This window comes from Lentibacter sp., from assembly GCF_965658795.1.
In the GTDB taxonomy this organism is placed as follows: Bacteria; Pseudomonadota; Alphaproteobacteria; order Rhodobacterales; family Rhodobacteraceae; genus Lentibacter.
In genome coordinates this window covers 57,672-112,641 of the sequence record NZ_CBFHTG010000007.1, presented here as the reverse complement: position 1 = coordinate 112,641, position 54,970 = coordinate 57,672, and the positions used below count along the sequence as shown (strand labels likewise).

Here is a 54,970-nt window from a genome sequence, read left to right as displayed (position 1 = left end):
AACGGTCGTGTGATGCTGACAGGGCCGTCAGGCTCGGGCAAGGAAACGGCCGCGCGCTATATTCATATGGGGTCTAACCGTGCCAGTGCGCCTTTCGTGACGGTTGGCTGCGCCGCGATAGAGCCTGAACAGATGGAACGTCTGCTTTTTGGCCGTGAAAGTCCTGAAAAAGGTGTTGAGCTGGGCCTCCTTGAGGAAGCCAATGGCGGGATCATCTATTTTGACGAAATCGCCGATATGCCGCTCGGGACACAGACCAAAATTTTGCGGGTGTTGGTTGATCAGCAGTTTCTGCGGGTTGGCGGCGCAAATAAGGTCAAGGTCGATTTGCGGGTCATATCGTCAACGGCCAAGATACTGGAAACCGAGGTGGCGGAAGGCCGCTTTCGTGAAGAGCTCTATCACCGTCTGAATGTTGTGCCGATTGCTGTGCCGTCACTGGAAGAGCGGCGTGAGGATATTCCTTTGCTGGCAAAATACTTCATTGAACGGCTGCAGAAAGAGCAAGGGCTTACTGCGCGCGCGATTTCTGATGAAGCGCTGGCGCTTTTGCAAACGATGACATGGCCCGGGAACCTCAGACAGTTGAAAAACATGGTCGAGCGCTTGCTGATTATGGGGGCAGGCGGTGGCGAGATCACAGGCAAAGAGCTCTCCGCAGGCGAAGCGGCTCACGGCAGTGAGGAGGGTGGCAAGATTGTCTTGCCAAGTGTTATGGCGACGCTGCCCTTGCGCGAGGCGCGCGAAGAGTTTGAGCGCGAGTATCTGCTGACCCAAATCAACCGTTTTGGCGGCAATATATCGCGCACGGCACAGTTTGTAGGCATGGAACGCTCAGCTTTGCACCGTAAGCTGAAATCCCTTGGGGTGGTGACCTCCAACCGCTCGGGCGCGCGCGTGGCCTTACATGAAGATGAAGACGACGAGGTCTAAGGCGTCACGATCTGCCATGTCCCGCCTTGGTTGCGAACAACACAGGCTTGCGGTGTGAGCTTGGGGAGGCGGCTTGTCGTCGCGCTCGGCACTGTATGAGCAACAGTTTGCTTACAGGCAGGTAGGCGGATGAATTCGTAGCCTTGCTGGCGCATGCAGAGGTCGCTTGCCTCCTTGCGCAGGCCTTCATTGGCATCTGTGGTGATGAATTCGGGCGGCAAATAAAAACCGCCACGGCGTTGGCAGACACCATTTGCATCACAGATCTGCCGTGAGGGCACAAAGCGCCCCGGGATCGTACGGGTAACAGTGCGCACGGGCACATCTCTGGCAGCTTTAATTTTACAGCTTGTCTCCGTATCACGCGCGGTTTGGACACTCACACCTTCTTTGTAATAAAGGCTCAAGGGCATACAGCCTGCCAACGCAAGAAAACTTATCGCAAGACTTGTTGTATACCGCATGACGGCTCTCCTCATTATCACCTAACTTGCCTTTTACACGGATCGGTGTCACCCAGATTTTGTTAGGTGTAGACCAGCAAAGCGCCGCTTTGCCGACAGAGCCTGCTCAAGAGTGGCGCGTACAAAGCAATTGACGCTCTCTGGCGCATCTGGCACGACACCTCACCAAGGTATAGGGAAGACCAATGAAAGTTATCATTTGCGGTGCAGGTCAGGTTGGCTGGCAAATTGCACGTCATCTCTCTGGCGAGGCCAATGATGTTACGGTCATTGATAGCAACCCCGATCTTGTGCGGCGCGCGATGGATACGCTGGATGTGCAGGGGATTGCCGGTTTTGCGTCATACCCCGATATCCTTGATAAAGCGGGCGCGCGCGATGCGGACATGGTTATCGCGGCGACCCACTCCGACGAGGTTAACATGGTGATCTGTCAGGTCGCCCACTCGATTTTTTCTGTTCCGCGTAAAATCGCACGCTTGCGCTCGCAAAGCTATCTGACTGCGATTTACTCAGACCTTTATCGCCGCGATCACCTGCCGATAGATGTTGTTATCAGCCCAGAGAAAGAGGTCGCAGAGGCTGCCTTGCGCCGTCTGTCCGCGCCATCTGCGTTTGATATTGAGACCTTCATGGACGGGAAAGCGCAGGTCTTGGGGATCAGAATTGATGCCGATTGTCCTGTGATCAACACACCGTTGCGCCAGCTGACGGACCTTTTTTCGACCTTGAAGGTTATTGTGATCGGCATCCGCCGTGACGGCCGCCTGTTCGCGCCCGAGGCCGCAGACCAGATTTTTGTGAACGACGAATGCTACCTCTGTATCGCACGCGAAGACGTGCCACGCACGCTTGAAGTGTTTGGTAAAAGCTCGGCCAAACAAGAGCGCGTGGTTCTGATTGGCGGTGGCAATGTTGGCCTTACTGTCGCCAAAGCCCTTGAAAAAAACGAGACGCGCATCAGAGCGAAAGTCATCGAGCGGAACCGGAAGACTGCAGAGTTTGCGGCAGATTCTCTGGAGCGTACCATTGTCCTCAATGGCGACGGGCTTGATTCTGCTTTGTTGGCCGAGGCCAATATCGACCGTGCTGATGCTGTGTTGTGTGTCACGGATGATGACAAAACCAACCTGCTTGCTGCGGTGCGTGCCAAGAGTGAAGGCTGCCCGATGGCCATTGCCTTGATCAATGATCCCACCCTCATTCCTCTCATGGGGCCAATGGGGATTGACGCCTACATCAACCCGCGGGCCACGACTGTGAGCTCTATCTTGCGCCACATTCGGCATGGCCGTGTGAAAGGTGTCTACTCTATTGGAGATGCCGAAGCCGAGATTATTGAGGCAGAAGTGCTCTCAACCTCGCCCATTGCGGGGCAAGCCATCCGCGATATCGATTTTCCCGAGGGGGTCCTGATCGGCGCGCTGATGAAAAACGGGACAGTCATCAAGCCGCGTGGGGCGACGCGCGTGGAGGAGGGCGATGTGATTGTGCTCTTTGCGATGGCCGACGACGTGCGAGAGGTGGAGCGCCTGTTACAAGTCTCCATCGATTTCTTCTAGTGATCATGAAGCGCCTCGCCGACATTCCTCTTTTTTTGCAGCTGACCTTGCTGGCCTCTGCGTCGATGTATGTTCCGGCCATTCATGCATTGAGCTGGAACAATCACCATGAGGCGCGGGTGTTCTTTTATGCGGGCTCACTTGGGCTATTTGTCTCGGCGATGATCGTCATAACCCTGAGTGCGGGAGAGGTACGGCGTCGCGGGGGGCTTGGGAACCTTGCAGCCATGGTCGCAGCTTATTTTACATTGCCACTGATGCTGGCTTGGCCCTTCTATGAAGCTGTTCAAACAACCAGTTTTATCAACTCATATTTTGAAATGGTTTCAGCCTTCACGACAACTGGAGCGCCCTTGTTTGAGCCAGGGCGGCTATCGGGCACAATGCACTTGTGGCGCGCGCTGGTTGGCTGGCTCGGCGGATTGTTTATCTGGATCACGGCGGCAGCCGTCTTGGCCCCACTGGCGCTTGGTGGCTTTGAAGTGACAGCCTCTGCCGAACCAGGCCGTGGAGACACGCCTCTGGACCGGTATATGCCCGGAAACGACAAGACCCGCCTGAAACGGGGGCTGGATGGCTTGGCTCCGCTTTACATCGGCCTCACGGCTGTTTTGGCAATCTGCCTTATCATCAGTGGCGATGCACCTCTGGTGGCCGTTATCCACGCCATGTCGACCCTTTCCACAAGTGGAATTTCAGCAACTGGAGGCCTCGAAGGCAGCAGTTCGGGCCTACGCGGAGAATTCGTGATATTTCTGTTTCTGTTTTTCGGCCTGTCGCGGCTGACGTTTTCGACAGATACGATTACGACGGGCCGCCACGGGCTGCACAATGATCCGGAATTCAGACTTGGGATGCTGATCGTTTTTGGCGTGACATTGCTTTTGTTTGTGCGCCATTGGCTCGCTTCATTTGAGGTGGCGCAGGACGAAAACATCCTAGCGGCCTTGCGTGCTCTCTGGGGTAGCTTCTTTACGGTTATGTCCTTCCTCACAACCACCGGTTTTGAAAGCGCTGATTGGGAAGCAGCGCAGGGCTGGTCGGGCTTGGGGACATCGGGTTTGATGTTGCTGGGGCTGGCCCTGATCGGCGGCGGTGTTGCGACAACGGCGGGTGGCGTGAAGCTCTTGCGGGTCTATGCGCTTTACCTGAATGGTCTACGCGAAATGGAACGTCTCGTGCACCCGTCATCTGTTGGCCGCGCAAGCAGCCAAAGCAGACGTATCCGCTCAAAAGGGGCCTATATTGCATGGATATTCTTCATGCTTTTCGCAATGTCGCTCGCTGCTGTCATGCTGTTGCTGACCGCGACTGGCGTAGAGTTTGAAAATGCCATTATTCTGGCCATCGCATCCCTGTCAACGACAGGGCCGCTTGTGCATTCTGCAGCAGAGACGCCCATCTTGCTTGGGCAGCTGAGTATCCCTGCCAAACTCACACTTTGCGCAGCTATGGTTGTGGGGCGGCTCGAAACGCTTGCTATCATCGCCATGTTCAATCCAAGTCTTTGGCGAGACTGACGCGCGCGCGCAACAGATTTAGCAGGGATACTCGTTTTGGGGGTTTAATCTTCCGATTTGGCACGACATACTCAGGAAAGCATAGCCGTAAAACGGCTGGAATCTGACAATAAGGCATTAGAACCATGGCTTCCGACCGTCAAAATCTTCAGGATGCGTTTCTCAACCACGTCCGCAAAACAAAAACACCTGTCACCATTTTCTTGATCAACGGGGTCAAGCTGCAAGGCGTGATCACTTGGTTTGACAATTTCTGCGTGCTTTTGCGCCGTGACGGACAGAGCCAGCTTGTCTACAAGCATGCGATCAGCACAATCATGCCGGCGCAGCCGATTTCTCTTTATGAGGGTGAAGAAGCTCAGTGAGCGATAATGATCCGACGCTGACGAGGGCGTGGGTTCTTCACCCCGACATCATTCGCAGAGATGAACTGACCAGAACAGCAGAGCACGCGCTTGAAGAGGCGGTCGCGCTCGGTGAAGCTATGCCTGGCCTTGAGATTGTCGGCGCTGAAGTTGTGAAGCTGAAGAAACCACATGCTGGCCTCCTTTTTGGCAAAGGCAAGCTTGATGAGATCAAGGAGAGGCTTGAGGCTGAAGAGGTCGAGCTTGTCTTGATTGACGGGCCTGTAAGCCCCGTTCAGCAGCGAAATCTTGAAAAGAAGTGGGGCGTCAAGATCCTTGACCGCACCGGTCTTATTCTCGAAATTTTCTCGGATCGGGCGCGCACCCGCGAAGGTGTGCTCCAAGTCGAAATGGCTGCCCTGAGCTATCAGCGGACGCGCTTGGTGAGGGCATGGACGCACCTTGAACGTCAACGCGGCGGGCTTGGCTTTGTGGGTGGCCCGGGCGAAACCCAGATCGAGGCAGACCGCCGCGCTATTGATGAACAGCTTGTCAGGCTGCGCCGCCAGTTGGCAAAAGTTGTCAAAACCCGTGAGCTACACCGCAAGAGCCGTGCGAAAGTGCCTTTCCCGATTGTTGCGCTGGTGGGCTACACCAATGCCGGCAAATCAACCCTCTTTAACCGGCTGACAGGCGCAGATGTCATGGCGAAAGACATGCTCTTTGCCACACTTGACCCGACCATGCGCAAAGTGGAGCTGGGCGCCTCTGGCCTTGAGGTTATCATGTCAGACACTGTGGGCTTTATCTCGAACTTGCCCACAGAGCTGGTTGCCTCGTTTCGCGCCACATTGGAAGAAGTGCTGAGTGCCGATCTTATTTTGCATGTCCGAGACATAGCGCATTCAGAAACTGCCGCGCAGGCGGCGGATGTGAAGGCCATTCTTGAAGGTCTGGGCATTGAGGATGAAACCCCGTTTTTCGAAGTGCTCAACAAGGTTGACTTGCTTGAGCCTGACGCGGCCCTTGCCGTAGAGACACAAGCTGCGCGTTCGGATGGTATCTTTGCGGTGTCATCGGTTACGGGGTCTGGGGTTGAGGGGCTTCTGGATGCCGTTTCCAATGCGCTCCAAGGGCTAAAGAAAGACGAGGCCATCGCACTCACCTTCGCCGAGGGGCGAAAACGGGCGTGGCTCTTTGACCAAGGTGTCGTGGAAGCAGAACGCCAGACAGACGAGGGCTATACCCTCAAAGTCCGCTGGACATCCCGGCAATCTGAGCAGTTTTCACGCCTCTGACAGGCTTATGGAGCTTTCGGCATCAGGATCGTTTCGCCCACAGCTGCGGCGCGAGCCAGCCCTTCGTCCAAAGACATCGTGATATATTCGCCGCGCCGCCAGAGCTGGGCCATATCATCATAGTGGCGAGACAGAGGGTGACCTGACTGGCCTGTCGAAATGACAAAAACCGAGCTGTCAGGGTCTGCGAAATCATAGACACCTCTATAGCCCGCAGCATGGACGTTCTGAAACGGGTTTGGCCCAGACCCGCTCGTTCGCCCGCGCATGAGGGTGTTGTCACCGCCTGAGGTGCTTTGGCGTATATTGACGAAATAACGCAGGATCGGCACCTCGCCGAGCACAGCGTGATCATGGGTGGCTTCATGGGCATCACCCCAACGCAGCGCCTCAAGGGAGGTGCCGTAGGTTTCGTCAAGCCAGACAAGCGCATCATCAAGCGCAAGGCGTGCAATGTCAGAGCAGGTTTCCGTCGCCGAGGACTGAATGATATTGCACCACATGCTCGCACCGTCGATGTCGCGGAAGACGCGCTCGACAAAGAGGGGCTCTACATGTGTGAACTCTTCTGAGAGAGGCCCGAGGTCATCTTGTATCAGACGCTCCTGCAAAAAGCGCATCCAGGTGGCGTAGATGAGCGGCTCTGGAAGATGCTCGTTCATGCGCCCGTTCCAGCCGGCCAGCAGGTTGAGAGCCACTTGGCGGCGGCGCTCCGGTGTGCCGTCAGCTGCGGCCTCTCCCGTAAACCATAGATCTGCGGCCACCAGCGGCAGCAAGGTCCGCGCGGTGTAGCTGACCGTGTCTAGCTGGGCTTCTATGAAGCTGTCACGCGAATGGGCTTTGCGGCCCTGCATCAGGCGTTGCCAACGCAAGATACGCTGGGTGTCTCCCCATGTATGGGAGACATGGAGCGGAAAGGGCCGCTCAAGTAGCTTGTTGTTTGTGTTGCCGACAATCCCGCCTGACGGGCGTAGGAACTCCGGGTTGGCTGACGCTGGAAAGTAGCCCTGCCAGCGGTTTTGCGCGATCCAGCCACGCCCGGGAATGCGCCCCATGCTTTCGGACGCCGCGTCGCGACGGGGCATCGCACCAATCGTTTTGAGCGCAATATTGTCCCTATCAGCCAATGTCAGGTTTTGTGACGGTGCAATGTAGAGCGCTGCGGCTCCAAGCGCTTCATCGATGCTCTGGGCGCGCATCATATGAAAGGCTGCGCTCATAGAGGTGTCATTTGGATCGAGTGCTGTCCAGCCAAGGGAGGCAACATGCCCTTGTGGTGTGACTGCGCCGACATCGTGAAAGCTGGGTGGCAAAAGCGGGCCGTTATCTGTGCTTCGCAAAACCAGTGTAACAGGCGCCTCATCCTTGATCTTGATGATAGAGCGGCGGGTCTCAAAAGTCTTGTAGCCGTCAGGCGTGCGATATTGCTCGGTATTGTCCGGGTTCAATGCTTCCATGAAAATATCCTGGTCATCAAGATACGCAGAGGTCAGCCCCCAGCCAAGGCTTTCACTACGACCAGACATCACGATGGGCATCCCGGGGATTGTCGCGCCGATGACACCTCCTGTCGCCAGCTCAAGGCGGGCCAGATACCAAATGGCAGGCGCTGTCAGCCCCAAGTGAGGGTCATTGGCGAGCAATGTTCCACCTGTCGCCGAGCGCGAGGGGGCCGCAGCCCAAGCGTTTGACGCGCCTGCAAACGCCGGAGCTTTGAGCGGAGACAGGGGATGAGTTGTTACATCTTGAGCAGGATTGGCAGCCCATTGGGTGGGCAGATGGGCCTTGGGAAACAAGCTTGCATATTCAGGCAGAGCAGCGACGCCCGTGCCCGGGACATCGGGCAAAATGTCTTTCAGGCGGAGATCATCTTTTAAGGCAAGTGACGTTCGTGCGCGCAACACCTCACCAGCGGCATGGCCCGACAGCTGAACAGCCATGAGCTTCAGGATCGCCAGAGAATCTTCAGGGCGCCACGGAGAGATGGGAGCGTTGAAAAGAAACATCTCAGGCGCACCGCGGCCCAGAGCCTTGTCGTTTATCTCATTGAGCCGAGCATTGACCCCTGCGGCATAAGCTTCAAGTGCAGCCAGCGTTTCTGCGTCTTGTGCCGCGACCGATGAGCGCGCCAGCGTATAAATATCAAAGCGGCGCAAGAGCTTGTCGATATCAAGCGTTGAGCTTCCGAAGACTTCCGAGAGCCGGCCCTGAGCCGTGCGGCGCAAGAGGGTCATTTGCCACAAGCGGTCTTGGGCATGCGCATAACCGAGCCCGAAGTAGACAGGCGTATCGTCGGCAGCCGCAGTTTCTGCAAAAATATGTGGGATATTGGAGTGGTCACGCAGAACGCGCACAGGAGCTGTCAGTGCTTGAACTTCAACAGTCTGATTGTAATCGGGCAAGGAGCGAGAGGCGAGGTAATAGACAGCAAAAACGCCCAAAACAGAGAGGCCAACAAAAACTGCGGCAATCCGGATCAGCCAGCGAAACAGGGTCAGCATATCTCTTCCTTCGTTCTCATACAGGCCACATCTCCGGTTTTACCTTGCCAAGCTGGGCTTGGCTCGACACAAACGATAAAACGTTTGAATGCAAGGGGAAAGACCATGGCAAAACTCGCATTTCTAGGGCTCGGTGTAATGGGATATCCCATGGCGGGCCACCTGAAAGCTGCAGGACACGATGTCTGCGTATATAACCGCACAGCGGCCAAAGCCGAGGCCTGGGCAAAAGAGCACGGCGGGCAGGCCGCCGCAACACCGCGCGAGGCGGCTCAGGGGGCTGAGTTTGTCATGGCCTGCGTGGGCAATGATGATGACTTGCGCGCTGTGTGCTTGGGCGAGGATGGCGCGTTTGCAGGGATGAGCACAGGGGCTTGCTTTGTGGATCACACCACCGTCTCAGCCAAGGTCACATCCGAGCTTTACACAGCCGCCAGCGACGCGGGGCTTGGCTTTGTTGATGCCCCTGTATCGGGGGGGCAAGCCGGTGCAGAAAATGGTGTGTTGTCGGTCATGTGTGGCGGTGAGGAAAGCCAATATAATAAGGCCGAACCCATCATGGCAGCCTATGCCCGCATCTGCCGCCGGATCGGCGAAAGCGGGGCCGGACAGATGACCAAGATGTGTAATCAGATCGCGATCGCAGGGTTGGTTCAGGGCCTGTCGGAGGCCTTGCACTTTGCGCAATGTGCGGGGCTTGACGGGCGTGATGTTGTGGAGGTGATCAGCCAGGGGGCTGCGGGAAGCTGGCAGATGGCCAACCGTCATGAGACGATGCTCGACGGAGCGTTTGAACATGGGTTTGCTGTGGATTGGATGCGCAAAGATCTGGGCATCTGCTTGAGCACAGGAGACGAGATCGGCGCGAGCCTGCCTGTGACGGCGCTGGTAGATCAGTTCTACAAAGACGTTCAGAAGATGGGCGGCGGGCGTTGGGACACCTCAAGCCTGATCAAGCGTCTGACGCCAAAAGACTGACAAAAAAGCAATGTGGCAGGCTGTATGGCAGCCTGTGCATACAACAGTATGGACAGGGGAAGACAAAACCCTGACGCTTTGGCCACGCCAGAACGCGGTGCGGGGGCCAGCCCCCGCGCCCACATTAACGAGACGTTAGCACAATAGGCACGGACCAGTTTAGTGGGTCGTGGTGTTCGAAAAGAGCTGGATGGTCGCGATGCCCAAGATGATCAGCCCGAGGCCTATCACCGCGGGCAGATCAAGCTTCTGGCCAAAGACAGTATACCCGATGGTCGCGATGAGGATGATGCCAAGGCCCGACCAGAGCGCATAGACGACCCCAACAGGCATGAAGCGCAATGTCAGGGCCATGAAGTAAAAGCTGATCCCGTATCCGACCACCATCAAAACCGAAGGCCAAAGGCGCGTGAACTGCTGGCTTGCCTGCATCGCAGAGGTTGCGATGGTTTCAAAGGCAACTGCGATGGCGAGGTAGAGATAGGGCATGAGCGGATTCCTTCAAAGCGGTAGCTCGGTTGTATCCTTGATATCTTCCATAACAAAGCTTGCCGAGACATCGGCCATAGAAATTTTGGAGATCATCTTTTGATAGAGGCGATCATAGCCTGCCATATCGGCCACATGCGCGCGGATCAGATAATCCAGATCACCTGACATGCGGTAGACACCGCTGATCTCGGGTATGGCGCGGGTGGCGCGGGCAAAATCTTCTGACCAGTTCGCCGTGTGCTTTTCGGCGCGCACCTGAATAAAGACGGTCAAGCCAAAGCCGAGGGCTTTGGCATTGAGCAGCGCGACGCGTTTGCGAATGAGGCCTGCCTCTTGCATCAGTTTGATCCGACGCCAGCACGCATTGCGCGAGAGGCCTATTTCAGCGCTCAAGGTATCCAGTGAAATGTCACAATCGCGCTGCAACGCGCGAAGAATCTTCAGGTCTAGCTCATCATGTCTCATGTTTTCATTATATGTTGAGATTTATTCCCTTAATGCAAGCCAATTGGCTCATATTTGGGACAAAGCCAAGCGCCCGTTGGTCTAAACAAGGGCTGAACAGAGACCAAAGGAGCGCGACCATGATTGCCAAACTATTTTTGAGCCACCCCCAATCCGTGAATGAAAGCTATTTTGAGCATATGCGCTTTGCGCTCTGGTTTGCCTTTTGGCTGGCCGCCGCGGCTGGAGCAGCGCTTGTTCACGCCTTTATCCCTGCGGCGTTTGAGAAGACAGGGAGCACGATTATCGCCAAGCTTTATGAGCGCACCCACAATCGGGGGCGCTGATGTGCCGTTGGGCTGCCTATCTGGGCGCGCCGATCTTTATTGAAGATCTTGTCACAAAGCCGGGTCATTCGCTGATTGTGCAGTCACGGGCTGCTGAAGAGTGTAAAACAGCAATCAATGCTGATGGCTTCGGCCTTGCGTGGTACCACGCGCGCGCCGAGCCGGGCCTTTACCGCGATGTCTTTCCAGCCTGGTCAGACCCGAACCTGAAAGCGCTTTGCGCGCAGGTCAAATCTCACGCCTTTATCGCCCACGTGCGCGCCTCGACAGGCACAGCCATCAGCCGCAACAACTGCCACCCGTTTACCTACGGGCGCTTCAGCTTTGTGCACAACGGGCAGGTGGGCGGCTATGACGGCTTTCGCAAAGCCGCTGACATGATGATTGACGAGGCCTACTACCCCCACCGCAAAGGCGCGACTGACAGCGAGGCGCTTTTTCTGATAGCGCTTGGCGAGGGGCTGGAGGCCGACCCTATCGGCGCTATGGCGCGCGCAGTGGCCAAAATGGAGCAACTGGGCCGCGACAGCGGCGTGTTGCCTTACATGCGCTTTTCGGCGGCTTTGTGTGACGGGGAGCGCCTCTACGCCTTTCGGTATGCGTCTGATGACAAATCCCCCACGCTCTATCACCGCTGGAGCACGAGCCGCCAAGGCTGGGCCGTTGTCTCTGAACCCTTGGTCGACGGGGAGGGCGGCTGGACGGCGCAAGCCGCGGGCAGTGCCTGCCTCTTTGAGGGTGACAGGGTTGAGCATGTTTCCTTTGCGCCAAGCCTTAGCTGAACGCAAAAGGGCGCGCATGTGACATGCGCGCCCTTCGTTTTTGAGTATGCCTCAACTTAGCCGATGATCGCGTTCAGCGTGGCACTCGGGCGCATCACAGAGGCCAGCTTGGCATCATCTGCATGATAGTAGCCGCCCGTATCGGCTGGGGCGCCTTGGGCCGCGGCCAGCTCAGAGACGATCTGCGCCTCACCCTCTGCCAGTGCCTTTGCAACAGGGGCAAACTCTGCGGCCAAAGCTGCGTCATCTGACTGTGCGGCCAAAGCCTCGGCCCAGTAGCGGGCAAACCAGTAGTGGCTGTCGCGGTTGTCTGGCTCGCCGACTTTGCGGCTGGGTGAGCGGTTGTTGTCCAGAATGCCTTGCGTGGCGGCATCGACAGCTTTGCCGAGCACGCGGGCTTTTTCATTGCCCTTTGCATCGGCAAGGAACTGGAGGCTTTCTCCAAGCGCACAGAATTCGCCGAGGCTATCCCAACGCAGGTGGTTTTCGGCCTCAAGCTGCTGCACGTGCTTGGGGGCCGAGCCGCCAGCGCCTGTTTCAAACAGGCCGCCGCCTTGCATGAGCTTCACGATGGAGAGCATCTTGGCCGAGGTTGCCAGCTCGAGGATCGGGAAAAGGTCGGTGAGGTAGTCGCGCAGCACGTTGCCTGTGATGGCGATGGTGTTTTCGCCTTTGGTGATGGTTTCAAGCGAGGCGCGTGTGGCTTCGCGTGGCGCCATGATCTCGAACTTGTCAGCAACACCTTTGGCCTCAAGGATCGCGGTCACATATTTGATCAGCTCAGCGTCGTGGGCGCGTGCGGCATCCAGCCAGAAGATAGCGCGGAAGCCTGTGGCGCGCTGGCGGTCGATGGCCAGATTGACCCAGTCTTCGATGGGCGCCTGACGTGCGGACGCCGAGCGCCAGATATCGCCGGCTTGCACATCAAGGCTGTTGAGCACGGTGCCGTCGTCAAGGATCATCTTGACTGTGCCAGCCTCGGCCACCTCGAATGTGGTGGGGTGGCTGCCGTATTCTTCGGCTTTTTGCGCCATGAGGCCAATGTTCTGGACTGTGCCTGCTGTGGCAGGGTTCAGCGCGCCGTGCTCTTTGAAGAACTTGATGCTCTCGTCATAGACGGGGGCGTATGAATTGTCCGGGATAACGCAGTTGGCGTCGCTCTCCTGGCCATCCGGGCCCCAGCCTTTGCCACCTGCGCGGATGAGCGCGGGCATGGAGGCGTCGATGATCACATCGGAGGGCACGTGAAGGTTGGTAATGCCACGGTCGCTGTCGACCATATACATGGGCGGACGCGCGGCGATGCACGCCTCGATCGCGGCGGTGATCTCTGCGTCGCCTTTGACGCGCTCAAGCAGATCGCCCAAGCCGGAGTTGGGGTTGACGCCCAGCTCTTTCATTTTGTCGCCATGCGCTTCAAAGACAGGCGCAAGGAAGGCGCGCACTGCGTGACCGAAGATGATCGGGTCTGAGACCTTCATCATCGTGGCTTTCATGTGGAGCGAGAAAAGCGTGCCTTCGGCTTTGGTCTTTTCGATCTCGTCTGCGAGGAACGCGCCGAGCGCTGCTGCGCTCATATAGGTGGCATCAACCACTGTGCCCGCAGGGTAGGAAACGGCGTCTTTCAAGACAGTTTCACCTGAAGCTGTTTCAAGCACGATTTTCGCCGTGGCAGCTGCAGGCAGGGTGGTGGAGACTTCGTTTGAGAAGAAATCTCCCCCCGACATCGACGCGACGCGCGTTTTGCTGGCGCTGTCCCATTTGCCCATGCGGTGCGGGTTGTTCTGGGCGTAGTTTTTCACAGCGGCTGCGGCGCGGCGGTCGGAGTTGCCTTCGCGCAAAACAGGGTTCACGGCGGAGCCTTTGAGCGTGTCATAGGTCGCGCGGATCGCCTTCTCGGCCTCTGTTGCGGGTGTCTCTGGATAGTCGGGCAGAGCGTAGCCTTGGCTCTGTAGCTCTTTCACCGCGGCGACAAGCTGTGGCACGGACGCCGAGATGTTGGGCAGCTTGATCACATTGGCCGAGGCTGTTTTGACCAGCTCGCCAAGTTCGGCCAGATCATCAGACTGGCGCTGATCTTCTGTCAGGTGATCCGAGAAGGCGGCAAGGATGCGGCCTGCGAGTGAGATGTCTTTGGTTCCAACGGTGATATCCGCCGCCGCCGCGAAACGCTTGATGATGGGCAAAAGCGAAGCGCTTGCCAGCTCGGGGGCCTCATCAACCTTGGTGTAAATAATGTCGGGGGTGTGGGTATCAGCCATGTTCAATCCTTCTCGAACGAGGGGTTGGTGCAGCCACAGGCAGGTGCTGCGAGTCAGTCGAATTGGCTGTGTGATAGCCTAAGTGCACACCAAAAGAAAGACGGTATGCAAAAGTATACTGAAATTATTTTCAGGCAAAACCCCAACCTATGCAGGGCTTAACGCTTTCTGCGAGGGGTTCTGTCAAGGCGGATCATTAGCACGAGCGCAACGGACGCCAACAGGAAAATACCGATGGCCGCAGGCCGTGGCGTGCCATCAAAGGCAAGGCCAATCGGAATGGCAAACATCATTGCAAACACAGTTGATGTGCCCCCCAGTATAGAGGCTGCAAGCCCCGCGATATGCCCAAGCGGCTCCATCGCCATGGCGTTGAGGTTGCCCAAGGTCAAACCCGCCATTGCAAAGAGCGAGAACTGCCAGAACACAAAGAGCCCGAAATAAAGCCCGTCGGGCAGAGCCAGCGACGTGATCAAGATCATGCTGCCAGACAGAGCGACCTGCACCGCGAGTGTGACCGTTGTGAGAAACTGCATTCCAAGGCGCACGACCAATACGGCGTTGAGAATGCTGGCGCTGCCCGCCAGCACCGCCACAAAGCCAAACCAGAGCGGGAAGCTTTCGGCGCGCGCAAATGTGACATCATAGATTTGCTGGATGGAGGAGAGCGCTGCGAAGAGCACTGCAAAGGACAGCGTTTGCACCACGAGAACCGTGCGCACCATAGAATGGGACAGCATATCTTTGAGGGCGGCCAAAAGCTTGTTGGCCTCAAAGGGGCGGCGCGCAGCCTTGGGCAGGGTCTCTTCAAGGCGGGTGCCAAACCAGACCGTCACAATCACGGCAAAGACGATAAAGGCGGCAAAGATCCCACGCCAGCCTGTAAAGGCAATAATACCCGCGCCAATCAGCGGCGCAATCGCAGGCACGAGTGTGAAGATCATCATGACCAGAGAGACAAGCTTGGCCATTTGGCGGCCTGAATACAGATCACGGATAATCGCGATGCTCACAACACGCGGCCCAGCAATGCCAAGACCCTGTACAAGGCGCGCGGCCAGAACCAGCTCAAGGGTTTGGGCCGCCCATGCCAGCACAGCGCCGACCATATAGAGCGCTATACCTGCATAAATCACCGGCTTGCGCCCGAAACTGTCAGAGAGCGGGCCAGTAAAGAACGTGCCGATCCCCATTCCCAGCACAAAGGAGGTGAGGATGAGCTGTGCTGCATTGAGATTGTCGGGGCTGAGCTCGCGCCCGATTTGGGGCAGGGCCGGTAACATCGCATCAATCGAGAAAGCCGTCATCGCGAACATCATCGCCATGAGGGCGATGAACTCGGGTTTAGACATACGTAGCGTGCTCATTCTTTGGTCTCGCGATGTTGCTCCAGAGCCTTGCGCCGACGCCGCAGGAACGCGAAGTGGCCAAACTGCTGGATGGCCAAAGCAAAGATGCCAAGGCCTGAAAAGATAAAAACCGTGGTGCCGATCTTGCCAACCACCGTGACGGGCACAAGGCTGCCGTAGCCAACGGTCGAGAGGGTCACGACTGTGAAGAAATAGGCGTCAACCCAGCTCCAGCCTTCCACAAAGTGGAAAAACACCGTGCCTGACGCCACAACAAGCACCAGAAGCCCGAGGATAGCGCGGGTCGAAAGGGTCATTCTGGCAGGCCTTCGAGAACCTCATCAATGACTTTGAGCCAAAGCTCGGCAGGCTGTGCGCCCGGGACTGCATGTTTGCTGCCAACCACAAATGTGGGAACAGAACTCACGCCCATCTCGCGAGAATGGGTATCGCGCTTTTTGATGTCTTCAAGGTCTGAGTCCGTGCTCAGCAACTTGCGCACAATGGCGGCATCCATCCCGACGCTATCGGCGATATCGGCCAGAACATCATGGCTGCCAATGTCGCGTGCTTCGACAAAATAGGCTTTGAAAAGGGCATCGACAACAGGGGTCTGCTTGCTTTCGATCCCGGCCCAATGGATGAGGCGGTGTGCATCAAGCGTGTTGGGGGTCTTGGCGATCTTGTCAAACTCGATGAGAACACCGACTTTTTTGGAGTGCTCCACAATCGGCTGATAGGCTCTGTAAGCTGCATCTTTTCCGCCAAACTTGCCTTCGAGATAGGCGCGTCTGTCCATGCCGCCAGCGGGCATATCAGGGTTGAGCTGGAACGGGTGCCATTCGATCACGAAGGGGTGGTCGGGGCGTTGCTCCAGAGCGCGGTCAAGCTGGGCTTTGCCAATGTAGCACCACGGGCAAATCGGGTCGGAAATAATATCGAGTTTTATCATGAGGACAGCCTTTCTCTCACTCCATAGCCCTCTGCACCGAAAAGCAAAACCCCCAACAAGGCTTTTGCATGCCGCGCTAAGGGCTTGGCGCGGAGGCAGCAAGGCCCTATGACAGCGCCATGACAAATGCTGCCGATCCCAAATCACTTATCAAAATTGCACGTGCAGGCGGCGAGACGCCCGCGCCCGAGCAGATTGACCTCGGGGCAAGGGTGCGCGACTTGCGCAAGGCGCTTGGGCTGACGCTTGAGCAGGCCAGCAAGCAAGCGGGCCTTGCGCGCTCGACGCTCTCCAAGATCGAGAACGGGCAGATGTCACCGACCTATGAGGCGCTCAAGAAGCTGGCGCAGGGGCTGGAAATATCTGTGCCCCAGCTGTTCACGCCCCCCGAAACAGCCCAAGCCACGGCCCGCATGAGCCTGACCAAGGCGGGCGAGGGGGCCGGGCACATCACAGCGACCTATGAACACAGCTTGATGGGCGAAAGCCTCTCGGCCAAGAAAATGCTGCCCTACCAAGCGCGTATCCGTGCGCGCAGCATGGAGGAGTTTGACGGCTGGGTGCGCCATGATGGCGAAGAGTTTCTCTATGTGCTCACTGGGGTTATCCGGCTTTATACCGAGTTCTATGAGCCTGTTGACATGAAGCGCGGCGACAGCGCCTATTATGACGCCTCGATGGGTCACAATGTTGTGTCTGTCAGCTCAGATGACGCCACCGTACTTTGGGTGACATCTCTAATATAGGCGTGCCTCGCGTCAGGTTGCGCAACACGCGGCGCGCCAGACCGATCACTCCTCAAACCACCAGACATCGGGCATAAACCAGTAGCCATCGCCATTGATGGGCACTTTGCTGGGATATTTCAGCTCTTTTGCATGCGCGATGCGGCTTGTGCCGAATGCATATGTCGGGATCACATAGCGCCCCGCTGTCAATATGCGGTCAAGCGCGCGGGTGGCGGCGATGAACTCGTCTTTGTCATCGGTGCCGACCATTGTGGTGATCATCGCCTCGGCGGCGGGGGAGTTCATCCCCATCAGGTTGCGAGACCCCGGCGTATCAATGCCAGCGCTGCCCCAGTAGAGCATCTGCTCGTTGCCCGGAGACAGCGAGAAGCCGCGGCGGATATCGGTCATATCAAAGTCAAAGGCGTTTTGGCGGGCAAAATACTGGGCGTTGTCCACGCTCTCGATCTCGGCTTTGATGCCAAGCCGCTCAAGCGCTTGAATATAGATATTGGCAAAGGCCTCCAGCTCGCTGGCGCCGCTGGCCAGAAGGATTTTGAAGCGAAAGGCCTCGCCAGAGGCGTTTTGCAAAATCCCCGCTTCAACACTCCAGCCAGCATCCCGCAAGAGTGTCTGCGCGGCTCTCAGATTGCTGCGGTTGCGCTTTGTGCCGTCAGAGACGGGCAGGGCGTAGCCCTCAAGCACACCTTGGGGCAGACCGCTGGCAAAGGGCGTCAGCAACTCGCGCACGCGGCCCTCGGCTGCCCCGTGGCGCATACCGAGCTCGGACCCTGAAAAATATGAGGTGATGCGCTTTTGTGCCCCGCCTGTCACCACATCATTCATAAACTCGAAGTTAAACGCGAGGATAAGCGCTTCGCGCACCCGCCAATCGGTGAAGAGCGGGTTACGGGTGTTCATCACGAAGCCAGTTATTCCCGTGGGCTTGCCATCGGGTATTTCTGATTTCAGGACATCGCCGCGCGCCATGGCGGGAAAGTCGTAGGCCGTATCCCATTTATTGGCGTTATATTCGCGCACCGCCGTCAGCACCCCCGCTTTGAAAGCTTCCTTCAACACGGTGTCATCCGCAAAGAACTCGATGCGGATTTCATCGAGGTTGGCCGCCCCACGGCGGATGGGCAGGTCGCGCGCCCAGTAGTCAGGGTTGCGCTTGAGCGTGAGAAAGCGGTTTGGCTCATAGGCGCCAATCACGTAAGCGGCAGAGCCGATCGGAGCCAGATCAAAGCCTGAGCGGTCAAATGCGTGGTCCTCCCACTGTGCCTTTTTCAGGATCGGGCGCAGCCCGGCGATGAGCGCAAGCTCGCGGTTGGTGGTGTTGAACGTAATTCTGAAAGAGCGCGGGCCTGTTGGCGCGATGCTTTCGACCTGGCTCATAAATCCGCGATAGCGCGGGTGGCCTTCAGCCCCGAGAACCTCGTAGCTCCAGAGCACATCTTCCAAAGTGACGGGGCTGCCATCAGAGAATCGGGCCTCGGGGCGGAGCGTAAACTCGACCCATTCCCGATTCGGGCCTGTCTCAATCGATTCGGCGAGCAGCCCGTAGAGCGCGAAAGGTTCGTCCCAATTGCGCGCCATGAGGCTCTCATAGGCCAAAAAACGCAGCTGCCATGGCGGTGAGCCTTTGAAGATAAACGGGTGTAAACTGTCAAAGCCACCCGTATTGCCCACGGTGATACGCCCGCCTTTGGGCGCATCAGGGTTTACGTAGGGGAGAGACACAAAATCAGGTGGGAGAGCAGGGTCACCATACATAGCTATGCCATGTTGAGGCTCTGCCTGAGCAGAAACAGAGAGCCCGATGAGGGCGCTAAAAAGCACGTAGATGCCCGCTACTGCATGGAAAAATACTGATTTCATTTTAACAACAATCCCGCCCCAACCTTGTTTTGTTATCTTAATCCTTACCGCCGCCAAAATGGCATTACAAACTTTTAGCTTGGATTGAGTGTTAACATTGCTTATAAAGAGGGCACTGCTCGATAGGTTTCTTGCCTGTATGAAACCTGCCTCAATAACTTGACGCCAGCCTTGTGCTGGCGTTTTTTTTGGCTCAAGCGTTTTTCAAGCTGTGTTCTTTTGGTGGCTTTGAACGGCGCAGCGCGGTATTGCTGCACCTGCAAACAAACTGTGGAGCGTAGCATGACACTCAAAGGTAAAACCGCCGTAATCACCGGATCAAACTCGGGCATTGGCCTCGGGATCGCTTGGGAGATGGCGCGGGCAGGGGCCGATGTTGTGATCAACTCTTTCACTGACCGCCCCGAAGACCACGCCATTGCACAGGAGATCGCGGCAGAGACAGGTGTAAACGCGCGCTACATTCAGGCCGATATGTCCAAGGGCCGCGCGTGCCGTGAGCTGATCGAAGCCGCCGGGCGCTGCGATATTCTGATCAACAACGCCGGTATCCAGCATGTCGCGCCGATTGACGCCTTTCCCGAAGACAAGTGGGACGCCATTATCGCCATCAACCTGTCGTCTGCCTTTCACACCACAGCCGCAGCGCTCCCGATGATGCGCAAAGCGGGTTGGGGCCGTGTGATCAATATTGCCTCAGCGCACGGGCTGACGGCATCGCCCTATAAATCTGCTTATGTTGCGGCCAAGCACGGGGTTGTTGGCCTGACCAAAACAACCGCTTTGGAAACAGCCCAAGAGCCGATCACAGCCAATGCTATTTGCCCGGGCTATGTGCTGACCCCGCTGGTGGAGGCGCAAATTCCCGACACGATGAAGGAATATGACATGAGCCGCGACGATGTGATCAAGAATGTCATGCTGACGCGGCAACCTTCCAAAGAGTTTGCGACGGTTGAACAGCTGGGCGGCACAGCCGTGTTTCTGGCCTCGGATGCGGCGGCGCAGATTACCGGCACAACGATTTCGGTCGATGGCGGCTGGACAGCCTTGTGAGCGCGCCTCTGCGGCTGAACCTCGCGCTGCAAGGCGGCGGGGCGCATGGTGCTTTTACCTGGGGCGCGCTTGACCGCTTGCTTGAGGAGCCTGATATCGAGATTGCCGCGATAACGGGCACATCAGCGGGCGCGCTCAATGGGGCTGCGCTCAAATCGGGCTATCTGCGCGGCGGCAATGCGGGCGCGCGCGAAAACCTTGATTGGCTCTGGACAGAAGTGGCAGGCCTTGAAGACATGGCGCTGCCTGCGTGGATGAACAGCTGGATGCCCCAGCCTGCCCAAGTGAGCCAGGCGCTGGAGTTTTCACCGCTCTACCTTTGGGGCGACGCTGTCAGCCGTATGCTCTCACCCTATGGGTGGGGTGCCCTGTATCAAAACCCGCTGCGCCGTATTGTTGAGCAGTTTGACTATGACAAAGTCTGTGACACCCACGGCCCCGAGCTTTTCATCTGTGCAACCCAAGTGCGGCAAGGCAAAGTGCGCGTCTTTAGCGGCGACACGATCAGCACCGACGCGATACTGGCGTCGGCCTGTTTGCCCACGCTGTTTCAGGCTGTTGAGCTGACCGACCCGCAGACAGGCACACGCGAGGCTTTCTGGGATGGCGGCTACACAGGCAATCCTGCGCTCTTTCCGCTGTTTGAGGCGCATTTGCCCGAGGATGTTGTGATCATCAATATCAACCCTCTGGAGCGCGACAAGCTGCCTGTGACCCCACAGGAGATCCAGAACAGGATCAACGAGATCAGCTTTAACTCCTCGCTCTTGCGAGAGCTGCGCAACATCGAATTTGTTCAGCGCTTGATCAAGGATGGTACAATACAAGAGGGCGCTATGAAGAACATGCGTGTGCATATGATTGCCGATGATGCGCTCATGAATGATCTGTCGGTTGCAACCAAATCCATTGCCGTGCCCTCGATCATCGCACAGCTCAAAGAGGCGGGCCGCCGCGCAGCGGGAACCTTTCTGGCCCAGCACAAAAGCGACCTTGGTCAGCGCCAGACAGCAGATCTTTCGGAGATGTTCAGCTAAGGCATCAAGCCACTGGTGCTTTTGAGGGGTCTTTTGCGTTGGGGTAGACAAGCCCCGCCGAGATCACCAGTTTGGCGGCATCTTCGACGGTCATATCCAGCTCGATCACGTCGCGCTTGGGCACAAACAGCAGGAAACCGGATGTGGGGTTTGGCGTTGTGGGCAGGAAGATACTCATCAGCTCGTTGCCATCCCCATCGGCTTTGACCGCGATTTCGCCTTTGGCCATGGTCGAGACAAACCCGATCGCCCAAATGCCCTTGCGCGGGTATTCGATGAGGCAGGCCTTTTCAAAGCTGCGCTCGGATTGGGCAAAGATGGTCTCTGCGATCTGCTTCACACCATTGTAGATAGAGCGCACAACAGGCACGCGCTCAAGCAGGCCTTCAGCATAGCGGATGAGCGAGCGGCCCAGGAGGCCTTTGGCTAACCAACCCACAAATATGGTGAAGAAAAAGAAGACAAACACGCCAACACCGCGAATGTTAACGCCGATCCAGTCGGCAGAGCCGGGCGTGCGCCCGAGCCAGCGGTTCACCAGCTGTTCGGGGTGATAGTTTGAGGGAACAAAGGGCAAGACGAACCCGTCAACCCAGCCGATAAAGCTCCAAAGCAACCAGATCGTAAACGCCACTGGCGCAATAACGATCAGACCTGTGAAAAACGAGGCGCGCAGACCCGCGAACATGCTGCGGCGCTTGTGTGGGTCTTCGTCAAAGGGTGTTGTCATTCTGAGCTATGTTCCATTCTACAGCTCCATATCTAGGGGCTGCCTCATCTATCTACAATCGTTAAAGCGAGAAACAAGCGCCCGCGCCCGTCACTCAACCGCCAGAGCGCTGGCAATTGCGGCGGCCAGACGCGCATTGTTTAAAACAAGGGCGATGTTTGTCTCAAGCGAGCGACCGTGGGTGAGCTCAAAGATCCGCGCCAAGAGAAACGGGGTGACGGCTTTGCCCAGGATCGCTTGCTCATCGGCTTCTCTTTGCGCCTGCGCAATAACGGGTGCCATCTCGGCACCGCTGATTTCGGCTTCAAGTGGCACAGGGTTGGCCACGAGCTGCCCTCCCGGCAGGCCGAGTGAGGCGCGCATTTTGTGGGCGCGGGCGATCTCTTTGGCGCTGTCCATCCGCAGCGGTGCAGCCAGGCCCGAGGCCCGCGACCAGAACGCCGGAAAATCATCCTGGCCATAGGCAATGACAGGCACACCAGATGTCTCGAGCACCTCGAGTGTTTTGGGGATATCAAGGATCGCCTTGGCGCCTGCGGCAACAACGGTGACAGCCGTCTGTGCCAGCTCTTGCAAGTCAGCCGAGATATCAAAGCTTGTTTCTGCACCCTGATGCACCCCGCCAATGCCGCCCGTGGCAAAGACATGAATGTCCGCCAGCGCGGCCGCAATCATGGTGGCGGACACGGTCGTTGCGCCTGTGCCGCCCGTGGCGAGGCACGCGGCCAGATCAGCGCGGCTGAGCTTGGCGACAGTCTGCGCCTGCGCCAGTGCCTCAAGCTCTGCAGGCTCAAGCCCGATGTGCAGAGTGCCGTTGATCACAGCGATTGTTGCAGGTGTCGCCCCATGGGCGCGCACCTCGGCCTCAACGCGCTGTGCTGTCTCAAGGTTTTGAGGGTAGGGCATCCCGTGGGTGATGATGGTGCTTTCCAAAGCCACAATCGGCGCGTTGGCTGCGCGGGCTTTGGCCACATCCTGGCTGTAGGTGATCTTATGCATATCTATCGTCTCCCGCCACATAAGCGGCTGCTGTTTTTTGTGCAAATTCAATGGCATTGGCGCGGCTCCTCCCTTGGAGTTCCGCGGCAATGTGAGCGGCCATAAAGGTGTCGCCAGCGCCTGTGATCCGTTTGGCAACCACAGGTGGCGGCGCGGCTTCATAGATGTCGCTAGCGCACGCATCACAGGCTGTCTGGCTTCCATGGGTCACGATCACCCGCTGCGCACCTGCATCAAGCAAGGCTTTTGCGCCATCCTTGGCTGTTCTGAGGCGGCGGGCTCCGCTGATCAGCTCGGCCTCTTCAAGGTTTACATAAAGTGTTGCGCCTTTGTGGCGTATTACCGCGCGCAGCCGCTCGGCCTTGCCGGGCGAGGCTGGCGCAACCCGCAGATCGGCCTTTGAAAAGGCAGGATCAAGGGCGATCTGCTCCAAGAGCGCTTCCGTCAAATTGCCATCAAGCGCGATGCAGCCTGCATAAGGTGCATCGGTGCTGCCAAGTGTGCCATCCCTCAGCACTGCCACAATCTCTTCGCCTGCGGCCTCCAAGGAATGTGCATCGGCTATCGCCGCAATCAGCCCGTTCGCGCCCTCAATGGCCATGTAGGCGTCGGTCGGGCGTGTGCTGCGGTAGATATGATCTGTCACAAGGCTCATGCCCTGTGCCGCTTTCAAAAGCTCGTCGCCTGCCGCATCCTGCCCGAGGGCCGAGAGGAGCACAGGGCGCAAACCAAAGCGCGCCAGTGTCATGGCGATGTTCATAGCAACCCCGCCCGGAATACGCGTGATCCGACCTGGCATATCGTTGCCAGCGCGCATGTCGCGTGGGCTGCGGCCTATGATGTCCCAGAGGACAGAGCCTATACAGAGAATATCTTGTTTTTCGCGTGTCATGGCCGTTCAATGCCTCTAACCGCCGCGCTTGGCAATGCCACTTTGACAGCGGACCATTCTGGGCTTGTAAAGGGGAGGGGGCCGTTATATACGCGCGCCACTAACTTCGCAGATGGAGGCGGGCCTAGGGGGGAGAAATCCTTCTAAGTCCACCGGTTGAAGCAACCGCTTCTCTTCCCTCCATCAAGGCATAAACCGGAAAGGATAAAGACAATGGCTCTTCCTGAGTTTTCATTGCGTCAGCTGCTTGAAGCAGGCGTACACTTTGGTCACCAAACACCCCGCTGGAACCCGCGCATGGGCCCGTTCATCTACGGCGCGCGCAACGGCATCCACATTTTGGACCTTACACAAACAGTTCCAATGCTCGACGCAGCACTCAATGTTGTGCGTGACACTGTTGCCAAAGGCGGCCGCGTTCTCTTCGTTGGTACAAAGCGCCAGGCAGCATTGCCCGTCGCTGAAGCCGCAGAGAAATGCGCTCAGTACTACATGAACCACCGCTGGCTCGGTGGCACGCTGACAAACTGGCAGACAGTTTCAAAGTCGATCAGCCGCTTGAAATCTATCGACGAGAAGATGGAAACAGGCTTTGACGGCCTGACAAAGAAAGAGCGCCTCGGCATGGAGCGTGACCAAGAGAAGCTGGAAGCTTCCCTCGGCGGTATCCGCGAAATGGGCGGCGTTCCTGATCTGATCTTCGTCATCGACGTGAAAAAAGAAGCACTCGCAGTCGCTGAAGCCAACAAACTGGGTATCCCCGTTGTGGCTGTTGTTGACACAAACTGCTCACCAGACGGCGTTGATTACATCATCCCGGGCAACGACGATGCGGCACGCGCGATCGCTCTGTATTGCGACCTTGTTGCACGCGCGGCTCTTGACGGTATGTCAGCACAGCTCGGCAACGCAGGCGTAGACATCGGTGCGATGGTTGATGCACCTGTTGAAGAGGTCGCCGTAGAAGCTCCAGCCGAAGGCTGAGCCTAACGGCCCAAGAACTCAAGCAGGCGTGCAGAGCGCGCGCCTGCAAATTTCAATTTTGTTATGAGGAGAGCCAAGATGGCGATCACAGCAGCAATGGTGAAAGAACTGCGCGACAGCACGGGCGCAGGCATGATGGACGCAAAGAAAGCGCTGACAGAAACAGACGGTGATATGGAAGCCGCTGTTGACTGGCTCCGCACAAAAGGCCTTGCAAAAGCCGCCAAGAAATCTGGCCGCACAGCAGCTGAAGGCCTTGTGGCCGTTAAAGTTGAAGGCGGCAAAGGTGTTGCCGTTGAAGTGAACTCAGAAACCGACTTTGTTGGTAAAAACGCTGAATTCCAGGACATGGTCAACAAGATCGCGGCAGCGGCAACGGGTGTTGCAACTGTTGAAGAGCTTGCAGCAGCCACTGTTGATGGCAAAGCTGTTGCCGACATGATCACAGACAAGATCGCCACGGTTGGCGAGAACATGTCTCTGCGCCGTATGGCGTCGCTTGAAGGCGAAAACGTTGTGTCTTACGTGCACAATGCAGCCGCTGACGGCATGGGCAAAATCGGTGTTCTCGTGGCCATGACCGGCGGCGACGAAAGCTTTGGCAAACAGATCGCAATGCACATTGCAGCTGCACGCCCCGAAGCACTTGATGAAGCCTCACTTGACGCCGCATGGGTCGAGAAAGAGCGTCAGGTTCAGATCGATATTGCGAAAGAGTCAGGCAAGCCCGACGCCGTCATCGAAAAGATGATCGTTGGCCGCATGGCGAAGTTCATGGCAGAGAACACGCTTCTTGGCCAAGCCTTCGTTGTGAACCCTGATCTCACAGTAGAGCAGGCGGCAAAAGAAGCCGGCGCCGCGATCACTGGCTTTGTCCGTATGGAAGTTGGCGAAGGCATCGAGAAAAAAGAAGAAAACTTCGCCGAAGAAGTCGCTAAGGCGATGCAAGGCTAAGCCTTATTTTCGAAGATCTCTTACTGACAGCGCCGTTTGCAAAAGCGGCGCTGTTTTTCTTTGGTGTGAGAGCGTTGAAAATGTCGGCGTCAGAGCGAATAATAACTCATCAGCCGACTGCCGGAGAACCGACCAGACAGGGCAGAGCGCTGAAATTGCAGCGATTTCCTCTCCGTGTTCCTAGGCCTAAACCACCACTCACGGAACAATCTCAAGATGACACAGAGGTGACGCTAAGTGAAGTCAGATTTTAGCGTTATCGGTCTGAACAGTGTGAAACGTGATCCATATTCAACACTCGACACGAGATAGCGTAAGACCAGCAACGTGCCACTCAACTATTGTTTTCAGAGACTTAGCTATACCTTTATTTAACATAATACATATTATGCGATAAACAGATGACGTAAAAAAGGGGCACATCTCAGCGCCCCTTTCTCAACGATGGCCTTAGAAAAACGCCTGCAGACCTGTCTGAGCACGCCCCAAGATCAAAGCATGGACATCATGCGTGCCCTCATAGGTGTTTACAGTCTCGAGGTTCATTGCGTGGCGGATCACATGATACTCAAGCGTGATGCCGTTGCCGCCGTGCATGTCACGAGATTGTCTCGCAATATCAAGAGCTTTGCCGCAGTTGTTGCGCTTCATCAGAGAGATCATTTCTGGTGCGGCCTTGGCCTCGTCCATCAAGCGGCCCAACCGCAACGCGCTGTGAAGCCCGAGTGTGATCTCGGTTTGCATATCCGCCAGCTTCTTCTGGAAGAGCTGGGTCTGCGCGAGTGGCCGCTTGAACTGATGGCGGTCAAGACCGTATTGGCGCGCCGAGTGCCAACAGAATTCGGCGGCCCCCATAACCCCCCAGCTGATGCCGTAACGCGCACGGTTCAAACATCCAAAAGGCCCTTTAAGCCCTTGAACATTCGGCAAAAGTGCATCTTCGCCGACCTCAACGCCATCCATAACAATTTCACCTGTCACAGAGGCGCGAAGGCTCATTTTGTTTTCGATCTTGGGGGTCGATAGCCCTGTCATTCCTTTTTCGAGGATAAAGCCGCGGATTTTGCCGCCGTGCTCGTCAGACTTTGCCCAGACGACAAAGACATCTGCAATCGGTGCGTTGGAAATCCACATTTTCGCGCCGGTGAGCTTATAGCCCGTGGCGGTCTTCTCCGCGCGGGTTTTCATGCCGGCCGGGTCTGAACCTGCGTCAGGCTCGGTCAGGCCGAAGCAGCCAATCAGATCGCCTGCTGCCAACCCTGGGAGGTATTTTTTGCGTTGCGCCTCAGTACCATAGGCATAGATCGGATACATCACCAGCGAGCTTTGCACAGACATCATAGAGCGGTAGCCGCTGTCCACACGCTCGATCTCGCGCGCGACAAGCCCGTAGGCAACATATGAGCTGCCCAATCCGCCGTATTCCTCCGGAACCGTGATCCCCAGAAGGCCCATATCGCCCATCTCTTTGAAGATTTCGGGCGCGACGGCTTCTTTGGCGTAAGCCTCTGTAATTCTTGGCATAAGCTTTTCTTGCGCATATGAGCGGGCACTGTCTGCGATCATGCGCTCGTCTTCGGCCAGTTCACCTTGAAGGTTAAGCGCATCTTCCCAGTCAAATTGCCCAAGCTCAGGGGCATCTTTTGCTTTAAGTATAGGGGTTTGGGTGTTCATCTTAATGCTCCGTTCGCTGTAAGATATTTGCCCTTGTGTAACATGCGAAAACAGAATGTAATAACGCTAATTTCGTGTGTTTTGATGCAAAAGTGGAATGCTTGATGGTTTCTCGGCGCAACATCCCCTCCTCGCAAGGCCTTGCTGCGCTGGAAGCGCTGGCGCGGCATGGCAGCGTGACAGCCGCCGCCCAAGAGCTGAACCTGACCCAAAGCGCTGTATCGCGCCAGCTTCAGGCGCTAGAGGCACAGCTTGGCGTCGAGCTGTTCATCCGCCGCGCCAAGCGCGTTAGCCTCACGGGCGCCGGGGCCCGCTATGTTGAGGAAGTACGCCGCGCGCTTGATATTCTGACCAATGCAGCGCTGCGCCTTCAGACGAACCCCGAAGGCGGAACACTCAACCTTGCGATCTTACCAACCTTCGGAATGCGCTGGCTGCTGCCGCGCCTGCCAAGGTTTAGCCGTGCGCACCCTGACGTGACAGTTAACATGAACTCTCGCCTCAAACCCTTTGATTTTGCTGCAAGTGATATGGATGCAGCGCTCAGTTACGGCAGCGGTGACTGGCCCGATTGCCGCTCGATGCTGCTGGAAAAAGAGGCCGTATTGCCCATGGCCTCGCCCGGTTTGCTCGCCCAAAACCCCGTCGCAACAGCGCAGGATATGACCCGCCTGCCCTTGCTCCACATCCAGACCCGCCCCGACGCCTGGCGCGACTGGTTTATGGCCGAGGGGGTGGAAGCGCACGGCCTTGCTGGCACGCGCTATGACCAGTTTTCAACCATCCTCCAAGCCGCGCGGCATGGGCTGGGTGTGGCTCTGCTGCCCGAGTATCTGGCGCGCGAAGAGGTTGCCGAAGGGCGCTTGCAGGTGGCTTATGGTGCGCCAAGCCCGAGCCGTGGCAGCTACTACCTTGTCTGGCCACAAGAGACACACAATGCCCCTGCCCTTGCGGCCTTTCGCGACTGGCTCAAAGAAGAGATCGAGGGCGAAGACCTTTTGCCAAGGTAAACGCACATATGCGCTTTTGTCATGAACCGCGCCGGGCCCCGCCGTGTGGCAGCCTATGGGGCAAGCTGTATATACAGCAGTATGGACAGTGTTAGGGCACTAGCCAAGCGCATAGCCCGCGCCGCGCACGGTGCGCAGCGGATCTGTGCCGCCGTGTTGCATGAGCGCCTTACGCAAGCGGCCGATGTGCACATCGACAGTTCGCGTATCGACATAGATGTCGCGGCCCCAGACACGGTCCAGCAGTTGCTCACGGCTCAGCACCCTGCCCTGCGCCTCAAGGAAGCACGACAGCAAGCGAAACTCGGTTGGCCCCAGCTTGATATCCTGATCCGCGCGGCTGACACGGTGGCTGGCCGCATCCAGCAAGATGTCTTCAAAGCTCATGGTCTCGCCCATCGTCGTGGGACGGGTGCGGCGCAGCTCTTTGCGCACCCGTGCGACAAGCTCGGCCACAGAGTATGGCTTGACCATATAGTCATCAGCGCCCGTCTCAAGGCCACGCACGCGGTCAAGCTCTTCCGAGCGGGCAGACAGCATGATGATCGGGATATCACGGGTGTCTTTGCCGCTTTTCAGACGGCGGCAGACCTCAAGCCCGGAGACATGGGGCAACATCCAGTCGAGCAAGACAAGATCAGGCGGTGTTTCCTGGGCCCGCAGCAGAGCCTCTTCACCATCGGCCGCTTGCAGCACCTCAAAGCCCTCGGCCTTGAGATTGTAGTTGAGAACCGCGCGTTGCGAGGCCTCATCTTCAACCAATAGAATAACGGGCACGCTCATGACAGATCGCTGACCTGTGCGTGAGTAGATGTCATGTCGCCTTTTTCGCGGGCTTCTTCGGGCTTTTCACCTGTCACGAGGTAGACGACCTGTTCGGCAATCGCCGTGACATGGTCGCCCATGCGCTCGGTGTTTTTGGCGATGAAATGCAGGTGCATACAGGCGGTGATGTTGCGCGGGTCTTCCATCATGAAGGTCAGGAATTCGCGGAAAAGCGCGTTGTAAAGCTGGTCGATCTCGTGGTCACGCTCGATCACATCGGCGGCCAAGGCCGCATCGCGGCGGATGTAGGCATCCAGCGCATCTTTGAGCATGAGCTGCACATCGCGCGCCATACGGCGCAGTGAGACATGTGCCTCGTCAATCGCGGGCAGTTGGGCCAGAACGCCCGTGCGCTTGGCCATATTTTTGGCGTAGTCACCGATGCGCTCAAGGTTGGCACTGATTTTAAGCACCGAGAGCACAAGGCGCAAATCAATCGCGGTGGGCGCACGCAAGGCGATAAGCTGGGCGGCCTCGTCGTTGATCTGCTCTTCGAGCAGGTCGATGACCTTGTCTTTGGCGCGCACTTCGCGGGCTTTTTCCTCGTCATGCGAGGCAAGGCTTTCGGCGGCGTCAAGAATTGCCATTTCGACAAGCCCGCCCATTTTCATGATCTGGGCCTGAATGGCCTCGAGGTCGCGGTCAAAGGCCGAGGCGATGTGATGGTCGTTCATAGCAGATGCTCCTTAGCCGATGCGGCCGGTTATATAGCTTTCGGTGCGCGGATCGGACGGCTTTGTGAAGATTTGCGAGGTGTCGCCAAACTCGACCAGATTGCCCAAGTGGAAAAAGGCTGTCTTCTGGCTGACGCGGGCGGCCTGCTGCATGGAGTGGGTCACGATCACGACAGAGTAGTCGCGCTTGAGCTCGTCGATCAGCTCTTCGACCTGCGCTGTTGCGATCGGGTCAAGGGCCGAGCACGGCTCATCCATCAGCAAAACTTCAGGTGCGGTGGCAATGGCGCGCGCGATACAGAGGCGCTGCTGCTGGCCGCCAGAGAGGCCAGTGCCGGGCGCATGCAGGCGGTCTTTGACCTCGCCCCAGAGGGCGGCGCGCTTGAGCGCTGTTTCGACGATGTCGTCGAGCTCGTCTTTGCTGCGTGACAGACCGTGGATTTTGGGGCCATAGGCGACATTATCATAGATCGACTTGGGGAAGGGATTGGGCTTCTGGAATACCATCCCGACCTTGGCGCGCAGCTGCACGGGGTCCACCTTGCTGTCATAGATATCTTCCCCGTCCAGAAGGATATCGCCTTCCACGCGGCAGATATCGATGGTGTCGTTCATGCGGTTGAGACAGCGCAGAAACGTTGACTTGCCGCAGCCTGACGGGCCGATAAAGGCGGTCACGGTGTTGTCGGCGATATCCACGCTTACGTCTTTGATGGCGTGGGTGTCGCCATAATATACCTGACAGTTGCGGGCCGTAAATTTGGCTGGGGTCTGGGTCACATCGTGCTCCGATTTAGGGGCTATTGCATCATACATGGGTTTGTCTTTCTTACCAACGGCGCTCGAACTTGCGGCGCAGAAGGATCGCGACGGTGTTCATCAGCGCAAGGAAGATCAGGAGAAGGATAATTCCGCCCCAGGCGCGCTCATACCAAGCGCCATCGGCGCGGGTGGCCCAGATATAGATCTGTGCCGGCATACCGACGTTGGGGTCGGTGAAGAAGCTTGAGACACTGCCGATATCGGTCTGGACAAAGGCAACCATGCCGATCAGCAGAAGCGGCGCTGTTTCGCCCAAGGCTGCGGCGAGGCCGATAATCGTCCCTGTCATGATGCCGGGTGTGGCGAGGGGCAAAACATGGTGAAACACCGCCTGCATACGGCTTGCGCCCACGCCGAGCGCCGCATCGCGGATGCTTTGGGGCACAGCTTTCAGGGCGGCGCGTGTGGCGATGATGATGGTTGGCAGTGTCATGAGCGAGAGCGCAAGGCCGCCCACCAAGGGCGCGGAGGCGCGCAGCTCTTCGATTTCGAGTGTGCCGCCACCAAACTGGATAAAGGCTGCCAGCGCAAGGATACCGAAAACAATCGACGGCACGGCGGCGAGGTTGGAGATATTAACCTCAATGAAGCTTGTGAAGCGGTTCTTGGGGGCAAATTCTTCCAGATAGATCGAGGCCGCGACCGACACGGGCAGGCAGACCACAAGCACCACGATCATCATCGCAAGGGAGCCAAGCACAGACTGGCCCATGCCCGACTGTTCGGGGCGCAAGTCAGAGGCGTCATTGCCTGTGATAAAGCCCCAGTTGAAGCTTTTGGTGAGCACGCCTGCTGCGCTGAGATGATCGGCCAGATCGAGGTGCACACCATCAATCCCCTTGTCATCCGCGATACTGTCGCGGGTGACACGGCCTTTGAGGTAGCCATCCAGACGGCTGGATGTGGCAAGGCTCAGGGTCACGGTCTCGCCCATTTTGTCGGGGTTTGAGAGCACAAACTGGCGGAACGTGTTGGGCGCGCCCGAGCTGAGCATGGCTTTCAGCGCAGTTTTGTCTGCCAGAGCGGGGTCAAGCCCCTCCTCAGCAAGCTTCGCAGCCAGAGCCTCGCCGATCAGCGCGCGGTAGCCTGATGTCTTCATCATCGAGCCTTCGGCCTTTTCAATCGCGGCTTCATCCAGCGTGACATTGAGGGTCAGGCGCGATTGCATGAAAGCGCCTGCGCCGTTGCTCACAATCTGGCTGAGCAGAACGATGAGGAAAAACAGAGCCGCGCTGATGGCTGCAACACCATAAAAGCGAAAACGGCGTTCGCGTGCGTTGCGGCGGCGGGTGCTGTCACTCAGCGTGTAAAGCGATGTCGCGCTCATGTGTATTGCTCCCGATATTTGGAGGTGATGTAGCCCGCCAGCACGTTGAGCGAGAGCGTGACGACAAAGAGCGTGGTTCCGAGCGCATAGGCGACAAGCACCTCAGGCTGGGTAAAGTCGGCATCTCCTGTGAGCTGGCTCACGATTTTGGCTGTGACGGTTGTCATGGCTTCAAGCGGGTTGAGATCAAGCTTGCCAGCGGCCCCTGCGCCAAACACCACCAGCATTGTCTCGCCGATGGCGCGCGAGGCGGCCAGGATGATGGCCCCAACGATACCCGGCAAAGCGGCTGGCAGCACCACTTGCCGAATGGTCTCGGAGCGCGTGGCACCAAGGCCAAGCGAACCATCCCGCAGTGCTTGCGGCACGGCTGTGATGATGTCGTCAGACAGCGAGGAGACGAAAGGAATAAGCATGATGCCCATCACGAGACCTGCGGTCATGACCGAGCTTGCACCCTGCATCCACCCCAGCTTGTCAGGGCCAAAAACGCTGAGCAGCAACGGGCCGACGGTAAGAAGCGCAAAGAGGCCATAGACGATTGACGGGATCCCTGCGAGCACCTCAAGCAGCGGCTTAACCGTGCTGCGCACCCGCGGGCTGGCGTATTCGGCGAGGTAGATCGCGGCAAAAAGCCCGATCGGAACGGCCACGGCGAGCGCGATTACCGAAATATAGAGCGTACCCCAGAGCAGCGGTAACAGGCCCAATGGCTGGTCACGGCCACCGCCCGAATGGGGCTGCCATGTTGTGCCAAACAGGTAGTCTTTCCAGTTGTACAGCTGGAAGAACTCGGCTGTGTTAAAAATAAGTGCGAGGAAGATGCCGATTGTCGTCAGGATCGCGAGCAGCGCCGCCGACATCAGCACACCGCGCACGACCTGCTCGACAGCGTTGCGGGCACGAAAGCTTGCGTTGGTGCGCAGATACGCAAAGGTCAGCCCAGAAACAGCGAGCGCCAGTGTGAGGATGGTTTTCCAAAGGGCGGCGCGGGTTTGCAGGCTGCGATAGCTCTGGGCCAGTGACAGGATCTCGGGCTTCACATCGGCCCCGAGGGCAACACCCGTTTGCCCGAAGAGCGCGCGCAGATCGGTCTCGTTGGCATCGAGTGCGCGGGTCTCTGCCTGAGTCAGCAGCCCCGCTTCAATGGTGCGGCCAAGGCCATCGGCCACGTTGCGCACATCTGTCATGACGAGCTTGAGCGCGCCGGTCTCTTCCACAAGGGCAGGTGAAACGGCTTGCGCGATGTTGGCACGGATCGCCAGAGGCTGGGCGACAGACCAGAGCGCCATCAGAAGCGCGGCAGGCAGCGCCACATAGAGCGCGACCGTAAACCCGTAGTAGGTCGGGCGCGAATGCAGGTTGCGTGCATCCCCTTGGGCTGAGGCCAAAGCACGTTTGCGGCCCAGCACATAGCCGAGAGCCGCAAGACCGAGCACAGTGAGGAAAAGCAGGAAAGGCGGCATGAGCGCTCCGAAAGTCTGAAAAAAGCGGGGGCCGCGCGGTGGCGGCCCCTGCCCTTTGGTTACATATTGCCGTTCAGCGTCACTTCACCGGCGACCATCTCTTGGGTCTTGGCAAGCTCGGGATCAGCGACGAGGCCATACTCGGCCATGGGGCCCTCGGGGCCAGCCAGCTCGTCAGCCACAAAGAACTGGGCAAACTCTTTGAGACCCGGGATCACACCGATGTGCGCTTTCTTGACGTAGAAGAACAAGGGGCGCGACACGGGGTATTCACCTGTTGAGATGCTCTCTGTTGACGGAGCAACACCTGACATGGTGGCGACTTTCAGCTTGGCTGTGTTGTTTTCGTAGAATGCGAGGCCAAACACGCCAACACCGTTTGAGTTGCTTTCGATACGGGCAAGCGTCTCGGTGTAGTCGCCGTCGATGTCGACAGATTTGCCGTCGGTGCGCACTTTGTAGCACATTTTGGCAGCGGCTTTTTTCTTTGCCTTGTCGTCAGCGCCTTCGGCGATGGCCACAAACGCGTCATATGCGCCAGATGCCTTGCAGCCTTCTTCAAGCACTTTCACTTCGAAAACTTCGCGTGTGCCGTGCTTTGTGCCCGGAATAAAGCCAGCAATATCAACGTCTGGCAGGGCCGCGTTAAAGTCTGACCACTTCTGGTGGGGGTTTTCAACAAGGGCGCCATCTACAACCACTTGGGCCGCGAGCGCGTTGTAAAGATCAACCGGTTCAAAGGCTGTGAACTCAGGGCCTGTCTTCTGGCTGGCAAAAACGATGCCGTCATACCCGATGCGGACTTCCATGATCTCGGTCACGCCATTTTCGGCGCACGTCGCGATCTCGCTGTCTTTGATCTGGCGCGAGGCGTTGGCGATGTCGATTGTGTTTTCGCCCACACCTTCACAGAAGCGCTTGAGGCCAGCTGAAGAACCGCCTGATTCTACAACCGGTGTCGGGAAATCCGAGTTTTCGCCGAAGGCTTCGGCTACGATGGCAGCGTAAGGCAGAACTGTTGAGGAGCCGGCAACTTGTACGTTGTCGCGGGCCTGAGCCGTTGTCGCGGCAGCGGCCATAAGGGCGGCGGCAGACACGGCGGTTGTTAGGTATGACATCTCTTACTCCTAAGTCAGGTTGACTGGCGCCGGTTTCATTCGGTGGCGCTCTGCCCTCGGCTTCTAGGCTCTTCTCACAATGCTTTTGTGACAGTTGTGTAACGGTTTTATGACAAGCCTTAACCTATTGTTAAGATGTCTTATTTCGAAGCGCCAATAGGCAGCAAGACGCTGAACTCACTGCCGTTGCCCAGCTCCGATTCGATTCTCAGACGGCCACGGTGACGCTGGATGATGTGTTTGACGATGGCGAGGCCAAGGCCCGTGCCGCCAACCTCGCGCGCACGGTGGGAATCAACGCGGTAGAATCGCTCGGTCAGGCGCGGAATATGCAACGGGTCGATACCAGCGCCCGTGTCGCGCACCGACAGGCGCAGCCCCTCCTCGCCCCGCAGCGCCGCTTGCGGGCCTGTCAGCTCCACAGCGACGGTGACACGCCCCCCCGCGCCGCCGTATTTAATGGCGTTTTCAATGAGGTTGGTCAGGACCTGCCGCATCTGGTCGGGGTCGGCGCAGATCATAATGTCTGTTGGCGGGAGATCCGCGACAAGCGCAACAGACGCATCCGCAGCCATCGGCTCAAGCGTGCTCATAACGGAGCGCACCAGCCCGACCATATCCACCTGCCCTTGCGGCGGGCGGCGCTGCTCGGCTTCGACGCGGCTGAGAGACAGCAGATCGTTCACCAACCGCTCCATGCGCGCGGCTTCCTGCGCCATGATGCCCAAAAACTCGACGCGCGCCTCCGTGTCGTCTCTGGCGGGGCCTTGCAAGGTCTCGATAAAGCCCATCATCGAGGTCAAAGGCGTGCGCAGCTCATGGCTCACATTGGCCACAAAGTCGCGCCGCATTTGCCCTGCCTGCTCAAGCTGGGACACATCCTGAAAGCTCAAGAGCACCGCGCCTGTGGCGGCCAAAGGCATAATATCGATCTGGTAGATGGCGTTATGTGAGGCCGTTTGCGCGATATAGCGCCCCTCCTGGCGCGCCTGTCCTGCCAAAGCCGCATTGATGGCCTCAACGAGCTCGGGCTGACGCAAGGCCGAAACAAACGGGTAGCCTGTTAAGGCAGAGCCCAGAAGCGCTGCCGCCGCCTGATTGGCGGAGGTGATCCTGCCAGACCCGTTTATGATCAGCGCAGGTTGGGGCAAAGCCTCCAGAAAGACCGAAGGGGCGAGCATGTCGTGCGGCAAAGCATCATCAATCATCGGGAGCGGTTGTCCAGTGGGGCACGCAACAGTTTTTGTCGGCCCGCAGCGAGGCGTTCAGAATTCAGCTCGCATATGTTACGGATTTTTCCGGCATTTGCAATTCCACAAAATACGCCAGTTGTCTCTTTTGATATAAATACGCAACTTTAGAGAGATCATGCCTTCGCTGCTGCTTGGCACACGAGATCCACCACATTGATCTCAAAGAGATAACTTAAACTGGGGACGCAACACATGAGCTTTGTATCGCTGCTGGTAAAGCCAAAAATTGTTACTCTCACCTCGGCGCGCTGCGACGCTCCGTCTTATAACTGCATTCCGCCAGAGCGCTCTGTGCCACTCACACACCTGAGCGCCTTTGCAAAAATGGGCGGGGTGCCATCTGCCTATCTGAGCTGGCTGATCTGTGAAGACTATGACGCCTTTGATGTGGGTCACGCCCTAACCGCTTGCGACTATTCCGGCCCCTGTATTTTTGTCAGCCCTGATTTGCCCAACACAGCGATGGTTTTACGAGAGCTTGTCGTCGCCTTTCCCCGCCTTGCCATAAGCCTATGGCCAAAATCCGACGCGCCCCTTTTGGCGGAGGCATTCTGCGCGGCCCTGATACAGGCCGAGCCAGTGGTGCGCCGCGTCTAAAGCGCGCGCAAGCTCTCGCGAAAGCGGCGCATATTGTCTTGGTAGTGCTTTGCACTGGCTGTCAGCATCGCGTGGGCTGACGGATCAAGCGTTTTTACCACCTTCCCCGGGCTGCCCATAACAAGGCTGCCATCAGGAATGACCTTATTTTCAGTGATCAGCGCCCCTGCCCCGATCAGGCAGTTGTTGCCGATCTTGGCGCCGTTGAGCACAATCGCGCCCATACCGATCAGGCTGTTGTCGCCAATGGTACAGCCGTGCAGCATCACCTTATGGCCAATTGTGCAATTGGCCCCGATGGTGAGCGGATATCCGAGATCCGTGTGCATGACGGTGTTTTCCTGCACATTCGTGCCTGCACCGATGGTGATACGCTCGTTATCGCCGCGCAATGTGGCCGAAAACCAGACAGACGCCCCTGCCTCCAGCACCACATCGCCGATCACATTGGCATCTGGCGCAACCCATGTGTCTTCCTCAATCCGGGGGGCTTTATCGCCCAAGGCGTAGAGTGTCATGACATCTCCTCGAATTCGGTTTGAAGCTTGCGCACGTGATCGACCAGCCGCGGCTGCTGAATGCGGCGGTGGCGGCGGCTTGTGATGATGGTTTTGAGGCGGTCTTCTGTCTCGTCTAGGTCATCGTTGACCAGAACATAGTCATAGGCATCCCAGCGGCTGATTTCATCCCAGCTTTTGCGCATGCGCTTCTCGATGACCTCGGCTGAGTCCTGCCCACGGCTGACAAGGCGGCGGTGCAACTCTTTGATCGAGGGCGGGAGAATAAAGATACTCAGCGTATGCGCGCCAAGCGCCGAATTGCGGATCTGCTGTGCGCCCTGCCAGTCAATGTCAAAGAGCACATCTTTGCCCTCGCCAATCGCGGCTTCTACGGGCGCACGGGGTGAGCCGTAGAAGTTGCCAAACACATGCGCGTGCTCCAGCATTCCCTCATCAGAGACTGTCTTCTTGAACGCCTCTTCGCTCAGAAAGTGATAGTCCACACCATCGGTTTCGCCCTCACGGGGCTGGCGCGTGGTGGCTGACACCGAGAAAGAGATGCTCGGGTCCCACGCGATCAGGCGCTTGGAGAGCGTGGATTTGCCCGCACCCGAGGGCGAGGACAGGATGATGAGAAGGCCGCGACGGTCTTGCATGTGTTACTCCACGTTCTGAATTTGCTCGCGCATCTGATCGATGACGGCTTTGAGATCAAGGCCAATGCTCGTGAGAGCGCTCATCTGCGCTTTGGAGCAGAGCGTGTTGGCCTCGCGGTTGAACTCCTGAGCCAGAAAATCAAGCTTGCGCCCGACAGCTCCGCCCTGCGCAACCAGCGCCCGTGCCGCAGCAACATGGGCATGCAAGCGGCCAAGCTCTTCGCTGATGTCGGCCTTCACAGCCAGCAACGCCAGCTCTTGGGCAATACGTGTTTCATCAACCTCGACCGCCTCGGCGACGCGGGCAAGGCTGGCGCGAAAGGCTGCTTCGCTCTCGGTGCGGCGCGCCTCTGTGGCGGCGGCGGCGGCCTCGGTGAGCCGCTCGATGTCATCCAGCTGCGCCTGTATCAGCTTTTCCAGCGCAGCCCCTTCAGCGGCGCGCATCTCGTTGAAGCTTGCCAGAACTGGTGCAAAATCGGCTTTGAGCGCGGCCAAGAGCGGTGCTGGGTCGTCTTCTGTTGTGGTCTGCTCCAGAATACCCCGCAGCCCCAAAACCTGACTGGCCGTGCTGGGCGCGAGCGACAGCCCCTGATCCATCGCCTGCTGCTCGACCTCGGCCATCGCCGCGAGCACGGCCTGAAGCTGGGCCGTGTTCAGCGCGATCGCGGCGCTGGCATCTTCACGCGCAAGGCGCAGACCAATGGTGATATTGCCCCGCGCGGTGGCCGCAGCCGTGGCGCTGCGCACATGGGCCTCAAGCCCCGTAATCCAATCAGGCACGCGAACGCGGATATCCTGCCCTTTGCCATTCACTGCGCGCAGATCCCAACTCCAGCTGTGGGCTTCAAAACTGCCCTTGCCCGAGGCAAACCCTGTCATGGATGAAATCACTGCACAGCTCCTTTTACGGTGTCAGGCCTGACTTACGCGCTTCAAAGCCCCCCACGCAAGCCTTGGGCTGGCGAAGATTAACCATCTCGTGCAATTTCGCTCAAATTTTTGCGGGTTTTATTGTATATCTTGTTAAAGTCTTAACAGGGCGCTCCGCGAGAATGCCTATTTGGGACAAACATAAACTATGCCATAAAATGGATGAGTGGTGATGAGTATGCAGTCAGGGGTTGTTTTGAGCATGATGGATCAGTTGAGCCAAAAGCAGTTCAACGCCTGTGCGCTTGTCGAGAGTTATTGGGACAATCTCTGCCGTGAAGGCGCCTTGCCGTTGCGCTCGGCGATTGACCCGCGCGGGATCGAAGATGCGCTGAATTACGCGTTCATCCTTGAAAGCATCGGCACTGGCATCGCCCGGATCAGGATCGCGGGGATGCATCTCAACGAGCTGATCGGTATGGAAGTGCGCGGCATGCCGATCTCGTCTTTTGTCACACCAGCCTCCCGCGAGGCCTTTGCCCGTGTGCTGGTGAGCGCTTTGAAAAGCCCCGCCAAAATGCAACTGAGCCTGACAGCAGAAGAGGCCCCGCGCACAGGCGGCAAGCCTTTGACCGCGCGGATGCTTCTGTTGCCAATGGCCGATGATGAAGGCCGTTTGAACCGTATTCTGGGATGCCTTGAAACCAAGGGACAGTTTGGCCAAAAGCCGCACCGTTTTGAACTTACGGGCGTCAAGAAAACCTCGCTGACGAGCCAGCCGCAGCGCGCGCCGAGCCCCGAGGTCAAACACCCTGAGCAACAAGGTTTTGGAGATGCGCCAGTGCCGTTTGAAGCCCGCAAGACACGCGCGCCACACCTGAAGCTTGTGAGAAACGGCGACTGATAACTTGTGATCAGCGCTGTGCTATGCGAGAGCAGATTGAACCCTAAAAAAGGCGGGTCAATACATGCCGCATGTCTTTCTGCGACCACATGGAAATCTTGGCAATCATATGCTGTTGCAGATGACGGCGCTTTGCCTTGTGAGGGAAGTGCCCAACCTGACACTCTCAGGATATAATATACCTGAATGGGGGATCACGAAGGGCCGCGTTCGCAACAACAGGCCACCGTTGCCCAGAATTCGGGGGCACGACACTGACTACGGGTGTGTTGTGGAGATGTTGAAGAGCGGCGACCTAGAGCTCGCAATACTGCGCGACATCGCATTTCAGGTCGACCTCTACGGCGACCCTTCTGTCTTTCGCGATGTTTTCCCCAAACAGGTCACGCCGGCGCAAACGGCAGGCGAAGGCGAGCTGCTCATCAACGTGCGCGGTGCCGAGATCCTGAAAGCGCGCTCTACAGCCTACGGCCCGATCAATGTGGCATACTATGAGAGACTGGTTGAAGAAACAGGGCTAAGCCCCGTATTTCTTGGCCAACTTGGAGACGAGTATAACACCGACTTGCTGAAGAAGCGTTTTCCAAAGGCCCGATTTATTCCGAGCCAAGGAGCTATAGCTGATTTTGAAGCCATTCGCGGTGCACGCCATATCGCCGTCAGTATAAGCACATTTTCATGGCTCGCAGCCTGGCTGTCCGAGGCAGAAACGATTCATCTCCCGCTGATTGGGATGCTCAACCCCCGGCAAAGGCCCGACATCGCACTCGCACCGGCGAATGACCCGCGCTACAGGTTCCACCTGTTCCCAGAGCGGGAGTGGGTCGGCAACGATGCGCAAATAAACGCGCTCGCGGGCCCAGACCCGTCACGCGAAATCACACGGATAGAGCTGCGCACACTTCTACAGGACGCTCGGGAAAGCCGCGCCAAGCCACGGGCAGACGCTTTGGAGCGACTACGCAAAAGAGCACAGAAGGTGCGGCCTTTTGTTCCAATTCTGCGGCGCCTTTATCCAACCGGGTAAAAGCGCCGCAAAAGTGATTTAAGCTGTTGCTTTTGCGAGCGTTTCCTTGCGCAAGCTTGTCAGCTCTTCCGCCACAAGGAAGGCAAGCTCAAGCGACTGCGACGCGTTCAAGCGTGGGTCGCAGGCTGTGTGGTAGCGATCTGAGAGATCTTCATCTGTCACATCACGCACGCCACCTGTACACTCGGTCACATCCTGACCTGTCATCTCGAAGTGGACGCCACCCGGCTGGGTGCCTTCGGCTTTGTGCACCGCAAAGAATTCGCGCACTTCGCCCAGCACCTGCCCGAAGGGGCGTGTCTTGTAGCCAGAGGACGACTTGATGGTGTTGCCATGCATCGGGTCACAGACCCAAACCACTTTGGCCCCCTCTTCTTCCACTGCGCGGATGAGTTTTGGCAGGTGGTCTCCCACTTTGCCCTGACCAAAACGCGCGATCAGCGTGAGGCGGCCCTCTTCATTTTCAGGGTTGAGCGTGGCCATCAGGCGCTTGAGGTCGTCAGGCTCCATCGAGGGGCCACATTTCATACCGATGGGATTGAGCACGCCACGGGCAAACTCGACATGGGCGCCATCGGGCTGGCGGGTCCGATCGCCGATCCAGACCATATGGCCAGAGCCAGCCAGCCAGTTGCCTGACGTGCTATCAAGACGTGTCAGCGCCTCTTCATACTCCAGAAGCAGCGCTTCATGGCTGGTGTAGAATTCGACAGAGCTGAACTCGTGGGTGGTTTTACCCGTGATTCCCGCAGCTGCCATAAAATCGATGCTGTCTTGAATGCGTGCCGTGATATCTCCGTAGCGCGATGCGCCTTCGCCTTCGGCAAAGCCAAGCGTCCAGGAGTGAACACGGTTCATATCGGCAAAACCGCCTGTCGAAAACGCGCGCAGCAAGTTGAGCGTTGCAGCGGATTGCATATAGGCTTTCAGCATTTTCTCAGGGTTAGGAATGCGCGCATCTGACGTGAAATCAAGATCATTGATGATGTCGCCACGGTAGCTTGGCAGCTCCTGACCATTCACCGTCTCTGTGGGGGCTGAACGCGGCTTGGCAAACTGCCCCGCCATGCGGCCCACTTTGATCACAGGCACTTTGGCGCCGTATGTCAGCACCATGGCCATTTGCAACATGACCTTGAACGTGTCGCGGATCGCGTCGGCGGAGAACTGGTCAAAGCTCTCGGCGCAGTCGCCCCCTTGCAGCAAAAAGGCTTCACCGCGCCCAGCAGCGGCCAGATGGGCCTTGAGGCGGCGCGCTTCGCCCGCAAAGACAAGCGGCGGATATTTTGAAAGCTGTCCTTCAACCGCTTCAAGCTGGGCTTGGTCGGTATAGTCGGGCATCTGGACCCGAGGCTTGTTGCGCCAGCCAGATTTAAGCCATTCCGTCATTGTCTTTACTCCACTTCAAGTCTTGCGAAGCCGCCTTATAGCGCTGGCTTGGCCTAAAAACCATATCAGAAATGAAATGCGCTTGCGCAGGGCCAAAGAAACGATATGCACCGTCGGTGACGTTTTTGCGGCATGTGATGTCTTGACGCAGGAGCAAACCTCTGCCCAAGTGACAAAAAGCGACACATGCGTGCCGTGTTCGAATTGCGAAAGCCCCACAATGAGCCTGCAACAACGCCCGACAATCAAGCTTGAGAAGACCCCGGAGAAACCAAGGCGGTTTATCTTTGCCTTGCTGGAAAACTTCACGCTGCTCAGCTTTGCCTCCGCAATTGAAGCCTTGCGGATTGCCAACCGTATGGCGGAGCACCCGCTCTATGAGTGGAAGCTCGCAGGCGAAGGCGGCACGACAGTCACCTGCTCTGCGGGCACAGAGTTCAAACTGGATATGGATCTTGATGACACGATGCGCGACGACACAGTGCTAGTGTGCAGCGGGATCAATGTTCAGGCGGCCACCTCCAAGCGCCTTGTCTCGTGGCTGCGCCGCGAGGCCCGCAAGGGGCCGATTATTGGCGGGCTGTGCACAGCGGCTTACACGCTGGCCAAGGCAGGTCTGCTTGATGGCAAGCGCGCCACGATCCACTGGGAAAACCAGGACAGTTTTGCCGAGGAATTTGACGAGGTCGAGCTGACCAAATCTGTCTTTGTGATAGACAAGAACCGCCTCACCACAGCGGGCGGCACAAGCTCGATTGATTTGATGCTCAAGATCATTGCCGATGACCACGGCGAAGAGCTGGCCAATGCGGTCGCAGACCAGCTGATCTATTCTTCCATCCGCACCGACCAAGACACCCAGCGTCTTTCGGTGCCGACCCGTATTGGCGTGCGCCACCCCAAGCTGAGCCTTGTGATCCAGATGATGGAAAGCAATATCGAAGAGCCGATCAGCCCCGCAATCCTTGCGCGCGATGTGGGCATGTCGACCCGCCAGCTTGAGCGCCTCTTCCGCCGCTATCTCAACCGCTCGCCGAAGCGCTACTATATGGAGCTGCGCCTGCAAAAAGCGCGCAACCTGCTCATGCAGACAGATATGAGCGTGATCAATGTGGCGCTGGCCTGTGGCTTTGCCTCGCCCTCGCATTTCTCCAAATGCTACCGCGCCCATTACAACACGACCCCCTACCGCGAGCGCGGCTCACAGGCGACGCGGCTGTCGATCTAGGATACTTGATTTTTGGGGCAAAAAGCGCTAGGTAGAAGCAGCTGCATCACAAGCAGCATTATTGAGGTAGATTATGACGCAACCTGATCCGATCGAGATCTGACTTTAACTTCGCTGTGCGCTCTTCCAGTGAGAGTTCGCTCGGCTTTGTGTGTTTGCAGCTCAACCCCAAATCGCGAAACGCCTCACAAAAGCGCTTAAGCAGGTCTTCTCCAAGCTGCTGCGTTTCTTCTGTGCGGCGAAACAAACGTTTGATAACATTGAGCTTTCCCTGCGCAGATATGGTTTTGAAGCTGGCCTTGTCCAAGCCGCCAATGATTTCGCGGATTTTTTCAAGATCGCCGTAAAACTCCACAACATCGCGGATGAACGCATCGGGCAAATCGCTCAGCCTTGACATATTGTCGGCATAAACGACCGTGTGGCGCGCATCGGTAATATGGGGGATCAGGTCTGCGTTGGCCTGGAAGGCTTTGAGCAGATCCCCATAATCCAGCGAGGCTTCGTTGAAGCGCCTCAGGTCGGTGGTATTAAAGTCAATTTCGGCGAACAATCCGCGAATGTAGGATTTGGTCATGCGCTCTGAGTGCCGCTGCTCTCGCAGCAAGTCCCAAAGCTTGGATGCGCCAAAGACAAAGAGCGCTGCCAAGCCTGTAAACGTAACAAAAGAACCATCCATGGCAAAACTCTAGCCACTGGGGCAAAGCCCGTAAAGCCGCTATGCTCTACTTCGGGTCGATCCTGTAGAGCGCGCCACGCCCTTCGCTCAGAAACCAGATGCCGCCCTCAGGTCCTTCGCGCACATCGCGCACGCGCTGGGTTTCGCGAGACTGGATCATACCTGTCTGCTCGCGACCGCCTGCCGCCAACACGGCGATATGGTCAAACTTGAGCGAGCCGACGAGGAAACGCCCCTGCATGTCTGGCCAGTTGGTGCCAGAGTGAATGGCAAAGCCCGAGGGCGCGATAGAGGGATCCCAGTAGAACACGGGCTGCTCAAAGCCGTCTTTGGCCGTGCCTTCGCCGATCTTGGCACCAGAGTAGTGCCTGCCGTAAGAGATAATGGGCCAGCCGTAGTTCTTGCCCTCCTCAATTCGGTTGATCTCGTCTCCGCCGCGCGCGCCGTGTTCATGCGCCCAAAGCTGGCCTGAAGCGTCAAAGGCAAGCCCCTGCGGGTTGCGGTGGCCTTTTGTGATGGCGACCGAGCCGCGCTCGGGGTCAATCCTGATGATGCTTCCGTTATGGCGCGCGGGGTCTTGGGCGCTGGGTCTGTCGCCACGGTCCCCGATGGTGAGAAAGACGCTGCCGTCGTCCGCCTCGGCCAGACGCCCGCCAAAGTGCCGCCCGCCTGTGCTGTCGGTCTGCATCTCGAATATCTCGATGACATCCACGAGCCTGTCGCCCTCAAGACGCGCCATGCTGACGGCTGTGCCCGCGCCTGCTTTGGCATAGCTGAGATAAATCCGCCCGTTTGCCGCAAAGTCGCGCGCGGGCAGCACATCAAACAAGCCGCCCTGCCCCCTGTCTTCAGACGCGGGCAGCCCTGTGATCTCGCGGCGCGTGCCGTCGCGGGCGATCCGCCACAGCTTGCCGCGCTTTTCCGTCACCAGCACATCGCCTTCAGGCAGAAACCCGATGCTCCACGGCCCGTTCAGGCCCGAGGCTATTTCGGTGATCTGGCCAATCTCCTGCGCATGGGCAGGCAAAGGCAGCATGAGGGCGGCTGCGAGTAAAATATGTTTCATAATCTCAAAGTAGCGCAGCACGGCGCGCAATCAACTGACATGCGCGTGAATGAGGATTTTCAGCCATATTTTGCAAGGCTTCAGAGAAAGTTTGGCGCGCTGCATTTTCCATATTGTCGCGACTCACTTTTGGCCTCATATGGCGAAAATATAGACGCCAACGCACGCGCCTCTGGCCTGTAGCATCAACGCACACGTGTTTACGTAGCGACGGTAACGTCTCCCTGTGGAACTGAGCGGCCATATCCTTGGCCGGGTCTATTTGGAGATGACCCATGACGATGCAACCTGCTGGCGCTTTTGCGCCTCTTTCTTCTGCCGTGCCCTCACGTTTGGATGACTATATCAACGCCCATAGCTTTGAGCGCCCCACTGTGGTGCTGGATACTGACCGCGTGCGCGCGCAGTATCACCGCCTCAAGGCGGGTCTTGGCCGGGCTCATATCCATTATGCCGTAAAGGCCAACCCGGAGCCTGCGATCCTTGCGGCGCTGGTGGCGGAAGGCGCAAGCTTTGATGCCGCCTCGCGCGGCGAGATCGCGCTTTGCCTTGCCCAAGGCGCTGCGCCTGCCCGGATTTCTTTTGGCAATACGGTCAAACGCGCCTCTGACATTGCCTATGCTTATGGCGTTGGCGTCCGCCTCTTTGCGGCTGACAGTGCGCCCGAGCTTGAGAAAATCGCCGCACATGCCCCGGCAGCGCAGGTCTACATCCGCTTGCTTGTGGGGGTATCAGAGGCCGACTGGCCGCTCAGCCGCAAGTTTGGCTGCGATGGCGCAATGGCGCTTGAGCTGCTCACGCAGGCCCGCGCGCTGGGCCTTGTGCCTGTGGGCTTCTCGTTTCATGTCGGCTCACAAACCCGCCGCGCCGAGATGTGGGCCGCCCCGCTGGCCGCCATTGCCAAGACATGGCACGCCGCACAGGCGCAAGGCCATGTGCTTACGCTGCTCAATATTGGCGGCGGCTTCCCCGCGTTTTACGGCGAGACCATCGAAGCCCCGACAGAATATGCGGCAAATGTCATGGCGCAGGTCGATGCGCTTTTCGGAGCACCGGCCCACATTATGGCCGAGCCTGGCCGCGGGCTTGTGGCGGAGGCGGGCGTGATTGTCGCTGAAGTGCTGCTTGTCTCGCGCAAATCAGCCGATGATCTGGCGCGCTGGGTCTATCTGGATATCGGGCGTTTCTCGGGCCTTGCCGAAACCGAGGGTGAAGCGATCCGCTATCAGCTGGAAACAGACAAAGACGGAGGCCCCGAAGGCCCCTGTATCTTGGCTGGGCCAAGCTGTGACAGCGCCGATGTGATGTATGAAAAGCGCCCCGTTCTGCTGCCGCTCGACCTTGTGGCTGGTGACCGTGTTCTGATCCGCAACACGGGGGCTTACACCACCACATACTCAAGTGTGGGCTTCAACGGCTTTCCGCCGCTGGATGTCTGTGTGATCTGAGCGCCCTGACCAAGCGTTGGCCACGCTAACGCTTGGTCAACCTTTGCAAAATGCTGCTTTTCTTTTTAAACGGCTGCGCTATTCTGACGGACAGTCAAAAACAAAAACATGACTTGGGAGAATAAAATGAAAAAACTACTTATGGCGACAGCCACAACAGCTCTTATGGCTGGCGGAGCCTTTGCAGAAGATGTCAAAATCGGCATCATCCTCGGCTTCACTGGCCCACTAGAATCAATCACACCTGCCATGGCGGCCGGTGCTGAGCTTGCCATGCAAGAAGTGACAGACAGCGGCAAATTCATGGGCGGGTCTTCTGTGACCCCCGTGCGCGCTGACTCAACCTGCATCGACGCCGCCGCCGCCACATCGGCAGCCGAGCGTCTTGTCACATCAGACGGCGTTGCCGGCATCATGGGCGCAGATTGCTCAGGCGTGACTGGCGCGATCCTTCAGAACGTGGCCCGCCCCAACGGTATCGTCATGGTCTCGCCGTCAGCCACATCCCCTGGCCTCTCAACCGCCGAAGATGACGGCCTGTTTTTCCGCACAGCGCCATCAGATGCGCGCCAGGGCGTGATCGTGACAAACATCCTGCAAGACCGCGGCTTCAAAGAAATCGCGATCTCATACACCAACAACGACTACGGCAAAGGCCTTGCCGATGCGATCCAGACCGAGTTTGAAGCGGCTGGTGGCACGGTCACAATCGTTTCGGCCCACGAAGATGGCAAAGCCGACTACTCAGCTGAAGTTGGCGCCCTTGCGTCAGCGGGTGGCGAAGTGCTCGTCGTCGCGGGCTATGTTGACCAAGGCGGCTCGGGCATCGTGCGCTCCGCTCTGGACACAGGCGCGTTTGAAACATTCTACTTCCCCGACGGCATGGTCGGCACGAAGCTGAATGAAAACTTCGGCGCAGAGCTCAACGGCTCGTTCGGTGCATATCCGGGGACAGACAGCAAAGGCGCTGGCGTGTTTCTTGAGATGGCCACAGCCGCCGGCTTTGACGGCACAGGCGCGTTCTCGCCAGAGAGCTACGATGCGGCTGCGCTCATCATGATGGCGATGGCAAAAGCAGGCTCGACAGCCTCAGCTGACTACAAAGACCACATCATGGATCTGGCAAACGCACCGGGCGAGCAAATCTTCCCGGGCGAGTTGGCCAAAGCGCTTGATCTCATCGCAGCAGGCACAGACATCGACTATGTCGGCGCAACTGCGGTTGAGCTTGTTGGTGCGGGTGAATCAGCCGGTAACTATCAGGAAATCGAATTCGCCGATGGCGTCTATTCGACAATCGGCTACCGCTGAGTTCTGACCTGAGCAATAGACAGCCCGAGGCTTGCTTCGGGCTGTTTTGCATATCTGAAATACGACAATCGGGGGGAGACATGCATGATCGAGGTGCATGATCTGCATAAGCACTTTGGCGGCTTTCATGCTGTTGACGGCGCTACGCTGAGCATAGAACAAGGCTCTATCACGGGCCTGATTGGCCCGAACGGAGCGGGTAAGACCACGCTGTTTAACGTGATCGCTGGTGTTTTGCCGCCCACGTCGGGGCGCGTGATCATGGATGGCGAGGACATCACCGGCCTGCCGCCACATACGTTGTTTCACAAGGGCTTGCTGCGAACCTTCCAGATTGCGCATGAATTTTCGTCCATGAGCTGCCGTGAAAACCTGATGATGGTGCCTGCGGGCCAGTCGGGTGAAACGCTGTGGAACACATGGTTCGGGCGCAAGCGCATCGCCGATGAAGAGCGTGCGCTGCGGGCCAAAGCTGATGAAGTGCTCGAGTTTCTCACCATCGAACATCTGGCCGACCACAAGGCAGGTCAGGTTTCGGGCGGGCAGAAAAAGCTGCTGGAGCTGGGCCGCACCATGATGGTGGATGCCAAGATCGTCTTTCTCGACGAGGTGGGCGCAGGCGTGAACCGCACGCTGCTCTACACGATCTCGGACACCATCAAGCGCCTCAACGAAGAGCGCGGCTATACCTTTGTTGTGATCGAACATGACATGGACTTTATCGGCATGCTCTGTGACCCCGTTATCTGTATGGCCGAGGGCCGCGTGCTGGCCGAAGGCACGCTGGACGAGATCAAGGCAAACCCCGAAGTCATCGAGGCCTACCTCGGCACAGGGCTTAAAAACAAAGACAAGGTGGGCGCATGACCTCCAACCCATACCAAGACGATCGCGGCAACAAAGACCGCTCGATCGGCAACCCGAAAGGGGCAGGCGAGATTGTGCACCGCAAAGGCGGCGCGGCCAGGAAAGGCCGTGACGATGCGCCCTTCCTGATCGGTGAGAACATGACAGGCGGCTATGGCAAAGATGGCCCCGACATCCTGCACAACTGCACCATATCCGTAGATCGCGGCGAGATCGCTGTGATCGTTGGCCCCAATGGCGCGGGCAAATCAACCGGCATGAAGGCGATCTTCGGCATGTTGAACCTGCGCGAAGGCTCTGTGACGCTTGATGGCGAAGACATCACCGCTCTGTCCCCGCAAGACCGCGTTGTGAAGGGCATGGGCTTTGTGCCCCAGACCTCCAATATCTTCACCTCTCTCACGGTGGAAGAAAACCTTGAGATGGGCGCGTTCATCCGCACCGATGATTTCTCGGATACGATGACACAGATCTATGATCTCTTTCCGATCCTGAAAGAAAAGCGCAATCAGGCCGCAGGCGAGCTTTCGGGCGGCCAGCGCCAGCAAGTGGCCGTGGGCCGCGCGCTGATGACCAAGCCCAAGCTTTTGATGCTGGATGAGCCGACAGCGGGTGTCTCGCCCATTGTGATGGACGAGCTGTTTGACCGCATCATTGATGTGGCGCGCACGGGTATCCCGATTTTGATGGTCGAGCAAAACGCACGGCAAGCGCTTGAAATCGCGGATAAAGGCTATGTTCTTGTGCAAGGTGCCAACGCGCACACAGGGTCAGGCAAAGAGCTTCTGGCCGACCCTGACGTGCGCCGTAGCTTCTTGGGGGGCTGAGGATGCGCTGCAAAGCTGCCACTCTGAAAGCCCTCTGTCTTGGCGCAAGCCTTGCTGCCGCAAGCCCTGCCGCGGCCTTTCTCTGCAGATTTGACACCGAGTGCTACGAGGCCGACAGCTGCGCGCCCTCTACATTCATGTTGGAAGTGCAGCTGGAGGACAACAGCATCTCGACGGAGGCAGGTGACTGGATCATTGTCGCCAAAAAGACAGAGCCTGCGCTCATCACAATGTTTGCTGCCGCCAAAGGCACAGAATATCTCATGTCAATCACGCCCGAGGCCGCGCGCCTGAGCGGACACCTCAACGCTGGGCCGCGCGCGATCCAGTATCTCGGCACGTGTGAAGGAGCCTTCTAATGGACCTACTCAACGCTTTTGTGGCTCTGGCCAACTTTGTTCTTATCCCTGCTACAGCCTACGGCGCACAGCTTGCGCTTGGCGCGCTCGGGGTGACGCTGATTTACGGTATCCTGCGGTTCTCAAACTTCGCCCACGGCGACACAATGGCCTTTGGCGCTATGGTGACTGTGCTCTTCACATGGTGGTTCCAGAGCATGGGCATCAGCTTTGGCCCTCTGCCCACAGCGCTTCTGGCCCTGCCCTTCGGGATCTTGGGCTGTATCGGGCTTTTGTTGCTCACCGACCGTGTTGTCTACAAATTCTACCGCGAGCAAAAGGCCAAGCCCGTGATCCTTGTGATCGTGTCGATGGGTGTGATGTTTATCATGAACGGCCTCGTGCGGTTTATCATCGGCCCGGATGACCAGCGCTTTGCCGATGGCGAGCGTTTCATCGTCTCGGTGCGCACATTCAAGGAAATGACAGGGCTGCAAGAGGGCCTTGCCATCAAGACAACCCAAGGTATTACGCTTGTCACCGCGATTGTTGTGGTGGCTGCGCTCTTCTGGTTTCTCAACCGCACGCGCACGGGCAAATCCATGCGCGCCTATTCAGACAATGAAGACCTCGCGCTTCTCTCAGGGATCAACCCAGAGCGTGTTGTGATGGTCACCTGGATCATCGTGGCCACTCTCGCAACCATCGCAGGTGTGCTCTATGGCCTTGATAAGACGTTCAAACCCTTTGTCTACTTCCAGCTTCTGCTGCCCATCTTTGCGGCGGCCATCGTGGGTGGCCTTGGCAACCCGCTGGGGGCGATTGCGGGCGGCTTCGTCATCGCTTTCTCTGAAGTCACCGTGACTTACGCTTGGAAAAAAGTGCTCGTCTACGCAATGCCGGAGCGGCTTGAGCCCGATGGTTTGGTGCAGCTTCTCAGCACCGACTACAAATTTGCCGTGAGCTTCGTGATCCTTCTGATCGTGCTCATTTTCAAACCCACAGGTCTATTCAAGGGGCAGTCGGTATGAACGAGACACTCCGCAACACCATCTATTTCGCGCTTGTCGCCCTTCTTATTGTGGGCACAGGCATCTTGCAGTCGTGGAACTCGGCTCTGTTTATTCTCAACATGGGGCTGATCTCGGCCATCATGGCGCTTGGTGTGAACCTTCAGTGGGGGTTTGCCGGGCTGTTCAACGTGGGGATCATGGGCTTTGTGGCTCTGGGTGGCCTTGCCACAGTGCTCGTCTCCATGCCCCCTGTTGAAGGCGCTTGGAGCGCGGGCGGCGTGCGTATCTTGCTGGGCCTTGGCCTTGGTGTGATGAGCATCATCTCAACGGTTCTGCTGTTTCAACGTATGGACGCAGGCCGCACCCGCACACTCGCCGTTCTGGCGGTGTTGATCATTGGCTTCTTTGCCTTCCGCGCTGTGTTTGACGGCGGTGTAGAGGCAGTCGAGGCGATCAACCCTGCTGTTTCGGGCAATATTGGCGGCCTTGGCCTGCCTGTGCTGCTGGCCTGGCCCATAGGTGGCCTGTTTGCGGCTGGTGCGGCATGGATCATTGGCAAGACAGCACTTGGCCTGCGCTCTGATTACCTTGCCATTGCAACGCTCGGCATCGCCGAGATCGTGATTGCTGTGATGAAGAACGAAGACTGGATGGCGCGCGGCGTCAAGAACGTGATCGGCCTGCCCCGCCCTGTGCCCTATGAGATTGATCTGCAAAGCTCACCTGCTTTTGTTGCGCAGGCCGAAAGCTTCGGCATTGACCCTGTCACGGCCTCAACCCTCTGGGTAAAGCTGCTTTATGCGGGCCTGTTTGCTGTTGTTCTGCTCATCCTGTTTCTGATGGCACAAGCCGCGCTCAAAAGCCCTTGGGGCCGCATGATGCGCGCAATCCGCGACAATGAGAACGCCTCTGAAGCCATGGGCAAAGACGTGAAGGCGCGCCATTTGCAGATCTTCATTCTCGGCTCTGCCATCTGCGGCATTGCTGGCGCGATGATCACCACGCTGGATGGCCAGCTCACACCCACCTCCTATCAGCCGCTGCGCTTTACCTTCCTTGTCTGGCTCATGGTGATCGTGGGCGGCTCAGGCAACAACCTTGGGGCCGTGCTTGGTGGCTTTGTGATCTGGTTCTTCTGGGTTCAGGTCGAGCCGATGGGGCTTGCCTTCCTCACGCTCATAACCTCGGGCATGGCCGAGGGCAGCGCCGTCAAAGCGCATCTGTTGGACTCTGCTGCGCATATGCGCCTGCTGACAATGGGCATCATTCTGCTCTGCGTGCTCAGGTTCAGCCCGCGTGGCCTGATACCGGAGAAGTAACCCATGCAGCCCCTTGCCCGCCCCGCCCTTGTTGGCGTTGCCTTCTTTGCTGTCGTCTGCGCAGCGCTTGTCGGCCTTTGGGTCTATATGCCCAAGGGCGAGGTCAAGTGGTATCCATCGCTGTGGATGCGCCTTGCTGCGATCAGCCCGTTGTTTTTCTCAAGCCGGATTGCGCCCATGGTGTTTAGAACGCTCGGAACGCGGATGAACGGGCAAGACAGGCTCGTCTTTGCCGCTGTCTTTGGCGCGGGTGTGGGCGTTGTGGCCATCCTCACAGAGGCCGCGATTGTCACGCTGACCTTTGCACAGACAGAGCCACTCACCTTTCTTGAGGTGCTGTTTGCACCGCTGTCCTCGCGTTACACGCTCGGCATTTTTGCAGGCATCAGCTTTGCCAGTTCGGCGGTCCTGGCTGCGGGTTTTGTCGGCCTCATGAGCGTGCCCATTCGGGTGCTGAGCCTTGAGCAACAGAGCAAAGCCAGAGACGCCAAATAAGCCGATAGGTTGGGCGCAAAAGAGCGTGCGCCCAACACCAGCTGCGTTTAGCGGCCCTTGAAGAGGCCACCGAGAATACCGCGGATAATGCGACGCCCCGTTGTCCCTTTGAGCTCTTTTATGACCTGTTTTGTCAGAGCCTCGCCAAAGCTGTCACCACGGCTGCTGCGCGAGGACGAGCGGGACACGCCTGCGCCCTCATAGCGCCGCGCGGCCTTGAACTCGCGCTCTTTTTCTTCGGCCATTTCTTCTGCACGCTCGGCGGCCTCGGCCTCACGCGCGGCTGTTGCGGCACGCTCGGACAGCATTTCAAAGGCTGAGTGGCGGTCAAGAAGCGCCTCATACTTGCCTGCAATGTGGGAAGACCCGATCACAGCGGCACGCTCGGCAGGCGTTATCGGCCCCAGCTGCGAGCTGGGCGGGCGGATCAACGTGCGCTCGGCGATCCCCGGAACGCCCTTGTCTTCCAGAAACGACGTCACAGCCTCGCCCACACCGACATCGCGAATGGCCTCTTCAATGTCAAAGCGCGGGTTGGGGCGATAGGTCTGTGCCGCCAGACGCAGCGCCTTCTGGTCACGCGCCGTAAAGGCGCGCAGCGCGTGTTGCACACGGTTGCCCAGCTGGCCCAGAATATCATCAGGCACATCATCGGGGTTTTGTGTGATGAAATAAACGCCCACCCCCTTGGAGCGGATCAACCGCGCCACTTGTTCGACCTTATCCACCAAAACCTTGGGCGCCCCCTCAAAGAGCAAATGCGCCTCATCAAAGAAGAACACGAGCTTGGGCTTGTCAGGGTTGCCCACTTCGGGCAGCTCTTCAAACAGCTCAGAGAGCAACCACAGCAAAAAGGTTGAATAGAGCCGTGGTGAAGACATCAGTGTATCTGCGACCAGAACGTTCACGCGCCCCCGTCCCTCTGCATCCACAGCCATGATATCGCTCAGCGCCAGTGCAGGCTCGCCAAACAGCTTGTCACCGCCTTGGTTTTCCAGCACGAGCAAGCGCCGCTGGATCGCCCCGATGGACGCAACAGAGACATTGCCATAGCGCAGCGAAAGCGTGTCTTTGTTCTCTCCCACCCAGACAAGCAGCGCCTGAAAGTCTTTGAGGTCCAGAAGCGGCATGCCCTCCTCATCCGCCACACGGAAGGCAATGTTCACAACACCTTCTTGCGCCTCGGTCAGCTCAAGCAACCGCGAAATGAGCAGTGGCCCCATCTCGGCCACGGTCGTGCGAATGGGGTGGCCCTGCTCGCCAAACAAATCCCAGAAAGTAACGGGGAAGCTGTCATAGGTATAGTCAAAAAACCCGATCTTCTCGGCCCGGCTCGTGAACGCGCCATGCAGCTTTCCAGCCTCGCTGCCGGCTTTGGCCAGCCCCGAGAGGTCGCCTTTCACGTCAGCCATAAACACAGGCACACCCGCGTTGGAGAAGCTCTCGGCCATGATCTGCAAGGTCACGGTTTTGCCAGTGCCTGTCGCCCCCGCAATCAGGCCGTGGCGGTTGGCGTATTTCAGTTTGAGCGCTTGCGCCTCGTTTTGCGCAGCACCGCCGCCGCCCATGAAAATCCCGTCTGTCAAAGCCGTCTCCCCTTAAACCACACGCGTTCGTCTGATTCCGAACGCTTCCCTTACAGTAATTTAATGTTTTGGCCTCAGTATCAAGCGTGCTTCGCGCCTCATGTCCTCTTGGTGCGAAGCTGACTTCCTCCCTGTCAGACTAGGCCGCGCTTTCGGGTGCGGCCCTTTTTTTCGCCTGTGCTCAAAGCCTGTTGACGCCTGCGACCGAGTGTCATACGCTTGGCTCAATATAAGTCGGCCAAGTCCGACGGGGAGAGAAAATCGAAGAAGGGGCCTTGCGGCTCCTTTTTCTATGGGGCCCCTGAATGTTCTGGCAATCTGCACGATTTAGCACCTCACACAGCCCGCGATTTTATGTCAGCAGAGTAACCTCTTGCGCAAGTTTACGCTGATTGTGCGCACCTCCCGACTGTTTTGGCGCTGACACTCGAGAAGCTGCGTGCTAAGCGAGGGCTAAGCGGAAATAACAGGTAGAATTCATGCAAATCACGTATCGCACAGCACTCCTTATGGCCCTTTTGGCCGCGCCCCTTGGGCTCAACGCCCAAACAGCGACAGACGAGACAGCGCCCCAAGCGGCTGAAGAACCAGCACCCGCCATCGCGCCAGCGCCAGATGATCTGAGCCTTGGCGAAGAGGCCATTCCAGAGCCCTACATCAAACAGGAGTTTGGAGACTGGAAATTGCAGTGCTTGCGCGATCCCAATCTGGCTGAAACGGCAGAGCCCGCCAATGAGCCGTGCCAGCTGTTCCAGGTCTTGCAAGACGACCAAGGCACCAATGTTGCCGAAGTCACAATCTTCCCGCTGGCCGATGGTGGCAAAGCCGTTGCTGGTGCCAATATTCTGGTACCGCTGGAAACCTTGCTCTCGGCACAGCTCACAATCCAGATCGACAATGGAAACGCGCGCCGCTACCCCTATAGCTTCTGTAGCCCCATCGGCTGCTTTGCCCGTGTCGGCTTCACAAATGAAGATATTGCCGCCATGAAAAAAGGCGCAAAAGCCAAAGTTCTGCTGCGTCCGGCCCCGGCACCTGACGAAGTGGTTACGCTTGATATGTCACTGGCAGGCTTCACCGCTGGCTTTGATAGCCTCAGCCTCAAGTAAGACTTCTGTCTGTTGAACAGCCGTCCGCAGCAATGCGGGCGGCTTTTTTGTGGCTCAAAGCTTTTTCAGCGCAAGCACGGCATT

The 54,970-nt window shown here is 57.7% G+C and carries 55 protein-coding genes (2 of these 55 only partly in view); 27 read left to right on the top strand and 28 right to left on the bottom strand.

Going from position 1 to position 54,970, the window contains the following annotated elements:
* Window positions 1-933, top strand: partial view of a nitrogen assimilation response regulator NtrX gene (ntrX, locus tag ACTG3X_RS07320; RefSeq protein WP_439110592.1) — the 3' portion only. It extends 483 nt beyond the left edge of the window; 933 of the gene's 1,416 nt are visible here — the last part of the coding sequence; its start codon lies off the left edge, out of view; its stop codon occupies window positions 931-933.
* Here the strand turns inward: ntrX and ACTG3X_RS07315 are convergent.
* On the bottom strand, window positions 930-1,397 hold the full coding sequence (locus ACTG3X_RS07315; protein ID WP_439110591.1) for a hypothetical protein: 468 nt from the start codon (window positions 1,395-1,397) through the stop codon (window positions 930-932). The two genes, ntrX and ACTG3X_RS07315, sit on opposite strands and share 4 nt — an antisense overlap.
* 185 nt (window positions 1,398-1,582) lie before the next feature.
* Here ACTG3X_RS07315 and trkA point away from each other — a divergent pair, with 185 nt between their 5' ends.
* The 4 genes from trkA to hflX all read left to right on the top strand — a co-directional run bounded on the left by trkA (window position 1,583) and on the right by hflX (window position 6,121).
* The gene (gene trkA / locus ACTG3X_RS07310; protein WP_439110590.1) at window positions 1,583-2,959 is read left to right on the top strand and encodes a Trk system potassium transporter TrkA; all 1,377 of its coding nucleotides are present in this window, start codon (window positions 1,583-1,585) and stop codon (window positions 2,957-2,959) included.
* A gap of 5 nt (window positions 2,960-2,964) precedes the next feature.
* Window positions 2,965-4,479 carry a TrkH family potassium uptake protein gene (locus ACTG3X_RS07305; RefSeq protein WP_439110589.1) on the top strand — a complete coding sequence of 505 codons (1,515 nt, stop codon included), beginning with the start codon at window positions 2,965-2,967 and terminating at the stop codon, window positions 4,477-4,479.
* A gap of 125 nt (window positions 4,480-4,604) precedes the next feature.
* Window positions 4,605-4,844 (top strand): RNA chaperone Hfq, encoded by a 240-nt coding sequence (hfq, locus tag ACTG3X_RS07300; protein WP_089891201.1) that lies wholly within the window; start codon window positions 4,605-4,607, stop codon window positions 4,842-4,844.
* Window positions 4,841-6,121 carry a GTPase HflX gene (hflX, locus tag ACTG3X_RS07295; RefSeq protein ID WP_439110588.1) on the top strand — a complete coding sequence of 427 codons (1,281 nt, stop codon included), beginning with the start codon at window positions 4,841-4,843 and terminating at the stop codon, window positions 6,119-6,121. The genes hfq and hflX overlap by 4 nt, the downstream gene beginning before the upstream one ends.
* A gap of 5 nt (window positions 6,122-6,126) precedes the next feature.
* On the opposite strand, the gene ACTG3X_RS07290 is transcribed toward hflX, so the two are convergent.
* Window positions 6,127-8,622 (bottom strand): penicillin acylase family protein, encoded by a 2,496-nt coding sequence (locus ACTG3X_RS07290; protein ID WP_439110587.1) that lies wholly within the window; start codon window positions 8,620-8,622, stop codon window positions 6,127-6,129.
* A gap of 105 nt (window positions 8,623-8,727) precedes the next feature.
* On the opposite strand from ACTG3X_RS07290, the gene ACTG3X_RS07285 reads away from it, so the two are divergent.
* A complete protein-coding gene (locus ACTG3X_RS07285) occupies window positions 8,728-9,600 on the top strand; it encodes an NAD(P)-dependent oxidoreductase (RefSeq protein WP_439110586.1) in 873 nt (290 codons plus the stop codon).
* A gap of 159 nt (window positions 9,601-9,759) precedes the next feature.
* Here ACTG3X_RS07285 and ACTG3X_RS07280 read toward each other — a convergent pair whose 3' ends face one another.
* Both ACTG3X_RS07280 and ACTG3X_RS07275 read right to left on the bottom strand, forming a co-directional pair.
* Entirely contained in the window at window positions 9,760-10,089 is a 330-nt protein-coding gene (locus tag ACTG3X_RS07280) for a DMT family transporter (RefSeq protein WP_439110585.1), read from the bottom strand.
* Between the two features lie 12 nt (window positions 10,090-10,101).
* Window positions 10,102-10,557 (bottom strand): Lrp/AsnC family transcriptional regulator, encoded by a 456-nt coding sequence (locus ACTG3X_RS07275; RefSeq protein ID WP_439110584.1) that lies wholly within the window; start codon window positions 10,555-10,557, stop codon window positions 10,102-10,104.
* 119 nt (window positions 10,558-10,676) lie between these two features.
* Between ACTG3X_RS07275 and ACTG3X_RS07270 the strand changes: the two genes are divergently transcribed.
* Complete coding sequence (locus tag ACTG3X_RS07270; RefSeq protein ID WP_439110583.1) at window positions 10,677-10,883, top strand: DUF6356 family protein; 207 nt, start codon at window positions 10,677-10,679, stop codon at window positions 10,881-10,883.
* On the top strand, window positions 10,883-11,665 hold the full coding sequence (locus ACTG3X_RS07265) for a class II glutamine amidotransferase (protein WP_439110582.1): 783 nt from the start codon (window positions 10,883-10,885) through the stop codon (window positions 11,663-11,665). Before ACTG3X_RS07270 ends, ACTG3X_RS07265 begins: the two co-directional genes overlap by 1 nt.
* 56 nt (window positions 11,666-11,721) lie before the next feature.
* Here ACTG3X_RS07265 and ACTG3X_RS07260 read toward each other — a convergent pair whose 3' ends face one another.
* The 4 genes from ACTG3X_RS07260 to ACTG3X_RS07245 form a co-directional block, all read right to left on the bottom strand.
* Window positions 11,722-13,926 carry an NADP-dependent isocitrate dehydrogenase gene (locus tag ACTG3X_RS07260; protein ID WP_439110581.1) on the bottom strand — a complete coding sequence of 735 codons (2,205 nt, stop codon included), beginning with the start codon at window positions 13,924-13,926 and terminating at the stop codon, window positions 11,722-11,724.
* Between the two features lie 158 nt (window positions 13,927-14,084).
* Window positions 14,085-15,293, bottom strand: coding sequence for a multidrug effflux MFS transporter (locus ACTG3X_RS07255; RefSeq protein ID WP_439110580.1), 1,209 nt, complete (start codon window positions 15,291-15,293; stop codon window positions 14,085-14,087).
* On the bottom strand, window positions 15,290-15,592 hold the full coding sequence (locus ACTG3X_RS07250; protein ID WP_439110579.1) for a potassium channel family protein: 303 nt from the start codon (window positions 15,590-15,592) through the stop codon (window positions 15,290-15,292). Before ACTG3X_RS07250 ends, ACTG3X_RS07255 begins: the two co-directional genes overlap by 4 nt.
* Window positions 15,589-16,227, bottom strand: a complete 639-nt coding sequence (locus ACTG3X_RS07245; protein WP_439110578.1) for a DsbA family oxidoreductase — start codon at window positions 16,225-16,227, stop codon at window positions 15,589-15,591. The genes ACTG3X_RS07250 and ACTG3X_RS07245 overlap by 4 nt, the downstream gene beginning before the upstream one ends.
* A gap of 119 nt (window positions 16,228-16,346) precedes the next feature.
* Here ACTG3X_RS07245 and ACTG3X_RS07240 point away from each other — a divergent pair, with 119 nt between their 5' ends.
* Window positions 16,347-16,973, top strand: coding sequence for a helix-turn-helix domain-containing protein (locus ACTG3X_RS07240; RefSeq protein ID WP_439110577.1), 627 nt, complete (start codon window positions 16,347-16,349; stop codon window positions 16,971-16,973).
* 45 nt (window positions 16,974-17,018) lie between these two features.
* Here the strand turns inward: ACTG3X_RS07240 and ACTG3X_RS07235 are convergent, their stop codons facing one another.
* On the bottom strand, window positions 17,019-18,836 hold the full coding sequence (locus tag ACTG3X_RS07235; protein WP_439110576.1) for an extracellular solute-binding protein: 1,818 nt from the start codon (window positions 18,834-18,836) through the stop codon (window positions 17,019-17,021).
* Window positions 18,837-19,118: 282 nt separating this feature from the next.
* On the opposite strand from ACTG3X_RS07235, the gene ACTG3X_RS07230 reads away from it, so the two are divergent.
* The gene (locus tag ACTG3X_RS07230; RefSeq protein ID WP_439110575.1) at window positions 19,119-19,892 is read left to right on the top strand and encodes a 3-hydroxybutyrate dehydrogenase; all 774 of its coding nucleotides are present in this window, start codon (window positions 19,119-19,121) and stop codon (window positions 19,890-19,892) included.
* Window positions 19,889-20,929: a patatin-like phospholipase family protein gene (locus tag ACTG3X_RS07225; protein WP_439110574.1), complete on the top strand. Its 1,041-nt coding sequence runs from the start codon at window positions 19,889-19,891 to the stop codon at window positions 20,927-20,929. The genes ACTG3X_RS07230 and ACTG3X_RS07225 overlap by 4 nt, the downstream gene beginning before the upstream one ends.
* Window positions 20,930-20,933: 4 nt before the next feature.
* Here the strand turns inward: ACTG3X_RS07225 and ACTG3X_RS07220 are convergent, their stop codons facing one another.
* From ACTG3X_RS07220 to ACTG3X_RS07210, 3 genes are all read right to left on the bottom strand, one after another.
* Window positions 20,934-21,659, bottom strand: a complete 726-nt coding sequence (locus tag ACTG3X_RS07220; protein ID WP_439110573.1) for a DUF502 domain-containing protein — start codon at window positions 21,657-21,659, stop codon at window positions 20,934-20,936.
* A gap of 90 nt (window positions 21,660-21,749) precedes the next feature.
* Window positions 21,750-22,658, bottom strand: coding sequence for a pseudouridine-5'-phosphate glycosidase (locus ACTG3X_RS07215; RefSeq protein ID WP_439110572.1), 909 nt, complete (start codon window positions 22,656-22,658; stop codon window positions 21,750-21,752).
* Window positions 22,651-23,550: a PfkB family carbohydrate kinase gene (locus tag ACTG3X_RS07210; RefSeq protein ID WP_439110571.1), complete on the bottom strand. Its 900-nt coding sequence runs from the start codon at window positions 23,548-23,550 to the stop codon at window positions 22,651-22,653. Before ACTG3X_RS07210 ends, ACTG3X_RS07215 begins: the two co-directional genes overlap by 8 nt.
* Window positions 23,551-23,763: 213 nt before the next feature.
* Here ACTG3X_RS07210 and rpsB point away from each other — a divergent pair, with 213 nt between their 5' ends.
* Entirely contained in the window at window positions 23,764-24,534 is a 771-nt protein-coding gene (rpsB, locus tag ACTG3X_RS07205; protein WP_439110570.1) for a 30S ribosomal protein S2, read from the top strand.
* Window positions 24,535-24,612: 78 nt separating this feature from the next.
* A complete protein-coding gene (gene tsf, locus ACTG3X_RS07200) occupies window positions 24,613-25,488 on the top strand; it encodes a translation elongation factor Ts (protein WP_439110569.1) in 876 nt (291 codons plus the stop codon).
* A 450-nt stretch (window positions 25,489-25,938) separates the two neighbouring features.
* Here tsf and ACTG3X_RS07195 read toward each other — a convergent pair whose 3' ends face one another.
* A complete protein-coding gene (locus tag ACTG3X_RS07195; protein ID WP_439110568.1) occupies window positions 25,939-27,162 on the bottom strand; it encodes an acyl-CoA dehydrogenase in 1,224 nt (407 codons plus the stop codon).
* 104 nt (window positions 27,163-27,266) lie between these two features.
* On the opposite strand from ACTG3X_RS07195, the gene gcvA reads away from it, so the two are divergent.
* On the top strand, window positions 27,267-28,172 hold the full coding sequence (gene gcvA, locus ACTG3X_RS07190; RefSeq protein ID WP_439110567.1) for a transcriptional regulator GcvA: 906 nt from the start codon (window positions 27,267-27,269) through the stop codon (window positions 28,170-28,172).
* 99 nt (window positions 28,173-28,271) lie between these two features.
* On the opposite strand, the gene phoB is transcribed toward gcvA, so the two are convergent.
* The 7 genes from phoB to ACTG3X_RS07155 all read right to left on the bottom strand — a co-directional run bounded on the left by phoB (window position 28,272) and on the right by ACTG3X_RS07155 (window position 35,612).
* The gene (gene phoB, locus ACTG3X_RS07185; protein WP_439110566.1) at window positions 28,272-28,955 is read right to left on the bottom strand and encodes a phosphate regulon transcriptional regulator PhoB; all 684 of its coding nucleotides are present in this window, start codon (window positions 28,953-28,955) and stop codon (window positions 28,272-28,274) included.
* A complete protein-coding gene (phoU, locus tag ACTG3X_RS07180) occupies window positions 28,952-29,671 on the bottom strand; it encodes a phosphate signaling complex protein PhoU (RefSeq protein ID WP_439110565.1) in 720 nt (239 codons plus the stop codon). Before phoU ends, phoB begins: the two co-directional genes overlap by 4 nt.
* A gap of 12 nt (window positions 29,672-29,683) precedes the next feature.
* Entirely contained in the window at window positions 29,684-30,487 is an 804-nt protein-coding gene (pstB, locus tag ACTG3X_RS07175) for a phosphate ABC transporter ATP-binding protein PstB (RefSeq protein WP_439110564.1), read from the bottom strand.
* Window positions 30,488-30,500: 13 nt separating this feature from the next.
* Entirely contained in the window at window positions 30,501-31,820 is a 1,320-nt protein-coding gene (gene pstA, locus ACTG3X_RS07170) for a phosphate ABC transporter permease PstA (protein WP_439110563.1), read from the bottom strand.
* Window positions 31,817-33,286 (bottom strand): phosphate ABC transporter permease subunit PstC, encoded by a 1,470-nt coding sequence (pstC, locus tag ACTG3X_RS07165; protein ID WP_439110562.1) that lies wholly within the window; start codon window positions 33,284-33,286, stop codon window positions 31,817-31,819. Before pstC ends, pstA begins: the two co-directional genes overlap by 4 nt.
* 59 nt (window positions 33,287-33,345) lie before the next feature.
* Window positions 33,346-34,404 (bottom strand): substrate-binding domain-containing protein, encoded by a 1,059-nt coding sequence (locus ACTG3X_RS07160; protein WP_439110561.1) that lies wholly within the window; start codon window positions 34,402-34,404, stop codon window positions 33,346-33,348.
* Between the two features lie 140 nt (window positions 34,405-34,544).
* Window positions 34,545-35,612 carry an ATP-binding protein gene (locus ACTG3X_RS07155; protein WP_439110560.1) on the bottom strand — a complete coding sequence of 356 codons (1,068 nt, stop codon included), beginning with the start codon at window positions 35,610-35,612 and terminating at the stop codon, window positions 34,545-34,547.
* Between the two features lie 237 nt (window positions 35,613-35,849).
* Between ACTG3X_RS07155 and ACTG3X_RS07150 the strand changes: the two genes are divergently transcribed.
* Window positions 35,850-36,254, top strand: a complete 405-nt coding sequence (locus ACTG3X_RS07150; RefSeq protein WP_439110559.1) for a hypothetical protein — start codon at window positions 35,850-35,852, stop codon at window positions 36,252-36,254.
* Here the strand turns inward: ACTG3X_RS07150 and ACTG3X_RS07145 are convergent.
* From ACTG3X_RS07145 to ACTG3X_RS07135, 3 genes are read right to left on the bottom strand one after another with little or no spacing between them, the layout of a single operon-like run.
* The gene (locus tag ACTG3X_RS07145) at window positions 36,251-36,772 is read right to left on the bottom strand and encodes a gamma carbonic anhydrase family protein (RefSeq protein ID WP_439110558.1); all 522 of its coding nucleotides are present in this window, start codon (window positions 36,770-36,772) and stop codon (window positions 36,251-36,253) included. The genes ACTG3X_RS07150 and ACTG3X_RS07145 overlap by 4 nt on opposite strands.
* Window positions 36,769-37,410, bottom strand: coding sequence for a guanylate kinase (gmk, locus tag ACTG3X_RS07140; RefSeq protein ID WP_439110557.1), 642 nt, complete (start codon window positions 37,408-37,410; stop codon window positions 36,769-36,771). The genes ACTG3X_RS07145 and gmk overlap by 4 nt, the downstream gene beginning before the upstream one ends.
* 3 nt (window positions 37,411-37,413) lie before the next feature.
* The gene (locus ACTG3X_RS07135) at window positions 37,414-38,289 is read right to left on the bottom strand and encodes a YicC/YloC family endoribonuclease (protein WP_439110614.1); all 876 of its coding nucleotides are present in this window, start codon (window positions 38,287-38,289) and stop codon (window positions 37,414-37,416) included.
* A 223-nt stretch (window positions 38,290-38,512) separates the two neighbouring features.
* On the opposite strand from ACTG3X_RS07135, the gene ACTG3X_RS07130 reads away from it, so the two are divergent.
* The gene (locus ACTG3X_RS07130) at window positions 38,513-39,184 is read left to right on the top strand and encodes a PAS domain-containing protein (RefSeq protein WP_439110556.1); all 672 of its coding nucleotides are present in this window, start codon (window positions 38,513-38,515) and stop codon (window positions 39,182-39,184) included.
* A 64-nt stretch (window positions 39,185-39,248) separates the two neighbouring features.
* Window positions 39,249-40,211: a hypothetical protein gene (locus ACTG3X_RS07125; protein ID WP_439110555.1), complete on the top strand. Its 963-nt coding sequence runs from the start codon at window positions 39,249-39,251 to the stop codon at window positions 40,209-40,211.
* A gap of 18 nt (window positions 40,212-40,229) precedes the next feature.
* Here the strand turns inward: ACTG3X_RS07125 and ACTG3X_RS07120 are convergent, their stop codons facing one another.
* Entirely contained in the window at window positions 40,230-41,600 is a 1,371-nt protein-coding gene (locus ACTG3X_RS07120; RefSeq protein WP_439110554.1) for a class II 3-deoxy-7-phosphoheptulonate synthase, read from the bottom strand.
* A gap of 220 nt (window positions 41,601-41,820) precedes the next feature.
* Here ACTG3X_RS07120 and ACTG3X_RS07115 point away from each other — a divergent pair, with 220 nt between their 5' ends.
* Window positions 41,821-42,828 (top strand): GlxA family transcriptional regulator, encoded by a 1,008-nt coding sequence (locus ACTG3X_RS07115; RefSeq protein ID WP_439110553.1) that lies wholly within the window; start codon window positions 41,821-41,823, stop codon window positions 42,826-42,828.
* Window positions 42,829-42,886: 58 nt separating this feature from the next.
* On the opposite strand, the gene ACTG3X_RS07110 is transcribed toward ACTG3X_RS07115, so the two are convergent.
* Entirely contained in the window at window positions 42,887-43,507 is a 621-nt protein-coding gene (locus tag ACTG3X_RS07110; RefSeq protein WP_439110552.1) for a hypothetical protein, read from the bottom strand.
* Window positions 43,508-43,553: 46 nt separating this feature from the next.
* On the bottom strand, window positions 43,554-44,573 hold the full coding sequence (locus tag ACTG3X_RS07105; RefSeq protein ID WP_439110551.1) for a PQQ-dependent sugar dehydrogenase: 1,020 nt from the start codon (window positions 44,571-44,573) through the stop codon (window positions 43,554-43,556).
* Window positions 44,574-44,848: 275 nt separating this feature from the next.
* Here ACTG3X_RS07105 and ACTG3X_RS07100 point away from each other — a divergent pair, with 275 nt between their 5' ends.
* From ACTG3X_RS07100 to ACTG3X_RS07065, 8 genes are all read left to right on the top strand, one after another.
* Window positions 44,849-46,021 (top strand): type III PLP-dependent enzyme, encoded by a 1,173-nt coding sequence (locus ACTG3X_RS07100; RefSeq protein ID WP_439110550.1) that lies wholly within the window; start codon window positions 44,849-44,851, stop codon window positions 46,019-46,021.
* Window positions 46,022-46,147: 126 nt separating this feature from the next.
* Window positions 46,148-47,332 (top strand): ABC transporter substrate-binding protein, encoded by a 1,185-nt coding sequence (locus ACTG3X_RS07095; RefSeq protein ID WP_439110549.1) that lies wholly within the window; start codon window positions 46,148-46,150, stop codon window positions 47,330-47,332.
* Between the two features lie 84 nt (window positions 47,333-47,416).
* Window positions 47,417-48,199: an ABC transporter ATP-binding protein gene (locus tag ACTG3X_RS07090; protein ID WP_439110548.1), complete on the top strand. Its 783-nt coding sequence runs from the start codon at window positions 47,417-47,419 to the stop codon at window positions 48,197-48,199.
* Window positions 48,196-49,026: an ABC transporter ATP-binding protein gene (locus ACTG3X_RS07085; RefSeq protein WP_439110547.1), complete on the top strand. Its 831-nt coding sequence runs from the start codon at window positions 48,196-48,198 to the stop codon at window positions 49,024-49,026. The genes ACTG3X_RS07090 and ACTG3X_RS07085 overlap by 4 nt, the downstream gene beginning before the upstream one ends.
* A 2-nt stretch (window positions 49,027-49,028) precedes the next feature.
* Window positions 49,029-49,385 (top strand): hypothetical protein, encoded by a 357-nt coding sequence (locus ACTG3X_RS07080; protein WP_439110546.1) that lies wholly within the window; start codon window positions 49,029-49,031, stop codon window positions 49,383-49,385.
* On the top strand, window positions 49,385-50,395 hold the full coding sequence (locus ACTG3X_RS07075; protein ID WP_439110545.1) for a branched-chain amino acid ABC transporter permease: 1,011 nt from the start codon (window positions 49,385-49,387) through the stop codon (window positions 50,393-50,395). Before ACTG3X_RS07080 ends, ACTG3X_RS07075 begins: the two co-directional genes overlap by 1 nt.
* On the top strand, window positions 50,392-51,696 hold the full coding sequence (locus ACTG3X_RS07070) for a branched-chain amino acid ABC transporter permease (RefSeq protein ID WP_439110544.1): 1,305 nt from the start codon (window positions 50,392-50,394) through the stop codon (window positions 51,694-51,696). The genes ACTG3X_RS07075 and ACTG3X_RS07070 overlap by 4 nt, the downstream gene beginning before the upstream one ends.
* Window positions 51,697-51,699: 3 nt before the next feature.
* Window positions 51,700-52,191: a hypothetical protein gene (locus ACTG3X_RS07065; RefSeq protein ID WP_439110543.1), complete on the top strand. Its 492-nt coding sequence runs from the start codon at window positions 51,700-51,702 to the stop codon at window positions 52,189-52,191.
* Between the two features lie 47 nt (window positions 52,192-52,238).
* Here ACTG3X_RS07065 and ACTG3X_RS07060 read toward each other — a convergent pair whose 3' ends face one another.
* Entirely contained in the window at window positions 52,239-53,759 is a 1,521-nt protein-coding gene (locus tag ACTG3X_RS07060; RefSeq protein WP_439110613.1) for a helicase HerA-like domain-containing protein, read from the bottom strand.
* Between the two features lie 497 nt (window positions 53,760-54,256).
* Here ACTG3X_RS07060 and ACTG3X_RS07055 point away from each other — a divergent pair, with 497 nt between their 5' ends.
* A complete protein-coding gene (locus ACTG3X_RS07055; protein WP_439110542.1) occupies window positions 54,257-54,886 on the top strand; it encodes an invasion associated locus B family protein in 630 nt (209 codons plus the stop codon).
* A 54-nt stretch (window positions 54,887-54,940) separates the two neighbouring features.
* Here ACTG3X_RS07055 and ACTG3X_RS07050 read toward each other — a convergent pair whose 3' ends face one another.
* Window positions 54,941-54,970 carry the 3' portion of a beta-ketoacyl-[acyl-carrier-protein] synthase family protein gene (locus ACTG3X_RS07050; protein ID WP_439110541.1) on the bottom strand. The gene runs 1,179 nt beyond the window's last position, so 30 of the gene's 1,209 nt are visible here — the last part of the coding sequence; its start codon lies beyond the right edge, outside the window; the stop codon is at window positions 54,941-54,943.

What these genes read in the sequence shown, in the direction of transcription:
- ACTG3X_RS07095 (WP_439110549.1), top strand. Translation starts at nt 46,148, where the DNA reads ATGAAAAAACTACTTATGGCGACAGCCACAACAGCTCTTATGGCTGGC.
- ACTG3X_RS07135 (WP_439110614.1), bottom strand. Translation starts at nt 38,289, where the DNA reads ATGACAGGGTTTGCCTCGGGCAAGGGCAGTTTTGAAGCCCACAGCTGG.
- ACTG3X_RS07215 (WP_439110572.1), bottom strand. Translation starts at nt 22,658, where the DNA reads ATGCATAAGATCACCTACAGCCAGGATGTGGCCAAAGCCCGCGCAGCC.
- tsf (WP_439110569.1), top strand. Translation starts at nt 24,613, where the DNA reads ATGGCGATCACAGCAGCAATGGTGAAAGAACTGCGCGACAGCACGGGC.
- gcvA (WP_439110567.1), top strand. Translation starts at nt 27,267, where the DNA reads ATGGTTTCTCGGCGCAACATCCCCTCCTCGCAAGGCCTTGCTGCGCTG.
- pstA (WP_439110563.1), bottom strand. Translation starts at nt 31,820, where the DNA reads ATGAGCGCGACATCGCTTTACACGCTGAGTGACAGCACCCGCCGCCGC.
- ACTG3X_RS07275 (WP_439110584.1), bottom strand. Translation starts at nt 10,557, where the DNA reads ATGAGACATGATGAGCTAGACCTGAAGATTCTTCGCGCGTTGCAGCGC.
- ACTG3X_RS07195 (WP_439110568.1), bottom strand. Translation starts at nt 27,162, where the DNA reads ATGAACACCCAAACCCCTATACTTAAAGCAAAAGATGCCCCTGAGCTT.
- ACTG3X_RS07265 (WP_439110582.1), top strand. Translation starts at nt 10,883, where the DNA reads ATGTGCCGTTGGGCTGCCTATCTGGGCGCGCCGATCTTTATTGAAGAT.
- ACTG3X_RS07120 (WP_439110554.1), bottom strand. Translation starts at nt 41,600, where the DNA reads ATGACGGAATGGCTTAAATCTGGCTGGCGCAACAAGCCTCGGGTCCAG.
- trkA (WP_439110590.1), top strand. Translation starts at nt 1,583, where the DNA reads ATGAAAGTTATCATTTGCGGTGCAGGTCAGGTTGGCTGGCAAATTGCA.
- pstB (WP_439110564.1), bottom strand. Translation starts at nt 30,487, where the DNA reads ATGTATGATGCAATAGCCCCTAAATCGGAGCACGATGTGACCCAGACC.
- ACTG3X_RS07250 (WP_439110579.1), bottom strand. Translation starts at nt 15,592, where the DNA reads ATGACCCTTTCGACCCGCGCTATCCTCGGGCTTCTGGTGCTTGTTGTG.
- ACTG3X_RS07145 (WP_439110558.1), bottom strand. Translation starts at nt 36,772, where the DNA reads ATGACACTCTACGCCTTGGGCGATAAAGCCCCCCGGATTGAGGAAGAC.
- rpsB (WP_439110570.1), top strand. Translation starts at nt 23,764, where the DNA reads ATGGCTCTTCCTGAGTTTTCATTGCGTCAGCTGCTTGAAGCAGGCGTA.
- ACTG3X_RS07235 (WP_439110576.1), bottom strand. Translation starts at nt 18,836, where the DNA reads ATGAAATCAGTATTTTTCCATGCAGTAGCGGGCATCTACGTGCTTTTT.
- ACTG3X_RS07280 (WP_439110585.1), bottom strand. Translation starts at nt 10,089, where the DNA reads ATGCCCTATCTCTACCTCGCCATCGCAGTTGCCTTTGAAACCATCGCA.
- ACTG3X_RS07260 (WP_439110581.1), bottom strand. Translation starts at nt 13,926, where the DNA reads ATGGCTGATACCCACACCCCCGACATTATTTACACCAAGGTTGATGAG.
- ACTG3X_RS07255 (WP_439110580.1), bottom strand. Translation starts at nt 15,293, where the DNA reads ATGAGCACGCTACGTATGTCTAAACCCGAGTTCATCGCCCTCATGGCG.
- ACTG3X_RS07245 (WP_439110578.1), bottom strand. Translation starts at nt 16,227, where the DNA reads ATGATAAAACTCGATATTATTTCCGACCCGATTTGCCCGTGGTGCTAC.
- ACTG3X_RS07090 (WP_439110548.1), top strand. Translation starts at nt 47,417, where the DNA reads ATGATCGAGGTGCATGATCTGCATAAGCACTTTGGCGGCTTTCATGCT.
- ACTG3X_RS07100 (WP_439110550.1), top strand. Translation starts at nt 44,849, where the DNA reads ATGACGATGCAACCTGCTGGCGCTTTTGCGCCTCTTTCTTCTGCCGTG.
- ACTG3X_RS07115 (WP_439110553.1), top strand. Translation starts at nt 41,821, where the DNA reads ATGAGCCTGCAACAACGCCCGACAATCAAGCTTGAGAAGACCCCGGAG.
- ACTG3X_RS07315 (WP_439110591.1), bottom strand. Translation starts at nt 1,397, where the DNA reads ATGCGGTATACAACAAGTCTTGCGATAAGTTTTCTTGCGTTGGCAGGC.
- phoB (WP_439110566.1), bottom strand. Translation starts at nt 28,955, where the DNA reads ATGAGCGTGCCCGTTATTCTATTGGTTGAAGATGAGGCCTCGCAACGC.
- ACTG3X_RS07155 (WP_439110560.1), bottom strand. Translation starts at nt 35,612, where the DNA reads ATGATTGATGATGCTTTGCCGCACGACATGCTCGCCCCTTCGGTCTTT.
- gmk (WP_439110557.1), bottom strand. Translation starts at nt 37,410, where the DNA reads ATGCAAGACCGTCGCGGCCTTCTCATCATCCTGTCCTCGCCCTCGGGT.
- ACTG3X_RS07290 (WP_439110587.1), bottom strand. Translation starts at nt 8,622, where the DNA reads ATGCTGACCCTGTTTCGCTGGCTGATCCGGATTGCCGCAGTTTTTGTT.
- ACTG3X_RS07210 (WP_439110571.1), bottom strand. Translation starts at nt 23,550, where the DNA reads ATGACACGCGAAAAACAAGATATTCTCTGTATAGGCTCTGTCCTCTGG.
- ACTG3X_RS07075 (WP_439110545.1), top strand. Translation starts at nt 49,385, where the DNA reads ATGGACCTACTCAACGCTTTTGTGGCTCTGGCCAACTTTGTTCTTATC.
- ACTG3X_RS07085 (WP_439110547.1), top strand. Translation starts at nt 48,196, where the DNA reads ATGACCTCCAACCCATACCAAGACGATCGCGGCAACAAAGACCGCTCG.
- ACTG3X_RS07305 (WP_439110589.1), top strand. Translation starts at nt 2,965, where the DNA reads ATGAAGCGCCTCGCCGACATTCCTCTTTTTTTGCAGCTGACCTTGCTG.
- ACTG3X_RS07080 (WP_439110546.1), top strand. Translation starts at nt 49,029, where the DNA reads ATGCGCTGCAAAGCTGCCACTCTGAAAGCCCTCTGTCTTGGCGCAAGC.
- ACTG3X_RS07230 (WP_439110575.1), top strand. Translation starts at nt 19,119, where the DNA reads ATGACACTCAAAGGTAAAACCGCCGTAATCACCGGATCAAACTCGGGC.
- ACTG3X_RS07105 (WP_439110551.1), bottom strand. Translation starts at nt 44,573, where the DNA reads ATGAAACATATTTTACTCGCAGCCGCCCTCATGCTGCCTTTGCCTGCC.
- hfq (WP_089891201.1), top strand. Translation starts at nt 4,605, where the DNA reads ATGGCTTCCGACCGTCAAAATCTTCAGGATGCGTTTCTCAACCACGTC.
- phoU (WP_439110565.1), bottom strand. Translation starts at nt 29,671, where the DNA reads ATGAACGACCATCACATCGCCTCGGCCTTTGACCGCGACCTCGAGGCC.
- ACTG3X_RS07285 (WP_439110586.1), top strand. Translation starts at nt 8,728, where the DNA reads ATGGCAAAACTCGCATTTCTAGGGCTCGGTGTAATGGGATATCCCATG.
- ACTG3X_RS07070 (WP_439110544.1), top strand. Translation starts at nt 50,392, where the DNA reads ATGAACGAGACACTCCGCAACACCATCTATTTCGCGCTTGTCGCCCTT.
- ACTG3X_RS07110 (WP_439110552.1), bottom strand. Translation starts at nt 43,507, where the DNA reads ATGGATGGTTCTTTTGTTACGTTTACAGGCTTGGCAGCGCTCTTTGTC.
- ACTG3X_RS07150 (WP_439110559.1), top strand. Translation starts at nt 35,850, where the DNA reads ATGAGCTTTGTATCGCTGCTGGTAAAGCCAAAAATTGTTACTCTCACC.
- ACTG3X_RS07270 (WP_439110583.1), top strand. Translation starts at nt 10,677, where the DNA reads ATGATTGCCAAACTATTTTTGAGCCACCCCCAATCCGTGAATGAAAGC.
- ACTG3X_RS07160 (WP_439110561.1), bottom strand. Translation starts at nt 34,404, where the DNA reads ATGTCATACCTAACAACCGCCGTGTCTGCCGCCGCCCTTATGGCCGCT.
- pstC (WP_439110562.1), bottom strand. Translation starts at nt 33,286, where the DNA reads ATGCCGCCTTTCCTGCTTTTCCTCACTGTGCTCGGTCTTGCGGCTCTC.
- ACTG3X_RS07060 (WP_439110613.1), bottom strand. Translation starts at nt 53,759, where the DNA reads ATGGGCGGCGGCGGTGCTGCGCAAAACGAGGCGCAAGCGCTCAAACTG.
- ACTG3X_RS07055 (WP_439110542.1), top strand. Translation starts at nt 54,257, where the DNA reads ATGCAAATCACGTATCGCACAGCACTCCTTATGGCCCTTTTGGCCGCG.
- ACTG3X_RS07130 (WP_439110556.1), top strand. Translation starts at nt 38,513, where the DNA reads ATGAGTATGCAGTCAGGGGTTGTTTTGAGCATGATGGATCAGTTGAGC.
- ACTG3X_RS07125 (WP_439110555.1), top strand. Translation starts at nt 39,249, where the DNA reads ATGCCGCATGTCTTTCTGCGACCACATGGAAATCTTGGCAATCATATG.
- ACTG3X_RS07065 (WP_439110543.1), top strand. Translation starts at nt 51,700, where the DNA reads ATGCAGCCCCTTGCCCGCCCCGCCCTTGTTGGCGTTGCCTTCTTTGCT.
- ACTG3X_RS07240 (WP_439110577.1), top strand. Translation starts at nt 16,347, where the DNA reads ATGACAAATGCTGCCGATCCCAAATCACTTATCAAAATTGCACGTGCA.
- ACTG3X_RS07220 (WP_439110573.1), bottom strand. Translation starts at nt 21,659, where the DNA reads ATGACAACACCCTTTGACGAAGACCCACACAAGCGCCGCAGCATGTTC.